63 protein-coding genes are annotated in these 53,578 nt (G+C 61.4%); 55 read left to right on the top strand and 8 right to left on the bottom strand.

Annotated features, from left to right (window positions below; all coding sequences use genetic code 11):
• Positions 1-640, bottom strand: a 640-nt coding sequence (locus tag F6S12_RS11570) for a LysR family transcriptional regulator (protein ID WP_315868913.1), incomplete at its 3' end; no start/stop codon positions are given.
• A 104-nt stretch (positions 641-744) separates the two neighbouring features.
• On the opposite strand from F6S12_RS11570, the gene F6S12_RS11565 reads away from it, so the two are divergent.
• The 8 genes from F6S12_RS11565 to rpoS all read left to right on the top strand — a co-directional run bounded on the left by F6S12_RS11565 (position 745) and on the right by rpoS (position 7,970).
• Positions 745-1,857 (top strand): S-(hydroxymethyl)glutathione dehydrogenase/class III alcohol dehydrogenase, encoded by a 1,113-nt coding sequence (locus tag F6S12_RS11565; protein WP_011059547.1) that lies wholly within the window; start codon positions 745-747, stop codon positions 1,855-1,857.
• An 85-nt stretch (positions 1,858-1,942) separates the two neighbouring features.
• Entirely contained in the window at positions 1,943-2,788 is an 846-nt protein-coding gene (gene fghA, locus F6S12_RS11560) for an S-formylglutathione hydrolase (RefSeq protein ID WP_041116226.1), read from the top strand.
• 52 nt (positions 2,789-2,840) lie between these two features.
• Positions 2,841-3,314, top strand: a complete 474-nt coding sequence (gene ispF / locus F6S12_RS11555; protein ID WP_011059549.1) for a 2-C-methyl-D-erythritol 2,4-cyclodiphosphate synthase — start codon at positions 2,841-2,843, stop codon at positions 3,312-3,314.
• On the top strand, positions 3,311-4,369 hold the full coding sequence (gene truD / locus F6S12_RS11550) for a tRNA pseudouridine(13) synthase TruD (RefSeq protein WP_152685985.1): 1,059 nt from the start codon (positions 3,311-3,313) through the stop codon (positions 4,367-4,369). The genes ispF and truD overlap by 4 nt, the downstream gene beginning before the upstream one ends.
• Positions 4,357-5,106 (top strand): 5'/3'-nucleotidase SurE, encoded by a 750-nt coding sequence (gene surE / locus F6S12_RS11545; protein ID WP_011059551.1) that lies wholly within the window; start codon positions 4,357-4,359, stop codon positions 5,104-5,106. The genes truD and surE overlap by 13 nt, the downstream gene beginning before the upstream one ends.
• Before the next feature lie 41 nt (positions 5,107-5,147).
• Complete coding sequence (locus F6S12_RS11540) at positions 5,148-5,783, top strand: protein-L-isoaspartate(D-aspartate) O-methyltransferase (protein WP_169892832.1); 636 nt, start codon at positions 5,148-5,150, stop codon at positions 5,781-5,783.
• Between the two features lie 212 nt (positions 5,784-5,995).
• Positions 5,996-6,856 (top strand): peptidoglycan DD-metalloendopeptidase family protein, encoded by an 861-nt coding sequence (locus F6S12_RS11535; RefSeq protein ID WP_161466253.1) that lies wholly within the window; start codon positions 5,996-5,998, stop codon positions 6,854-6,856.
• A 106-nt stretch (positions 6,857-6,962) separates the two neighbouring features.
• Positions 6,963-7,970 (top strand): RNA polymerase sigma factor RpoS, encoded by a 1,008-nt coding sequence (gene rpoS / locus F6S12_RS11530; RefSeq protein ID WP_011059554.1) that lies wholly within the window; start codon positions 6,963-6,965, stop codon positions 7,968-7,970.
• 511 nt (positions 7,971-8,481) lie between these two features.
• Here rpoS and fdxA read toward each other — a convergent pair.
• Together fdxA and mutS are read right to left on the bottom strand one after the other, a co-directional pair.
• Positions 8,482-8,805, bottom strand: a complete 324-nt coding sequence (gene fdxA, locus F6S12_RS11525) for a ferredoxin FdxA (RefSeq protein ID WP_011059555.1) — start codon at positions 8,803-8,805, stop codon at positions 8,482-8,484.
• A 143-nt stretch (positions 8,806-8,948) separates the two neighbouring features.
• A complete protein-coding gene (mutS, locus tag F6S12_RS11520) occupies positions 8,949-11,528 on the bottom strand; it encodes a DNA mismatch repair protein MutS (protein ID WP_152685987.1) in 2,580 nt (859 codons plus the stop codon).
• 186 nt (positions 11,529-11,714) lie between these two features.
• Here mutS and F6S12_RS11515 point away from each other — a divergent pair, with 186 nt between their 5' ends.
• The 42 genes from F6S12_RS11515 (at position 11,715) to recX (ending at position 45,654) form a co-directional block, all read left to right on the top strand.
• Positions 11,715-12,461, top strand: a complete 747-nt coding sequence (locus F6S12_RS11515; RefSeq protein WP_019093195.1) for a helix-turn-helix transcriptional regulator — start codon at positions 11,715-11,717, stop codon at positions 12,459-12,461.
• A gap of 517 nt (positions 12,462-12,978) precedes the next feature.
• Positions 12,979-13,329, top strand: a complete 351-nt coding sequence (locus F6S12_RS11510) for a phage holin family protein (protein ID WP_011059558.1) — start codon at positions 12,979-12,981, stop codon at positions 13,327-13,329.
• An 88-nt stretch (positions 13,330-13,417) separates the two neighbouring features.
• The gene (locus tag F6S12_RS11505; protein ID WP_161466254.1) at positions 13,418-13,939 is read left to right on the top strand and encodes a hypothetical protein; all 522 of its coding nucleotides are present in this window, start codon (positions 13,418-13,420) and stop codon (positions 13,937-13,939) included.
• Positions 13,936-14,526, top strand: coding sequence for a phage baseplate assembly protein V (locus tag F6S12_RS11500; RefSeq protein ID WP_041751979.1), 591 nt, complete (start codon positions 13,936-13,938; stop codon positions 14,524-14,526). Before F6S12_RS11505 ends, F6S12_RS11500 begins: the two co-directional genes overlap by 4 nt.
• Before the next feature lie 92 nt (positions 14,527-14,618).
• The gene (locus F6S12_RS11495) at positions 14,619-14,822 is read left to right on the top strand and encodes a hypothetical protein (protein ID WP_125062637.1); all 204 of its coding nucleotides are present in this window, start codon (positions 14,619-14,621) and stop codon (positions 14,820-14,822) included.
• Positions 14,823-14,826: 4 nt separating this feature from the next.
• Positions 14,827-15,153 carry a GPW/gp25 family protein gene (locus F6S12_RS11490; protein ID WP_015634349.1) on the top strand — a complete coding sequence of 109 codons (327 nt, stop codon included), beginning with the start codon at positions 14,827-14,829 and terminating at the stop codon, positions 15,151-15,153.
• A complete protein-coding gene (locus tag F6S12_RS11485) occupies positions 15,150-16,031 on the top strand; it encodes a baseplate J/gp47 family protein (protein ID WP_019093191.1) in 882 nt (293 codons plus the stop codon). The genes F6S12_RS11490 and F6S12_RS11485 overlap by 4 nt, the downstream gene beginning before the upstream one ends.
• Before the next feature lies 1 nt (position 16,032).
• Entirely contained in the window at positions 16,033-16,638 is a 606-nt protein-coding gene (locus tag F6S12_RS11480) for a phage tail protein I (protein ID WP_093404415.1), read from the top strand.
• A complete protein-coding gene (locus F6S12_RS11475) occupies positions 16,635-17,861 on the top strand; it encodes a phage tail protein (RefSeq protein ID WP_161466255.1) in 1,227 nt (408 codons plus the stop codon). Before F6S12_RS11480 ends, F6S12_RS11475 begins: the two co-directional genes overlap by 4 nt.
• Positions 17,861-18,631, top strand: coding sequence for a hypothetical protein (locus F6S12_RS11470; RefSeq protein ID WP_161466256.1), 771 nt, complete (start codon positions 17,861-17,863; stop codon positions 18,629-18,631). Before F6S12_RS11475 ends, F6S12_RS11470 begins: the two co-directional genes overlap by 1 nt.
• A complete protein-coding gene (locus tag F6S12_RS11465) occupies positions 18,628-19,080 on the top strand; it encodes a phage tail assembly chaperone (RefSeq protein WP_141323252.1) in 453 nt (150 codons plus the stop codon). The genes F6S12_RS11470 and F6S12_RS11465 overlap by 4 nt, the downstream gene beginning before the upstream one ends.
• Positions 19,081-19,181: 101 nt before the next feature.
• Positions 19,182-20,348, top strand: coding sequence for a phage tail sheath family protein (locus F6S12_RS11460; RefSeq protein WP_053156567.1), 1,167 nt, complete (start codon positions 19,182-19,184; stop codon positions 20,346-20,348).
• 12 nt (positions 20,349-20,360) lie between these two features.
• Positions 20,361-20,870 carry a phage major tail tube protein gene (locus F6S12_RS11455; RefSeq protein WP_015634355.1) on the top strand — a complete coding sequence of 170 codons (510 nt, stop codon included), beginning with the start codon at positions 20,361-20,363 and terminating at the stop codon, positions 20,868-20,870.
• A 13-nt stretch (positions 20,871-20,883) separates the two neighbouring features.
• The gene (locus F6S12_RS11450) at positions 20,884-21,189 is read left to right on the top strand and encodes a phage tail assembly protein (RefSeq protein WP_053156568.1); all 306 of its coding nucleotides are present in this window, start codon (positions 20,884-20,886) and stop codon (positions 21,187-21,189) included.
• A gap of 141 nt (positions 21,190-21,330) precedes the next feature.
• Positions 21,331-23,877: a phage tail tape measure protein gene (locus F6S12_RS11445; RefSeq protein ID WP_072451153.1), complete on the top strand. Its 2,547-nt coding sequence runs from the start codon at positions 21,331-21,333 to the stop codon at positions 23,875-23,877.
• A 9-nt stretch (positions 23,878-23,886) separates the two neighbouring features.
• Entirely contained in the window at positions 23,887-24,732 is an 846-nt protein-coding gene (locus F6S12_RS11440; protein WP_169892696.1) for a phage tail protein, read from the top strand.
• A complete protein-coding gene (locus F6S12_RS11435; protein ID WP_015634359.1) occupies positions 24,707-24,913 on the top strand; it encodes a tail protein X in 207 nt (68 codons plus the stop codon). Before F6S12_RS11440 ends, F6S12_RS11435 begins: the two co-directional genes overlap by 26 nt.
• Before the next feature lie 61 nt (positions 24,914-24,974).
• Positions 24,975-26,018, top strand: coding sequence for a phage late control D family protein (locus tag F6S12_RS11430; RefSeq protein ID WP_161466258.1), 1,044 nt, complete (start codon positions 24,975-24,977; stop codon positions 26,016-26,018).
• A gap of 50 nt (positions 26,019-26,068) precedes the next feature.
• Complete coding sequence (locus F6S12_RS11425; RefSeq protein WP_161466259.1) at positions 26,069-27,205, top strand: glycosyl hydrolase family 18 protein; 1,137 nt, start codon at positions 26,069-26,071, stop codon at positions 27,203-27,205.
• Positions 27,206-27,362: 157 nt separating this feature from the next.
• Entirely contained in the window at positions 27,363-27,944 is a 582-nt protein-coding gene (locus F6S12_RS11420) for a hypothetical protein (RefSeq protein WP_161466260.1), read from the top strand.
• The gene (locus F6S12_RS11415) at positions 27,941-28,123 is read left to right on the top strand and encodes a DUF2635 domain-containing protein (protein ID WP_011059562.1); all 183 of its coding nucleotides are present in this window, start codon (positions 27,941-27,943) and stop codon (positions 28,121-28,123) included. The genes F6S12_RS11420 and F6S12_RS11415 overlap by 4 nt, the downstream gene beginning before the upstream one ends.
• Positions 28,123-29,619 (top strand): phage tail sheath subtilisin-like domain-containing protein, encoded by a 1,497-nt coding sequence (locus F6S12_RS11410; RefSeq protein ID WP_161466261.1) that lies wholly within the window; start codon positions 28,123-28,125, stop codon positions 29,617-29,619. Before F6S12_RS11415 ends, F6S12_RS11410 begins: the two co-directional genes overlap by 1 nt.
• 66 nt (positions 29,620-29,685) lie before the next feature.
• Positions 29,686-30,033 (top strand): phage tail tube protein, encoded by a 348-nt coding sequence (locus tag F6S12_RS11405; RefSeq protein WP_011059564.1) that lies wholly within the window; start codon positions 29,686-29,688, stop codon positions 30,031-30,033.
• Positions 30,030-30,326, top strand: coding sequence for a phage tail assembly protein (locus F6S12_RS11400; RefSeq protein ID WP_161466262.1), 297 nt, complete (start codon positions 30,030-30,032; stop codon positions 30,324-30,326). The genes F6S12_RS11405 and F6S12_RS11400 overlap by 4 nt, the downstream gene beginning before the upstream one ends.
• Before the next feature lie 130 nt (positions 30,327-30,456).
• Positions 30,457-32,055 (top strand): phage tail protein, encoded by a 1,599-nt coding sequence (locus tag F6S12_RS11395; RefSeq protein ID WP_161466263.1) that lies wholly within the window; start codon positions 30,457-30,459, stop codon positions 32,053-32,055.
• Entirely contained in the window at positions 32,045-33,289 is a 1,245-nt protein-coding gene (locus tag F6S12_RS11390) for a DNA circularization protein (protein WP_152685994.1), read from the top strand. Before F6S12_RS11395 ends, F6S12_RS11390 begins: the two co-directional genes overlap by 11 nt.
• Before the next feature lie 3 nt (positions 33,290-33,292).
• Entirely contained in the window at positions 33,293-34,333 is a 1,041-nt protein-coding gene (locus F6S12_RS11385; protein WP_161466264.1) for a phage baseplate assembly protein, read from the top strand.
• 109 nt (positions 34,334-34,442) lie between these two features.
• Positions 34,443-34,949 (top strand): phage baseplate assembly protein V, encoded by a 507-nt coding sequence (locus F6S12_RS11380; RefSeq protein ID WP_161466265.1) that lies wholly within the window; start codon positions 34,443-34,445, stop codon positions 34,947-34,949.
• Between the two features lie 2 nt (positions 34,950-34,951).
• Entirely contained in the window at positions 34,952-35,350 is a 399-nt protein-coding gene (locus F6S12_RS11375; RefSeq protein ID WP_077933431.1) for a phage GP46 family protein, read from the top strand.
• Positions 35,340-36,380, top strand: a complete 1,041-nt coding sequence (locus F6S12_RS11370; protein ID WP_103407667.1) for a baseplate J/gp47 family protein — start codon at positions 35,340-35,342, stop codon at positions 36,378-36,380. Before F6S12_RS11375 ends, F6S12_RS11370 begins: the two co-directional genes overlap by 11 nt.
• On the top strand, positions 36,368-36,967 hold the full coding sequence (locus F6S12_RS11365; protein WP_152685996.1) for a YmfQ family protein: 600 nt from the start codon (positions 36,368-36,370) through the stop codon (positions 36,965-36,967). Before F6S12_RS11370 ends, F6S12_RS11365 begins: the two co-directional genes overlap by 13 nt.
• Before the next feature lie 15 nt (positions 36,968-36,982).
• Positions 36,983-38,605, top strand: coding sequence for a phage tail protein (locus F6S12_RS11360; RefSeq protein WP_169892683.1), 1,623 nt, complete (start codon positions 36,983-36,985; stop codon positions 38,603-38,605).
• Complete coding sequence (locus tag F6S12_RS11355) at positions 38,602-39,078, top strand: DUF4376 domain-containing protein (RefSeq protein WP_161467167.1); 477 nt, start codon at positions 38,602-38,604, stop codon at positions 39,076-39,078. Before F6S12_RS11360 ends, F6S12_RS11355 begins: the two co-directional genes overlap by 4 nt.
• 331 nt (positions 39,079-39,409) lie before the next feature.
• A complete protein-coding gene (locus F6S12_RS11350; protein ID WP_161467166.1) occupies positions 39,410-40,519 on the top strand; it encodes a phage tail protein in 1,110 nt (369 codons plus the stop codon).
• The gene (locus F6S12_RS11345) at positions 40,516-40,893 is read left to right on the top strand and encodes a phage tail assembly chaperone (RefSeq protein ID WP_152685997.1); all 378 of its coding nucleotides are present in this window, start codon (positions 40,516-40,518) and stop codon (positions 40,891-40,893) included. The genes F6S12_RS11350 and F6S12_RS11345 overlap by 4 nt, the downstream gene beginning before the upstream one ends.
• 50 nt (positions 40,894-40,943) lie before the next feature.
• Positions 40,944-41,507 carry a glycoside hydrolase family 19 protein gene (locus tag F6S12_RS11340; RefSeq protein WP_161467165.1) on the top strand — a complete coding sequence of 188 codons (564 nt, stop codon included), beginning with the start codon at positions 40,944-40,946 and terminating at the stop codon, positions 41,505-41,507.
• Positions 41,508-41,615: 108 nt separating this feature from the next.
• On the top strand, positions 41,616-42,131 hold the full coding sequence (locus tag F6S12_RS11335; RefSeq protein WP_161467164.1) for a hypothetical protein: 516 nt from the start codon (positions 41,616-41,618) through the stop codon (positions 42,129-42,131).
• 73 nt (positions 42,132-42,204) lie between these two features.
• Positions 42,205-42,390: a Com family DNA-binding transcriptional regulator gene (locus F6S12_RS11330; RefSeq protein ID WP_080512171.1), complete on the top strand. Its 186-nt coding sequence runs from the start codon at positions 42,205-42,207 to the stop codon at positions 42,388-42,390.
• Positions 42,391-42,398: 8 nt separating this feature from the next.
• The gene (locus F6S12_RS11325) at positions 42,399-43,241 is read left to right on the top strand and encodes a putidacin L1 family lectin-like bacteriocin (protein WP_011059577.1); all 843 of its coding nucleotides are present in this window, start codon (positions 42,399-42,401) and stop codon (positions 43,239-43,241) included.
• Positions 43,242-43,541: 300 nt separating this feature from the next.
• Positions 43,542-44,042: a CinA family protein gene (locus tag F6S12_RS11320; RefSeq protein WP_011059578.1), complete on the top strand. Its 501-nt coding sequence runs from the start codon at positions 43,542-43,544 to the stop codon at positions 44,040-44,042.
• A gap of 83 nt (positions 44,043-44,125) precedes the next feature.
• On the top strand, positions 44,126-45,178 hold the full coding sequence (gene recA, locus F6S12_RS11315; RefSeq protein WP_011059579.1) for a recombinase RecA: 1,053 nt from the start codon (positions 44,126-44,128) through the stop codon (positions 45,176-45,178).
• A gap of 8 nt (positions 45,179-45,186) precedes the next feature.
• Positions 45,187-45,654, top strand: a complete 468-nt coding sequence (recX, locus tag F6S12_RS11310; RefSeq protein WP_019093478.1) for a recombination regulator RecX — start codon at positions 45,187-45,189, stop codon at positions 45,652-45,654.
• A 40-nt stretch (positions 45,655-45,694) separates the two neighbouring features.
• On the opposite strand, the gene F6S12_RS11305 is transcribed toward recX, so the two are convergent.
• Positions 45,695-46,813 carry an LOG family protein gene (locus F6S12_RS11305; protein ID WP_011059581.1) on the bottom strand — a complete coding sequence of 373 codons (1,119 nt, stop codon included), beginning with the start codon at positions 46,811-46,813 and terminating at the stop codon, positions 45,695-45,697.
• A 443-nt stretch (positions 46,814-47,256) separates the two neighbouring features.
• On the opposite strand from F6S12_RS11305, the gene F6S12_RS11300 reads away from it, so the two are divergent.
• Positions 47,257-47,451, top strand: coding sequence for a hypothetical protein (locus F6S12_RS11300; RefSeq protein ID WP_152686000.1), 195 nt, complete (start codon positions 47,257-47,259; stop codon positions 47,449-47,451).
• Here the strand turns inward: F6S12_RS11300 and F6S12_RS11295 are convergent, their stop codons facing one another.
• Positions 47,452-47,877 (bottom strand): quorum-sensing-regulated virulence factor family protein, encoded by a 426-nt coding sequence (locus tag F6S12_RS11295; protein WP_011059583.1) that lies wholly within the window; start codon positions 47,875-47,877, stop codon positions 47,452-47,454.
• A 191-nt stretch (positions 47,878-48,068) separates the two neighbouring features.
• Here F6S12_RS11295 and F6S12_RS11290 point away from each other — a divergent pair, with 191 nt between their 5' ends.
• Positions 48,069-48,779 carry a tRNA-uridine aminocarboxypropyltransferase gene (locus tag F6S12_RS11290; RefSeq protein ID WP_011059584.1) on the top strand — a complete coding sequence of 237 codons (711 nt, stop codon included), beginning with the start codon at positions 48,069-48,071 and terminating at the stop codon, positions 48,777-48,779.
• Here F6S12_RS11290 and F6S12_RS11285 read toward each other — a convergent pair.
• On the bottom strand, positions 48,763-49,668 hold the full coding sequence (locus tag F6S12_RS11285; protein ID WP_125062668.1) for a DMT family transporter: 906 nt from the start codon (positions 49,666-49,668) through the stop codon (positions 48,763-48,765). The genes F6S12_RS11290 and F6S12_RS11285 overlap by 17 nt on opposite strands.
• 238 nt (positions 49,669-49,906) lie before the next feature.
• Between F6S12_RS11285 and erdR the strand changes: the two genes are divergently transcribed.
• Complete coding sequence (gene erdR / locus F6S12_RS11280; RefSeq protein ID WP_011059586.1) at positions 49,907-50,557, top strand: response regulator transcription factor ErdR; 651 nt, start codon at positions 49,907-49,909, stop codon at positions 50,555-50,557.
• A 75-nt stretch (positions 50,558-50,632) separates the two neighbouring features.
• Positions 50,633-50,995 carry a diacylglycerol kinase gene (locus F6S12_RS11275; RefSeq protein ID WP_011059587.1) on the top strand — a complete coding sequence of 121 codons (363 nt, stop codon included), beginning with the start codon at positions 50,633-50,635 and terminating at the stop codon, positions 50,993-50,995.
• A gap of 1 nt (position 50,996) precedes the next feature.
• On the opposite strand, the gene F6S12_RS11270 is transcribed toward F6S12_RS11275, so the two are convergent.
• On the bottom strand, positions 50,997-51,923 hold the full coding sequence (locus F6S12_RS11270) for a LysR family transcriptional regulator (protein WP_011059588.1): 927 nt from the start codon (positions 51,921-51,923) through the stop codon (positions 50,997-50,999).
• Positions 51,924-52,042: 119 nt separating this feature from the next.
• Between F6S12_RS11270 and fpr the strand changes: the two genes are divergently transcribed.
• Positions 52,043-52,822, top strand: a complete 780-nt coding sequence (gene fpr, locus F6S12_RS11265) for a ferredoxin-NADP reductase (protein ID WP_003198368.1) — start codon at positions 52,043-52,045, stop codon at positions 52,820-52,822.
• Positions 52,823-52,944: 122 nt separating this feature from the next.
• Here the strand turns inward: fpr and tsaA are convergent.
• On the bottom strand, positions 52,945-53,578 hold a 634-nt coding region (gene tsaA / locus F6S12_RS11260), incomplete at its 5' end, for a tRNA (N6-threonylcarbamoyladenosine(37)-N6)-methyltransferase TrmO (protein ID WP_315868912.1).

Below are 53,578 nucleotides of genomic sequence, written 5' to 3'. Positions count from 1 at the left end.
CCTGCACCCGTTGCGAAAATTCGCGCCCATCCAGTTCCAATTGCCAGATATCCGAGCTGCCGATCAGGCAGTTGTGCCGGCTCAACTCCGACAGGCTGTGCGGGCGTCCATAACGTTCCAGGTAGGAGGGCGAGGCGCATAGGTACATGCGGCGTGGGGCCAGGCGAGTGGCGACCAGGCGCGAGTCCTGCAGGCGCCCAAGGCGAATCGCCAGGTCCAGCCCTTCATGCACCAGGTCCAGGGGGCGGTTGCTGAGCTCTATATCCACTCGCAACTGCGGATAAAGGCTCATGAACCGGGTAACCAGCGGCACGATAAAGCGCTCGCCGTAGGCCACTGCACAGGTCATGCGCAGCATGCCCTTGGGCTCGCTGGTCAGGTCGCCTACGGCCCGCAGGGCCTCCTCGCGACCATCCTGCAAGCGTTGGCAATGCTGGAGAAAGGTCTGCCCGGCCTCGGTCAGGGTCACCCGGCGGGTACTGCGATACAGCAGGCGAGTCTGCAAGCGCTCCTCAAGCCGTGCCACCTGACGGCTGATATGGGACGAAGAGACCCCCAGGCGCTCGGCGGCAGCGGTGAACTGGCTGCATTCGGCGACCGCGACAAATTCGTCGATACCTTCCCAACGGTTGTCATTCATTGATTGTCCCCATACAGCAATAATGTTTTGCTTTTGCCTGGATTATTCATCGCATTGCGCTGTTTTACACTCTGTGCCTCGTTTTTATTCGCTGGAGAGTCAGGATGATCAAGTCACGTGCTGCCGTAGCCTTCGAGGCCAAGAAGCCGCTGGAAATCGTCGAAGTGGATGTCGCCATGCCCAAGGCGGGCGAGGTGCTGCTGCGGGTCGTCGCCTCCGGCGTCTGCCACACCGACGCCTACACGCTGTCTGGTGCCGACCCTGAAGGCATCTTCCCGGCGATCCTCGGCCACGAAGGCGGTGCGGTGGTGGAGGCGGTGGGCGAGGGCGTGACCTCGGTGGCTGTGGGTGACCATGTGATCCCGCTGTACACCCCGGAATGTGGCAAGTGCAAATTCTGCCTGTCGGGCAAGACCAACCTCTGTCAGGCCATTCGCGCCACCCAGGGCAAGGGCCTGATGCCTGATGGCACCACGCGTTTTTCCTACAAGGGTCAGCCGATTTTCCACTACATGGGTACCTCGACCTTTTCCGAGTACACCGTGCTCCCGGAAATCTCCGTGGCCAAGATTCCCAAGGAAGCGCCGCTGGAAAAGGTCTGCCTGCTGGGGTGCGGCGTGACCACCGGGATCGGAGCGGTGATCAACACCGCCAAGGTCAAGGCCGGTGACACCGTGGCCATCTTCGGCCTGGGCGGCATTGGGCTGTCGGCGGTCATCGGTGCGGTCAAGGCCAAGGCCGGGCGTATCATCGCCATCGATATCAACCCGGCCAAGTTCGAGATCGCCAAGCAACTGGGCGCCACCGACTGCGTCAATCCGAAGGATTTCGACCGTCCGATTCAGGAGGTCATTGTCGACATGACTGATGGCGGCGTGGATTTCTCCTTCGAGTGCATCGGCAATGTGCAATTGATGCGTGCGGCCCTGGAGTGCTGCCACAAGGGCTGGGGCGAATCGGTAATCATCGGCGTGGCCGGTGCCGGCCAGGAAATCTCCACCCGTCCCTTCCAACTGGTGACCGGCCGGGTATGGCGCGGCTCAGCCTTTGGTGGCGTGCGCGGGCGCAGCGAGCTGCCAAGCTACGTGGAAATGTCCCAGACCGGCGAGATCCCCCTGGATACCTTCATCACCCACACCATGGGCCTGGAAGATATCAACAAGGCGTTCGACCTGATGCACGAAGGCAAGAGCATTCGCTCCGTCATTCACTTCTAAGAGCAGCGGCAAGCGGCAAGCCACAGGCGCCAAGCGGGAGTTCCGCTGCGGCCCATGGCTTGCGGCGTGCCGCTGGAGGTCTGCCATGAGTCTGGAAAACCTTTCCTGCCAGAAAAGCTTCGGCGGCTGGCATAAACGCTACAAGCATCATTCCCGGGTGCTGGGCTGTGACATGGTGTTCGCCGTGTATTTGCCGCCCCAGGCCGAGCAGGGCGGTAAGCTGCCGGTGCTTTACTGGTTGTCCGGCCTGACCTGTACCGACGAGAACTTCATGCACAAGGCCGGGGCTCAACGCATGGCTGCCGAGCTGGGCCTGATCATCGTCGCTCCGGATACCAGCCCGCGTGGCCCTGGCGTGCCCGGTGACCCGGACGGTGCCTGGGATTTCGGTCTGGGTGCCGGGTTCTACCTGAACGCGACGCAGGAGCCCTGGGCCCAGCATTACCGGATGCACGATTATGTGGTGAACGAGCTGCCGGAGCTGGTGGAGGCGCATTTTCCCGCTTCGCATAAGCGTGGGATCAGCGGGCACTCCATGGGCGGTCACGGGGCATTGGTGTGCGCGCTGCGTAATCCGGGGCGCTATCAGTCGGTTTCGGCCTTCGCTCCCATCAGCAACCCGATGGATTGCCCCTGGGGGCAGAAGGCGTTTTCCCGTTACCTGGGGGAGGAACGCTCACGCTGGCGCGAGTGGGATGCCAGCGTGCTGATCGCCGAAGCCACCGAGAAGCTGCCGTTGCTGGTGGATCAGGGGGATCGTGACGACTTCCTTGCCGGTCAGCTCAAGCCTGAAGTGCTGCAGCAAGCGGCAAAGAATGCCGGGCATGAGCTGACGTTGCGGATGCAGCCGGGGTACGACCACAGCTACTTCTTTATCGCCAGTTTCATAGACGACCACTTGCAGCACCATGCACGTGCTCTTAACGCCTAATACCTGCCAAAGCAGGTAGAATCACGCCCTGACTTTTTCGGGGCGTTTTTTTATGCGTATTGGCCACGGCTACGATGTGCACCGTTTCGCTGAGGGCGACTTCATCACGTTGGGGGGGGTGCGTATTGCCCACCATTTCGGGCTGCTCGCCCACTCCGATGGTGATGTGCTGTTACACGCACTCAGTGATGCCCTTCTGGGCGCTGCCGCGCTGGGTGATATCGGCAAGCACTTTCCGGACACCGATCCGCAGTTCAAGGGCGCCGACAGCCGTGTCCTGCTGCGTCATGTTGTTGCGCTGATTCATGCCAAGGGCTGGAAGATCGGCAACGTTGACAACACCATCGTCGCCCAGGCACCGAAAATGGCACCTCACATTGAAACCATGCGGGCCTTGATTGCCGAGGACCTGCAGGTCGAGTTGGACCAGGTGAACGTGAAGGCAACCACCACCGAAAAACTCGGCTTTGTCGGCCGCGAGGAAGGCATCGCCGTGCATTCCGTGGCCTTGTTGCAACGCCCATGAATGAACTGCAATTGTTGGGCCCGCGGGCCTATGGCGATGCCCTGGGCAGCGCCGTACTCAAGGCCACTGCCGAAGACTTCCAGGTTGATGAAGTACTCGATATCCCGCTGAGCGGGGAAGGCGAGCATCTGTGGCTGTGGGTGGAAAAACGCGGCTTGAACACCGAGGAAGCGGCGCGGCGGATCGCCAAGGCGGCGGGGGTGTCGTTGCGCACTGTCAGCTATGCCGGGCTCAAGGATCGCCAGGCGCTGACCCGCCAGTGGTTCAGTGTGCAACTGCCGGGCAAGGCCGATCCGGATCTTGGCGCAGCGGAAAATCACACTCTGAAGATCCTCGAGGCCACCCGCCACAAGCGCAAATTGCAGCGTGGGGCCCATGCCGCCAATGGCTTTACCTTGCGCCTGACAGAGCTCAAGGCGGATCAGGCAGCCATCGACGAGCGCCTGAAGAGGATTGCCGCTCAAGGTATTCCCAACTATTTCGGCGCCCAGCGCTTCGGCCACGACGGTGGCAACCTGGCGGACGCCCGTAGCTGGGTTGCCCGTCAAGCGCTGCCGGAGCAGCGCAATGTGCGTTCGCGCCTGTTGTCCACCGCCCGCAGCTACCTGTTCAACCAGGCGCTGGCAGCGCGAGTGGCGGACGGCACTTGGCAGCAGGCGCAAGTGGGCGACTTGCTGGCATTTACCGACAGCCGCAGCTTTTTCATGGCCGGCCCGGATGAATGCACGGATCCGCGCCTGGCAATTCTTGACTTGCATCCCACAGGCCCGTTGTGGGGCGAAGGCGAGTCTCCGGCGGGTGGTGCGGTTCATGAACTTGAACAGCAGATGGCCGACCGCGAGGCGGCACTGTGCGAATGGCTGATAAAAGCCGGCATGAGCCACGAACGACGCATCCTGCGGCTGCCCATTGGCGGTTTGACGTGGCATTATCCCGAGCCTGATATTCTGCAACTGGAATTCGTCCTCCCGGCCGGATGTTTCGCCACCGCCTTGGTGCGTGAACTCGTCGATCTGGTGCCGGTGGGGCAGACGGACAGCTCATGCGCATTCTGATTTCTAACGATGATGGGGTAACTGCACCCGGTATCGCGGCGTTGCACGCTGCGCTGGCGGATTACGCCGAGTGCGTGGTTATCGCTCCGGATCAAGACAAAAGCGGCGCCAGCAGCTCGCTGACGCTCGACCGTCCGTTGCATCCGCACACCCTTGGCAACGGCTTTATCAGCATCAATGGCACCCCCACCGACTGTGTTCACCTGGGGCTCAACGGCCTGCTGGAGCATGACCCGGACATGGTGGTGTCGGGCATCAACCTGGGGGCCAACCTCGGTGATGACGTGCTGTACTCCGGGACGGTCGCCGCTGCATTGGAAGGGCGCTTCCTGCAACGCCCTGCGATCGCCTTTTCGCTGGTCTCGCGCCAGGTGGAGAACCTTGCTACCGCAGCCTATTTCGCGCGCAAGCTGGTGCAAGCCCAGGGCTTGCTGGATTTACCACCACGGACGGTGTTGAACGTGAATATTCCCAACCTGCCGCTTGATCATATTCGGGGCATCCAGCTGACCCGCCTGGGCCATCGCGCCCGTGCTGCGGCACCGATGAAGGTGGTCGACCCTCGCGGCAAGGCGGGTTACTGGATCGCTGCCGCCGGCGACGCCGAGGATGGCGGGCCCGGCACCGACTTTCATGCAGTGATGCAGGGCTATGTGTCTGTCACGCCGCTGCAGCTGGATCGCACCTTCAATGACGCGTTCAGGAGTTTGGATGGCTGGTTGGAGGGGCTGCGCTGATGGCTCGCGAGCAAGACGATCTGCTGCGGCGGGGAATCGGCATGACTTCCCAGCGTACCCGCGAACGCCTGATCCAGCGCCTGTATGACGAGGGGCTGTCCAACCCTCAGGTACTGGAAGTGATTCGGCGCACACCGCGGCATCTGTTTGTCGATGAGGCCCTGGCCCATCGTGCCTATGAAGACACGGCGCTGCCGATCGGCCACAACCAGACCATCTCCCAGCCTTATATGGTGGCCCGCATGAGTGAGCTGCTGCTGGCGGCCGGGCCGCTGGACAAGGTACTGGAGATCGGTACCGGCTCGGGCTACCAGACGGCGGTGTTGTCGCAGCTGGTGGAACGGGTGTTTTCGGTGGAGCGGATCAAGGTCCTGCAAGACCGGGCCAAGGAGCGCCTGCAGGAATTGAACCTGCGCAACGTCGTGTTTCGCTGGGGCGACGGCTGGGAAGGCTGGCCGGCGCTGGCGCCCTATAACGGCATCATCGTCACTGCCGTCGCCACCGATATCCCCCAGGCCCTGCTCGATCAACTCGCGCCTGGCGGGCGCCTGGTGATTCCGGTGGGGGCAGGGGAGGTGCAGCAGTTGATGCTGATCATCCGTGAAGAACAGGGCTTTGCCCGGCACGTCCTGGGGGCGGTGCGTTTTGTGCCGTTGCTCAATGGTCCCCTGGCCTGAAGGCATTTATCAGGCTGGGGTGAATTCTGTCTGGCGGGCTGTGTCTTAGTACCGTATCGATCGTCAATGAGTGATACGACGGCCAGAGGCAGGTTCTTGCGGCTGTCCTTGTGCTGGGCCAGCGGTAAAGCGCCTCTGTCCAGTTATACTTGCGTCACTTCACGCCTGAGTCAGGCAATCTATATCGTCAACCACCACAAAGGGAGCGGCGGGTGAGTCTCACAGTCATTGCGCAGCGTATAGGTACAACAAGCTTTCAGCGACTGATGATTGGCCTTGCCTTGAGTTCCTTGTTGGTCGGTTGCTCCAGCACCAAATCCAGCAGCGTGGGGGTGGTCGAGCGCAGTAACACTGTTGCGCCGCAGCGTCCTACGGTGACCACCGGGCAGTACGCGGTGCGTCGCGGAGACACCTTGTTTTCCATTGCCTTCCGCTATGGCTGGGACTACAAGGCGCTGGCCGCTCGCAACAACATCGCCGAGCCTTATACCATCCATCCTGGGCAGGTCATTCGCTTTGACGGCCGCACTGGCACTACGCCGGCAACGGTTGTTACCAGCACCCAGTCCAGTGCCTCTTCCTCCAGCAAGACCACGGTCATTCGTCGCCCGGCAGGCACCACGACAACGCCTGCAACTGCCACCACCACCAACCCAGCGAGCAAGCCGGCGCCTGCTCCGGCTACCCCCGCGGGCCCCGCTCCTACGGGTTGGGGATGGCCTTCGAACGGTATTCTCATTGGAAAATTCTCTTCAAACGGTAGTTTGAATAAAGGCATTGATATCGCCGGAGATTTGGGACAGCCTGTTTTAGCTGCGTCTGATGGGACGGTGGTTTACGCCGGGAGTGGCTTAAGGGGCTACGGCGAATTAGTCATCATCAAACACAACGAAACCTACGTCAGTGCTTACGGCCACAACCGCAAGCTATTGGTTCGGGAGGGACAGCAGGTCAAAGTCGGACAGACAATTGCCGAGATGGGATCAACTGGTACAGACCGGGTGAAACTGCACTTTGAGATTCGCCGACAAGGTAAACCTGTAGATCCGCTGCAATTCCTGCCACGTCGTTGATCCGTTACCAGCCTGTTCCGCTCACGTAGAGGGAACAGGCTCCAGCGTTGCCAGGGATAAAGGCGCCGCTTGAGCCTGAGGTCGAACTCACCAAAGGACTATAACAATGGCTCTCAGTAAAGAAGTGCCGGAGTTTGACATCGACGATGAGGTTCTCCTTATGGAGAGCAGCATCGATATGGATTCGATGTCGAATAATGAGGGGGCAACTCCACCTTCCGTTCGCACCAAATCCAAAAGCTCCGCTTCATTAAAGCAACACAAATACATTGATTACACGCGTGCACTCGATGCCACGCAGCTGTACCTCAATGAAATTGGTTTTTCTCCATTGCTCTCCCCCGAAGAGGAAGTGCACTTTGCGCGGTTGTCGCAAAGTGGTGATCCGGCCGGGCGCAAGCGCATGATTGAAAGCAACTTGCGGCTGGTGGTGAAAATCGCCCGGCGCTATGTCAATCGTGGCCTGTCGCTGCTGGACCTGATCGAAGAGGGCAACCTCGGGCTGATCCGAGCGGTGGAGAAGTTCGATCCGGAACGCGGCTTCCGCTTCTCGACCTATGCCACCTGGTGGATTCGTCAGACCATCGAGCGGGCCATCATGAATCAGACCCGGACCATCCGGTTGCCGATCCATGTGGTCAAAGAACTCAACGTCTACTTGCGCGCCGCCCGTGAGTTGACGCAAAAACTCGATCATGAACCCTCCCCCGAAGAAATCGCCAACCTGCTGGAGAAACCGGTGGCCGAAGTCAAACGCATGCTCGGCCTGAACGAGCGGGTTTCTTCGGTTGATGTCTCCCTGGGCCCGGATTCGGACAAGACCCTGCTGGATACCCTGACCGACGACCGTCCGACAGATCCTTGTGAGCTGTTGCAGGACGACGATCTGTCACAAAGTATCGATCAGTGGCTTTCCGAATTGACCGAGAAGCAGCGCGAAGTGGTGGTGCGACGCTTCGGTCTGCGTGGACACGAGAGCAGCACCCTTGAAGATGTGGGCCTGGAGATCGGTCTGACCCGTGAACGGGTTCGGCAGATCCAGGTTGAAGGGCTCAAGCGCCTTCGGGAAATTCTCGAGAAGAATGGATTGTCCAGTGAGTCGCTGTTTCAGTAGCCACTGGATCGATTCACAAGAGCCCCGATCGACTCGGGGCTTTTTATTGCACGCAGCTTGTGGTTTTGAATGGGCTATTGCCAGAGAAGTTGGCTTAACTCTCAACCGTCATGTAAGCCAAAGATTACTTTTTCGTACGCATTCGGTTCTCGGCTACTTCTGCGTTGTCTAGTTTTGCGTAGGCTGTTTTTTATATTATTGATTTATATAATATTTTTTATGAAAGGCTATGAGTTTCGACAAAGTTTCACACGAATAGTGCGATTGCTCTTGCCGGGGAACTCTCTAATATCAGCCCTGTGTCGACGGATAGACACAGCCATCAAGGACGATGGTCAGGACATCGCAGGAAGCGATTCATCAGGACGATGAAAAGGAACACAGGGACTAGGGAAAAATGTGGGCGGGTCATACCGCCCCTTTTTTTCGTCTGTCGAAAAGTCCCGCCGGCATTTCCTTGCCCCAGAAACGCAAAAAGGCCCGCAAGGGGCCTTTGGGAACGCAGCTGCAATCAGCGTTCGAGATCCTTGATCTTGCCTTTGACGCCATCCCACTCTTCGGCATCCGGCAACGGATCTTTCTTTTCAGTGATATTCGGCCAGATCTCTGCCAGCTCGACGTTCAACTGAATGAATTCTTGCATCTCTTCCGGGACTTCATCCTCGGAGAAAATCGCTACAGCGGGGCATTCAGGCTCACACAGTGCGCAATCAATGCACTCATCCGGGTGAATCACCAGGAAGTTCGGGCCTTCGTAAAAGCAGTCCACCGGACAGACTTCTACGCAGTCGGTGTACTTGCACTTGATGCAGTTGTCGGTGACGACGAAGGTCATTTCTAATTCTCTCCTCAGGCGGCGGCAGCGGAGCCCCTACATGACGGGGTCGCCAGGTTTGGGAGCGATAGTCTGCGCAACCAGGCTAATAGTCCGCAGCATCCCAAACCGCGCGAGATTCTAACAGCTTGAAGGCGTTCGCGTTAGATGCGTGTCTTCAATGTATAGAGCATTTCCAGCGCTCGGCGTGGCGTCATGTCATCCAGATCCAGCTTGGCCAGGTCGTCGAGCACTGGGTGCGGCAGGCTGGCGAACATGTCGCTTTGTTGCGGAACCGAGGGTTTGCCCGGCGCTTGAGGCGCCACTTCATGGGGCAAGCTGGTGGTTTCCAGGCGGCTCAAGTGCTCCCGGGCGCGGGTGATGACTGCGCTGGGAACCCCGGCCAGCTGGGCTACCGCCAGCCCATAGCTCTGGCTGGCTGGGCCTGGAAGGACATGGTGCAGGAATACAATGCGCTCATTGTGCTCGGTGGCATTGAGGTGCACGTTGGCCACCAGCGGCTCGCTTTCCGGCAGTACCGTCAGTTCGAAATAGTGGGTGGCGAACAGGGTATAGGCGCGCAGGTGGGCGAGACGTTCTGCCGCAGCCCAGGCCAGGGAAAGTCCGTCAAAGGTGCTGGTACCGCGTCCCACTTCGTCCATCAGCACCAGGCTGCGTTCCGTTGCGTTGTGCAGGATGTTCGCGGTTTCGCTCATTTCCACCATGAAGGTCGAACGGCCGCCGGCCAGGTCGTCGCTGGAGCCGATACGGGTGAAGATCCGGTCCACCAGGGACAGCTCGCAGCTCGCCGCCGGGACGAAGCTGCCGATATGGGCCAGCAGCACGATCAGGGCCGTCTGGCGCATATAGGTGGATTTACCGCCCATGTTCGGGCCGGTGATCACCAGCATCCGCGTGTTGTCGTCCAGGCTCAGGTCGTTGGCCACGAACGGAGTGGTCAATACTTGCTCCACCACCGGGTGACGACCCTGGGTGATGCGCATGCAAGGCTCGCTGACAAAACGTGGGCAGTTGAGGTCCAGGTTCAAGGCGCGCTCGGCCAGGTTGCTCAACACGTCCAGCTCAGCCAGGGCACCAGCGGTATCCTGCAACGGCGGCAAATGGCTGATCAGGGTTTCCAGCAGCGCGTCGTAGAGCATCTTCTCCCGGGCCAGGGCACGGCTCTTGGCCGATAGCGCCTTGTCTTCGAACGCCTTGAGTTCCGGAGTGATGAAGCGCTCGGCGCCTTTCAATGTCTGGCGGCGAATGTAGTCCGCCGGGGCCTGTTCGGCCTGCTTGCTTGGCAGCTCGATGAAATAGCCATGGATACGGTTGTAGCCGACCTTGAGGTTGGCCAGGCCGGTACGGGCTTTCTCGCGGGCTTCCAGGTCAATCAGGAACTGTCCGGCGTTCTCGCTCAGCGACTGCAGCTCGTCGAGCTCGGCGTCGTAGCCGGTCTTGAGTACACCGCCGTCACGGATCACCGCCGGCGGGTTGTCGATGATGGCCTTGGCCAGCAGAGCGGCCAGCTCCGGGTAGGTGCTGGTGGTGGCAGCCAGCTGATTGAGGTGAGTGGCCTCCAGTTCGGTCATGGCTTCTTGCAGCTCCGGCAGTGCAGCCAGGGCATCACGTAGACGGGCCAAGTCCCGCGGACGGGCATTGCGCAGGCCGATCCTCGCCAGAATCCGCTCGATATCGCCGATTTCCTTCAACTGCGGTTGCAACCGTTCGAAACGGTAGCCGTCCAGCAGGCAAGTAATGGAGGACTGGCGCGCTTCCAGGACCTTGAGGTCGCGCAGCGGGCGGTTCAGCCAGCGGGTCAGCAAACGGCTGCCCATGGCGGTCTGGCAGCGATCGACCACCGATTGCAGGGTGTTGTCGCGCCCGCCCGCCAGGTTGGTGTCCAGTTCCAGGTTGCGACGGCTGGCACCGTCCAGCACCACGGTGTCATCCAGGCGCTCATGACGCAGGCTGCGCAGGTGGGGTAGGGCGGTACGCTGGGTTTCCTTGGCATAGCTGAGCAGGCAACCGGCGGCGCCGATGGCCAGGGTCAGGGTTTCGCAGCCAAAGCCCTTGAGGTCCTGGGTAGAGAACTGCTGGCAGAGGCTCTTGTGCGCCGAGTCCCGCTCGAAATCCCAGGGGGCACGGCGTCGCACACCGCGGCGTTTTTCTGCCGGCAAGCCTTGTGGCCAGTCGTCGGGGATCAGCAGCTCCACTGGGTTGATCCGCTCCAGCTCGGCCAGCAGATTCTCCCAGCCCCTGATCTCCAGGACGCTGAAGTTGCCGCTGGTGATGTCCAGCACCGCCAGGCCGAACAGACGCTCGTCGCCCAGCACGGCGGCGATCAGGTTGTCGCGGCGCTCATCCAGCAGAGCCTCGTCACTCACGGTGCCTGGCGTGATGATACGCACCACCTGGCGTTCCACCGGGCCCTTGCTGGTCGCCGGGTCCCCCACCTGTTCGCAGATCACCACCGACTCGCCGAGCTTTACCAGCTTGGCCAGGTAGCCCTCGGCGGCGTGGTAAGGAATACCGCACATGGGAATCGCCTGGCCGGCCGACTGCCCGCGCGCCGTCAGGGTGATGTCCAGCAGCTTGGCGGCCTTCTTCGCGTCTTCATAGAAGATCTCGTAGAAGTCGCCCATGCGGTAGAACATCAACTGATCAGGGTGCTGGTTCTTGAGGCGCCAGTACTGCTGCATCATCGGCGTGTGGGAGGACAGATCGGAGGTATTTTTACTCATCGGTATTCAGGCGGATTCGTTGAATGGGTGAAGCAAAGGAGCGCTGGGCTCGGCTTTTTGCAGATGGCGGCAAGGTTACCATGGGTGCCCCGGCCTCGCAGGCACCAAGGCGCTCCTGTGGTTGTCCGGTAAATGCAGCACAAATATGCAAAACAGCATTTGTCATTGACTAAAAGTTCGAGCAATATGCGTTCTATGCAAATACGCAACGTTTCTACCGTCTTAAGAGAGCTGCTGGATCGTGACGGAATCTCCCCCACGGAGCTTCACCGTCGCACCGGTGTGCCTCAATCCACCCTCTCGCGGATTCTCAGCGGGAAGATCGTCGATCCTTCGGATAAGCACATCTCGCGGATCGCCGAATACTTCCAGGTGAGCACCGACCAGTTGCGTGGGCGCGTGGATATCGCGCCTGCCCGGGCTGCTGCGCCCCGTGACGAGATTCATTCGGAACTCAAGGACATAAGCCTGTGGGACGACGATACCCCTGTCGATGACGACGAGGTGTCGGTTCCCTTTCTGCGCGAGGTTGAATTGGCTGCTGGATCAGGAAGATTCGTCATCGAGGAAAGCGAACGCGCCAGCCTGCGCTTCGGCAAGCGCAGCCTGCGGCACAACGGCGTGCAGTTCGACCAGGCCAAGTGCGTCACGGTGCGTGGCAACAGCATGTTGCCGGTGCTGCGGGACGGCGCCACGGTGGGCGTCAATGCCGGCAAATGCGCAATTGGCGACATCGTTGATGGCGACCTCTACGCGATCAACCACAACGGCCAATTGCGGGTGAAGCAGCTGTATCGCCTACCTACAGGGATCCGCCTGCGCAGCTTCAACCGCGATGAACATCCGGATGAGGACTACAGCTTCCAGGAGATCCAGGAAGAGCAGATCAGCATCCTCGGTCACGTTTTCTGGTGGGGCATGTACGCCCGCTAAGCCAGCCCTCTTGAACAAAGCCCGCCCTTGAGCGGGCTTTTTTTTGCCCGCGAAAAATCCCCAGCCCTTTGTTTATGCGCCTTCCATGCATTTCAGCAAATCTTGCGCATAAATAAATGCATTTGCGCATTGACTGCATATGCATGAATGCATAATATGAGCCTCAAGCCGCGCAACAGCGGCTGCAAAGACGCTCTTTAGTGGCAAAGCAAAGGCAGCGATGAACCGGCCTCGACGGTTCAGAGGGTTGGCAACTGGCCCGGGTGTGCAGCGTAAAGCACCAGAAGCAGTTATCCGGCGGACAGGGTCGCGGTCGGAGGAACAATTTGAATAGGTCCGTACCGCACCAGTAGTGCCGAAAGACCAAGGTTTGCATTACTGAAAAGCCCGGGCGACCGGGCTTTTTGGAATGCCTGCCTAACGTGGGCCACCAACAGGCAGGGACCCTTTGAAACATCGTTATCAGCCTTCTATCAACCGGCCATTTCGCTGGCCTCAATCCGCACGGGAGACGTGAATGACAAACGAGCAACAAGCGTTGCTGGACATGCCGATCTGGCTGGTCATCGTCCTGGCCCTGGTCGGTGGCGTTTCCGGCGAAATGTGGCGCGCCGACAAGGAGGGCGCCCGTGGCTGGTCGCTGCTGCGGCGCCTGGCGCTGCGCTCCGGGGCCTGCGTGGTCTGTGGGGTCTCGGCGATCATGCTGCTGTATGCCGCCGGCGTGTCGATCTGGACCGCCTGCGCCTTCGGTTGCCTGACCGCCATGGCCGGCGCCGACGTCGCCATCGGCCTTTATGAGCGCTGGGCGGCCAAGCGCATCGGGGTATGCGAACCGCCTTCCCGGGATTCCCATTCGGACCAGCCTTGACTCACCGGGCGGCTACCGCCCTCAACACGGTCGTGCGCCCCGGGCTTTCGCCGCCGGGGCCGCTTCGGCCTGATTCTGGAAGCAGACAATGAGCGTACTGACGCAGCTACCCGAGGCCATCACGTCCACGATCAAGACGGCCATGCCGCATCTGCACAAGGTCGAGGCATTTCCCGAGACCGTTGATGGCTCCGCCGAGACAGCGATCTACTTTGCAATCACCGGCATGGACCCGGGAGCTGATCCGGGCGACGGCCGTAGTTGCCTGCGGGCGACCTTCCAGGCCCGGGTGCGGGTTGACCCGAGCCTTGCGCAAGCCTCCTTGCAGGCGGTTGTTCTGGCAGCGCAGCTCATGGACCTGCTGCGTTGCCAGTACTGGAATCTTGATTCTGTCGATAGTGCGAAGGCGGTGTGGGCCAAACCAGCCGGCACGGCCGTGGATTCGGCGCCGAAAACCGAGTGGACCGTGCAATGGCAGCAGTCCATCTACCTGGGCCAGGAACAATGGCCCTGGCCCGATCAACCCCCGGGAACACTGGTATTGGGTTTCAGCCCCGACACCGGCCCCGGTCACGAGGGGCACTATCAGGCGCCGGAGCAGATGTCGTGAATTACGTCACCGCAACTCACGACCGAATGCTTTCTGGCCTGATCCTGCCTTGCGCTGTGGTCGGCGTGGACCTTGCCGCGGGCAGACTGCGGGTATCCGATGGCGCGGGCTGGACCAGCGCCTGGGTTCGCTGGCACAGCCAGGCCGCCGGCAAGGCCCGGCACTGGCGGGCGCCGAGCCTGGGGGAACAGGGCGTACTGATCAGCCCCAGTGGCGAGCCGGCGCAGGGCACCTTCGTTCCCGGCCTGTATGGCGATGCCGGTGCCCAGCCGGATAACCGCGAGCACGTCGAGGTCTGGCGCTTCGATGATGGCGGCTCGCTGGTCTACGACTGGCAGGCCAAGAGCTACAGCATCTCCCTGCCCAGCGGCACGGTGACGATTCAGGTCGGCACCAGTTCGGTCTTGGTGACGGACAGCAGCATTACCGGCAACGCCGACAGCATCACCCTGACGGGGGCAATCACCTTGAATGGCGAGGTGCAAATCAACGGTGCGAGCTTGAAGCACAACGGGGTGAATGTCGGCTCGACCCACATCCACCCAGCCGTGATGCCCGGCCCTGGAGCAACCGCTCCACCGCAGTGACGCCTTGGCGATCAACGCCGGCCACCCAACCTACAACCCCGATAAACCCGATCAATCTGCCGAATGCGGATTTTTTGTACCCGGAGAAAAGCATGGCAATCCCGAAAAAAAAGCCCGGCCGCACGGCCACCAGTGGCGCTGCGGTCTTTCGCGACACCCTCTACACCTCGCGCATTCTGATCCTGGCGGATGGCCGCGCGCTGTCGGTGGCCCAGGGCGAGGTATCGGTACCGGTCAGCGACACCATCGCCCGAGACTACCTGGAGCAGCATCCGGACTTTCAGTTGCAGGAGTAACACGATGATCGGAATGGATCGCCGTACCGGCTTGCCGCTGTCCGGCATCGAGCATTTGCGGCAGTCCATCGAGGACATCCTGACCACGCCTTTGGGCAGCCGGCGGATGCTTCCTGAATACGGCAGCAACCTGCGCCGTTATGTCGACTTGCCGGTGACCGGTGGCTGGAAAAGCGCGGTTCAGGCAGAAGTCGCCCGGGCGCTGTTGCGCTGGGAGCCCCGCTTGAAGCTGGAGCGGGTAAAGGTTGTAGCGGTGGTGGAGGGCCAGGTCAGTTTCCAACTGACGGGCCGCTACCTGGGTAATGACGCGGTTTTGGAGGTGACGGCATGAGCATGCTGGATTTATCGGCACTGCCGGCGCCGCAGGTGCTGGAAACCCTGGATTTTGAAGCGCTGTATCAGGGCAAGCTGGCGACCTTTCGCCGCTATATGGGCGACAACTGGACGGCCAATCTGGAAAGCGATCCGGTCACCAAGCAACTGGAGCTGTCGGCCTACGGCGACATGCTGTTGCGGGCCCGGGTCAACGATGCGGCCAAGGCGCTGCTGCTGGCCCATGCCCAAGGCACGGACCTGGATCAGTTGGCCGCCAACGTCAACCTGCAGCGCCTGGTGATCCAGGCCGGTGACCCGCAAGCGGTACCGCCTGTGGCGCAGGTCAAGGAAGCCGACGACGCACTGCGTGAGCGTGTCCAACTGGCCTATGAAGGCCTGACCACCGCCGGGCCGCGCAACAGCTACATCCTGCATGCCCGCAATGCCTCGGCCCGGGTGGCGGACGCCGAGGCCGAAAGCCCGTCACCGGCCTGCGTCACGGTTACGGTGCTGAGCCTGGAAGGTGACGGCGCAGCGGCGCCGGAACTGCTGGCGACGGTCGCCGCGGCCCTCAATGACGAGGACGTGCGACCGCTAGGCGATCGGGTCACGGTGAACAGCGCCCAGATACTGCCGTATCGCATCGACGCGGTGCTGCACATGAAAGGGCCGGGCCCGGAAAGCGATGCCGCCCTGGCAGAGGCCGAGCGCAAGCTGGCCGCCTGGGTCAACCCACGCCGGCGCCTGGGCATCGAAGTGGCGCGTTCAGCCGTCGATGCCCAGCTGCATGTGGCCGGCGTGGCCCGGGTTGAACTGCGGGGTTGGCAGGACATAGTCCCGAGCAAGGCCCAGGCCGCGTATTGCACCGGCTACAGCGTTACCTTGGGGAGCTGATATGACCAGCCTGCTGCCAAGCAACAGCACACTCTTGGAACGCGCCCTGGAGGCGACCAACAGCAGCGACACCGCCACCATGTTGCGCACCCTGTACAACCCCTCGACCTGCCCGGTGCACCTGCTGCCCCAGCTGGCCTGGGCCTGGTCGGTGGATCGCTGGGACTCGCGCTGGAGCGAGACGGTCAAGCGCAATGCCATTCGCGCCTCGTTCTTCATCCATGCCCGCAAGGGCACCATCGGCGCTTTGCGCCGTGTGGTGGAACCGCTGGGCTACCTGATTGAAGTGGTCGAGTGGTGGCAGATGGCTCCCGAAGGCGAGCCAGCCACCTTTGCCCTGAAAGTCGGGGTGCTGGATACCGGCATCACCGAACAGATGTACCAGGAACTGACCCGGCTGATCGATGACGCCAGGCCGGTGAGCCGGCACATGACGGGCCTTGCCATCAGCCTGGAAACCTCCGGTGTCATCGGTTACGGCGCTTATGTGGACCAGGGTGAAGTACTCGACGTTTACCCCCCGACCCCTCGCGATATTGAAGTGATCGGCCGTTACGGCCAGGTCATGTGCATTGATGAAACAGACACCCTGGATGTGTACTCATGATCGATTCCAACAGTCAGTTCTTCGCCATCCTCACTGCGGTGGGCGAGGCGAAACAGGCCAACGCCACTGCCCTGGGCACGCCCTGGACCTTCAAGGAAATGGCTATCGGCGATGCCAACGGCACCGACCCCATCCCGAACAGAACCCAGACCAAGCTGATCAACGAATGGCGACGTGCCCCGGTCAATCAGGTGCGTACTGATCCGGCCAACCCCAACATCATCATCACCGAACAGGTGATTCCGCCTGATGTCGGCGGGCGCTGGATCCGTGAAATCGGCCTGCTCGACGCAGACGGCGACCTGGTGGCGGTGGCCAACTGCGCACCAAGCTTCAAGCCCCTGCTGGCCCAGGGTACCGGCAAGACCCAGGTCATCCGCATGAACTTCATCGTCGCCAACACTGCGCAGATCGTGTTGAAGATCGACCCGGCGGTGGTGCTGGCGACTCGTCAATATGTGGATGACTCCCTGGTGGCAGCCCTTCCGGCGGATAAGGTTGCCGGCGCTTATCGGCAAGTCACTATCGATAAGCGAGGCATAGTTGTCAGTGGCACCAACCCCACAACGCTATCCGGTTATGGCATTGCTGATGCATTTACCAAGTCAGAGACCAGTTCAGCCATACAGCTTTCAAAGGAGAGCATCGTAGCGGCGGCGCCTGTTGCACTCGACACGCTAAAAAAGCTGGCTGGCGCAGTGGGCGATGACCCTGGCTTTTCAACGACAGTGACGAATGCGCTTGCCGGCAAAGCAGTAAAAGCCACCACTCTCGGTGGATATGGGATTACAGACGGGGTAACAAAAACTGACCTGGCGAGCGCAGTCAGCAATTTGCTTCCCACAGCGGGTGGACGGTTGACGGGATCGGTATTGCTGTCGAGTGACAATAACGACTCGCCGGAGTTTGGCTGGGTGACGCCCACCTGTGACGCTCGCATGGATGTTCTAAATAACAACGTGAGGGTTTTTGCAAGTTATGGCGGTGAAACGTCAACACCGCTTCTTTTGAGTCTTGCCGACAGGACCGCCACCGTCTTTGGCAACTTGCTATGGAATACTGGCAACTTTGACCCGACGCGAAAAGCAGACAAAGCGACCACGCTTGCAGGATATGGCATCACTGATGCTTTACCGGCGAATCGGCTGATCTACTCTCCAAATGCCCCTAAACCCACTGAGGGGGCGGTCGGTACGCTTTGGCTGCAATACGAGGAGCCATGATGAACTTCCACGTAAAACTGGATGGCGGTTACCGGCCTGGTGTCATGCCTTATGTAAAGCTTGCAGACGGCTGGCGAGAGGGTGCGGAACTGTTCATCAAAACCGAAAGTGGGTGGCGCACGGTCTGGCGGCGAACGTTTGTGTTTATCAACACGGTGGAGCGAGCAGGTGCGAGCATTTTTGAGCTCATGGGCCGTCCCGCCAAAGCCCGCAATTATCTCTTTATCAATCGCGCAATGATCTACGGCGGTGGCGCTGGATACTCACTGAGAACGGGTGTATTTCCCCCAGGCTCCACACTGAAAATCATCAATGAACACTACATCCGTGGTGCGGGCGGCGCGGGGGCTTATCCTCCTCGCCCTTTGCCAGGTGCTACAGCCTTTGTTCTGGATTACCCAGCAACGTTGGACAACCGTAACGGGTACATTTTCGGTGGCGGCGGGGGCGGTGGGGATGCCTATTGGCCCAACGTACTGCACACCGGCGGTGGCGGCGGCGCGGGGCGTCCTGGTGGCGTGGGTGGTGGGATGTATCAAGTCTCGACTTACGGCTATGGCTATCCAGCGGCCGGCACTTTGGATGCTGGCGGCGCTGGCGGCTGGTACACCGCCGGGTGGAATGGTGGTGCCGGCGGAGCACCGGGCAGCCCTGGTGTCGGCTCGTCCAATCCCGCTGGTGCTGGCGGTTATTCGATTGAGAAAAATGGCAACAACTTGATCTTTGAAGCGGGCAACAGCCCTGATCGAGTAAAGGGGAATATCTTGTGAATGGATTTAAAGTTCTCTCTGTGTCGGCGACCGCTGGCACCATGCTTGTCGACTGGGGCGATGTAACGCTGAACCACTATATCCCCCAGGAGATTCTGACCACCCCCGACATCGATGCCGTGGCCTTGGCCCAAGTCATCGAGAGTATGCGCCCAGCTCCAGCTGTCGCCTTGGAGTTGCCTCAAGCACTCCAGGCAATGGTTGAACCTTCCAGCCTTGGAGACGATGAGCGACTCTGGCGTGCCGCGCAGTTGACGACGGTGACCTGGCTGCGCGATCGCCATTACGATCAGCTTGAAATGAAGGTATCCACCAATCTTTCGGAGCAGCAGTTCAACGAGCTTCTGATGTACATGCAATCCCTACGCGACTGGCCCCAATCCCCGCACTTCCCACAAACCGAACACCGCCCGGCAGCTCCATCCTGGATCGCCGAACAAACCCGATAAACGCCCCGCACCGCCGGGGCGTTTTCTTTCCCGCTTCCCACTAATCAATCATCCCTACGAGCCCCCTTCACCCGGGGCTTTTTCATGTCTGGAGTTTATCCATGAGTGGTTTTTTCCACGGCGTTACTGTCACCAACGTCGACACCGGCGCACGCACCATCTCGCTGCCCACGTCTTCGATCATCGGCCTGGTGGATACCTTCACCGAAGGCCCTGACTTCAGCGCCAAGGCCAACGACCTGCTGCTGATCACCAACGAGCGTGAGGCTATCGCGGCCTGGGGCCCGGATGCGGCCATCACCAAGGCCTGCCAGGCCATCTACCAGCGGGCCAAGGCGGTGATCGTCGCTTGCGGCGTGGCCAAGGTGGCGGATGCGGCCGAGCAGACCTCGGCGATCATCGGCGGGGTGCTGGCCGACGGCAAGCGTACCGGCCTGCAAGCCTTGCTGGATGGCAAGAGCCGTTTCAACGCCCAGCCGCGGTTGCTGGTGACCCCCAAGCACAGTTCGACCCAGGCGGTCGGTACTGCGCTGGTGGCCCTGGCCGACAAGCTGCGTGGCCTGGCGATCATCGATGGCCCCAACAGCACCGACGAAGCGGCCATGGCGTATGCCAAGCACTTCGGCGCCAAGCGCGCCTACATGGTCGACCCGGGCATTCAGTACTGGGACAACGGCGCCAGCGCCACCGTCGATGCGCCGGCTTCGGCCTGGGTCGCGGGCCTGTTTGCCTGGACCGACAACGAGTACGGCTTCTGGGCCTCGCCGTCGAACAAGGAGTTTGTCGGCATCACCGGCACTGCGCGTGCCATCGAGTTCCTGGACGGCGATGAAACCTGCCGCGCCAACCTGCTGAACAACGCCAACATCACAACCATCATTCGTGATGAAGGTTTCCGCCTGTGGGGCAACCGCACGCTGTCCAGCGATCCGAAGTGGGCCTTTGTCACCCGGGTACGGACCATGGACATCGTCATGGACGCGATCCTCTACGGCCACAAATGGGCAGTGGACCGCTCGATCACCGCGACCTACGTCAAGGACGTTACCGAGGGCCTGCAGGCGTTCATGCGTGATCTGAAGAACCAGGGCGCGATCATCAATTTCGAGGTCTACGCCGACGCCGAACTCAACACTGCCAGCCAGCTGGAGCAGGGCAAGGTGTACTGGAACATCCGCTTCACCGACGTGCCACCGGCCGAAAACCCCAACTTCCGCGTCGAGGTCACCAACCAGTGGCTGACCGAAGTCCTCGAACACACCGCTTAAGGAGCAGCAGCAATGGCAATGATTCCCGAAACCCTGGCGAACATGAACCTGTTCGTCGATGGCATCAGCTTTCAAGGCGACGTGCCGAGCCTGACCCTGCCCAAGTTGACCCTCAAGACCGAGGAACATCGGGTCGGCGGCATGGATGTGCCCGTCGAGCTGGACATGGGCATGGAAAAACAGGAAGCCGGCTTCACCACCACCGGTGTGCGCCGCGAGTCGCTGAAGATGTTCGGCCTGGCCGATGGCAGCGGTTTCAACGGCGTGTTCCGTGGCGCCTTCAAGGGCCTCAAGGGCAAGGTCACGCCGGTGATCGTGACCCTGCGCGGCTTGCTCAAGGAAGTCGACATGGGCGATTGGAAATCCGGCGACAAGGCCGAGGTCAAGCACAACGTGGCCCTGACCTACTACAAGCTGGAAGTCGATGGTCGCTTGATCTACGAGATCGATGCCCTGGGCATGAAGCGCGTGATCAACGGCGTCGACCAACTGGCCGCGCAACGTTCTGCCCTGGGCCTGTAAGGAAACCACCAGCATGACTCAAGCAATCAACAAGACCCCGGCGTGGATGACCCTGAGCGCGGAAAACGTCGTGATCAGCCTTAGCAAGCCGGTGGAGATGAACGGCGTGGTCTGCGACAAGGTCACCTTGCGCGCCCCCACCGTGCGTGATGTGCGTGCGGCCAACTCCGGGGCTGCCGGCGATGATGAACAGCGCGAACTGATGCTGTTCGCCAGCCTGGCGCAAATCAGTGCCAAGGATCTGGAGGGCATGGCGCTCAAGGACTATCAGCGCCTGCAGGCCGGCTATTTTCGCCTGGTGCAAGACGACGAGCTTTGACCCTGCGGTGATGAAGATGGCGGCGAAGCGGCTCGCCAGCGAGCTGCATTTCGCCGCCGAGGAAATCATGACCATGAGGTTTTCCGACATGGTCTGGTGGCTCACGGATTGAGCCCGTCACCCAAGGAGCAGGAGAAGCAGATGGCGAACAAGCTGGAATCAGGGCTGGTGGTGGTGGGTACCGCCCTCAGTTCGACGTGGGACGCCGCCTTCAAGACGGTGGAAGGCCGGATCAAGCAACTGGAGCAGCAGGGCAGCAAGGCCCGGGTACTGGAAAAGACCATTGGCCAGACCCTGCGCCTGCAGGATGAATGGAAAAAGGCCCATGACACCGGTGCTGCATCTGCCGCCGGGCTGTTGCGCCGGTTGGAACAGAGCCGTGATGGCCTGCGCCAGCAAGGTGTGCAGGTACATAAACTGCGTCAGGAATATCAGGCGCTGGGTAAGGTGGCCCGGGGCTCCGCTCTGCAGGCCCGGGGGCACCAGCAGATCGACCAGGGCAAGGCCGACTTCAAGGCGGCGTATGGCTTGGCCAAGGACGGGGTCGGCAAGCTGGCCATTCCGGTCAAGATCAATGCCGACTATCAGGCGCTGATCCGTGACATCGCTATCAAGGCCGGTGTGGCCAATCAACCTCAGGAAGCGCAGCTGAGCCGCAGCGTCGTTCAGACTTCACGGAATACGGGAATGGCCCGCAACGAGGTGGCGGCTCTGGTGGGGCAGATGACTGCCAAGGGCATGTCGCTGGACAAGGCGCAAGGTTACGCGGGGCTTGCGGCCAGGTTCGCGGTGGGGCAGGGCGCGGGTATCGAAGATACGTCGAACCTGATGCGGGCCCTTGAGCTGAAGGCCGGGATCAGCGACCCCAAGGTCATGGAGCAGGCCCTGGAGGCCATCGCCTTGCAGGGGCAGGCGGGCAATTTCGAGGCCGCCGACATGGCGCGCTTGCTCCCGGCGCTGCTCGAGAGCGCGAGCGGGGAGGGGCTCACCGGCATGGATGCGGTGAGCCAGCTGGGCTCGATGCTGCAAGTGCAGATGAACACCGCGGGCGGTGCTGATCAGGCCGCCGGTCAACTGCAGAACTGGATCGAGAAAATCGGTTCCAGTGAGGCGGTCAAGGCTTACGAAGATGCCGGCATTGATTATCAGGCGTCGCTGAACACCGGTATCCAGAAGGGTATGTCGAGCCTGGAGGCGAGCTTTGCCCTGGCCATGCGCTATGTCAGGGCCATCGACCCGGCCAAGGCCGCGAAGATGGCCGAGGCCCAGGCGCAGATCAGCAAGGAAACCGATCCGGCGAAGGCCAAGTCCATGCTCGAGGCTCTGGAAGAGTCCCTGCGTACCGGTGACCTGTTCACCGATATGCAGATCAAGGCGGCCTTGCTGGCTCACACCCAGGGCCGGCAGCAATACGAGCAACTGAAGAAGGACTCGTTGAGTGCTTCGGGGGTTATCGACAAGAACCTGGCCGAGCGTCGGCAAGCCTCCGCCCAGCTGTGGAAGGAAACCGCGCAGGCGGTCGACGGTGGCATGCTTGCCGTGGGGAAGGCCCTGCAACCGGCCACGGATCTGGTGGCCCAAAGCATCACGCTGGTGGTCGGCAAGCTGACCGAACTGGCGGAGAAGGCACCCTCATTGGTACTGGGGGTGACTGCCCTGGGCGCCGCTTATGTCGCGGTGAAAAAGCTGATGGCTGTCTACACCATTGGCAAGGGCCTGCTGAATGTCGCTCGAGGTTCACTGCAGGTTGGCCGCAAAATGGCGAAGCGCTCCTCTGGTGGCACTGCGAGCGGTATCGACTGTTGTGCGCCCATGCTCGATTGCGGCCCGGACAAAAAACGCCGCAAGGGCCGTGGCGGGCGCAAGACGCCCAGGCGCGAGCCTCGTTCGAGGGGCATGGGCAGCAAAGGCTTCAAGAGCCCTTTGACGCCCAGCGGCCTGGAGAGAGTGGCCAGAGGGGCTGCCACCTCTGGTGCCGTAATGAAAGGCGCCGGTTCCCTGGCCAAGGGAGTCGCGCCCTTGCTCAAGGGCGGTGCGATCCTTTCGGTGCTCGGTGCGGGCTTCCAGGTGGCGGACACTTACCTGAATGCCCAGACCCAGGATGAAAAAGCCGAAGGCTACGGCGAGGCGGCGGGCAATCTTGCCGGTGCCGCCGCGGGTGCAGCAGCAGGGGCGGCCATTGGCTCTGTGGTGCCGGTGATCGGCACGGTGATTGGCGGGCTGGTGGGCGGCGCCCTGGGTGCCTGGGGCGGTTCGGCCGCCGGTGGCGCCTTGGGTAAAAAGCTGTTCGGCTCCGACGAGTCGCTCAAGCACTTGCCTGCAGCCGGCCCGCTGATGATGCGCAACGCTGGACAGAACATCCCGCCGGTCATGGGCGATATCGCCAAATCCTTCCAGAAAGGCCAGACGCCCCCGCTGATGGGGCAGGCGGCGCGCTCGATGCTCAGCCCATCGTCGTCTGCTGCGGCGCCGGCCACGATCACCGCGCCGGAGTCGCTCAAACCCCAGGTACCTCCAGTCATCGAGCAGCAGTTCAGCTTCGCGCCCTACTTGTCGATCTCGGTCCAGGGTGATGTGCGCGACCCCGCGCAACTGGCCCGGGAACTGGAACCCCACCTGCGCTGGCAGTTCGACGAGTTCAGCCGCCAGGCTGCCGCTCGCCAGCTGTTCGACGCCGCACACGTTTAAGGAGATCGCATGGCTTACATGGAACAGCTGCAATCGGGGCTGGGTTCCCTGGTGGCGGCAGCGGAAGCGGGGCGGCGCAGTGCTGATGAAATGCTCGGGCCCATGAACGGCGCCATCAGCGACATCAGCGGCGCCGCCCTGGAGCTTGAAAGCCTGCCCGTTGTCGGGCCGGCGCTGGGCGCCAAACTGCAACGCACGATGCGCAGTATCGGTGCGGCGCAGTCGGTGGTGGGGGAAGTCGCGGCCAAGTACAGCCAGGCAGTGACCGTGGCCGGGCAGATGCAGCAGCGTCTTGGTGCCCTGCAGGAACAGGTGGCCAAGGCCGGCGCGGCAATCAATCGGATCGGCGGGCAGATCAGTCCTTCCCTGGGCAACATCTTCCCGACCGCCGCATTTGCCGAACAGACCACTCCGGCGGCCGAGGCGGTGAAGCCCTTCGCGCACCTGTTGATCCTGCAACCGCTCGGGGCGGGCGCCCAGCCTTACTACTTCAACGTCGATACCGCAGCCTTCGAGGCGCTGCGCCGGCAGAGCGGATTCCGCTGGGCCGGTCAGGAGCGCTTGAGCCGCAGTGTCGCCCAGCAGGCGGTGGGCCCGGGTGAAGAGCGGATCTCTCTCAAAGGCACGGTGTTTCCGGGGTTCAAGGGCGGCCTGGGGCAGTTGCAGACCTTGCGCAGCATCGGGCGGCGCTTGCAGCCGCTGAGCCTGACCACCGGCTACGGCGAAGTGCTGGGCACCTGGTGCCTGACCAGCATCGAGGAAGATCAGAGCCACCTGCTGGCCGGCGGTATCCCGCGCAAACAAGGTTTTTCATTGGAGTTCGTAAGCTATGGCGACGACTTGCAGAACGTCTGACGGGGATCTGCTCGATACCTTGTGTTACCAGTATTACGGCCACCTCAACGGCTGTGTCGAGGCGGTGCTGGACGCCAACCAGGGGTTGGCCGACGAGGTACAGCCGTTTCGCGCCGGGCTGCTGATCCGGCTGCCGGAGCTGCCGGCCCGGGCCGAGGCCAGGGTCCAGCTATGGGATTGAGCCCCAACCCCTTTACCCAACCCCGTCGAGCACGGGGTTGGCTTTTTCTGGAGTACGGTACATGACCCCAGCGTTTCGCATCGTCGCCGATGGCCGGGACATCACCGCGCAGATCAACGACCGCTTGCTGAGCCTGCGCACCACGGACAAGCCCGGCCTGGAGTCGGATGAATTCGAGCTGCGCATCGATGACCGCGACGGCGCCGTGGCGCTGCCCCGGCGCGGCGCGAGCATTGAAGTGTTCCTCGGTTACGCCGGCCAGGAGCTGACTCGCCTGGGGCGCTACACCGTGGACGAAGTGGTGGTGAACGGGCCGCCCGATACGCTCGAGATCCGTGGCAAGGCCAGCGACATGCGCGGCAGTGGCAAGACCACCCGCAGCGGCAGTTGGGAGAACGTTGCGCTGCAGCTCATCGTCCGTGACCTGGCGGCGCGCAATGGATGGCAGCCGGTCTGCCCGCTCGTCATCAAGGTGCCGCGCATCGATCAGCTCAACGAGTCGGATTTCAACTTCATCACCCGCCTGGCCCGGCAATACGACTGCACCGCCAAGGTGGCCGAAGGCAAGCTGCTGGTGTTGCCCCGCCAGGCCGGGCAGAGCGCCAGCGGCAAGGCCCTGGGGGTTGTCACCCTCGGGCGTGGCGATGTCAGCCGTTACCAGTTCCGCCTGAGTGACGGCAGCACCCACAAGGCAGTGCAGACCCGGCACCAGGACCCGAGGAGCGGAAAGTTGCGGGTCATCGACCTGGGTAACGATGGTTCGCCGGATGATTCGCCCGCCGTGCACACCGACCGCCACCTCTACCCGAACCAGTCTGCCGCCGAGCAGGCCGCCAAGGCGCGCCTGGCGGCCTTCAACCGCAGCACCGCCAGCCTGCGCCTGGACCTTGCGGGGCGCACCGATCTGTTCGCCGAGCGAATGATCAATGCCCAGGGCTTCAAGGCCGGGCTCGACGGTGACTATCTGGTGGATTCGGTCGAACAGTTGTTCACCCAGGCCGGATGGACGACCACGGTCCAGTGCAACGGCGGCAAGCAAGGCAAGGCCAAGGCCAAGGGCAAGCCGCCCCAGGCCCGCAAACCCCTCAGGGTCGAGCAGCTTTGAGCCTTGATCCCTTTCCCCACTGACGGGGCAACCCGCCCACAGGAGTATTCATGAAACCAGGCATCACCCTGGCGATCCGGCATTTTCTCCGGACCTTGATCGTCGGCTGCAGCTTGCTGCTGGCCGCTGCCGCCCATGCGGCACCCTTTGTCCTGGCCTATACCGACGGCCAGGTCGAAGCGTCCTACAGCAATCTGCAGGCGTTTTACCGCAACCTGTCCGCCGTCGGCCTGGGCAGCACCTACGGCCTGACCGTCACCGGCAAGCTGCATCAGGACGGCATGAACGAAACCACGCAGAACATCATCCGCTTTGCCAAGAGCCAATCCCTGCCGCTGTACCCGACTGTTTCCGACTACAACGAAGACATCGGCGCCTTCGACCCGGCTATTTCCCACTCCATCCTCAACGACCGGGCCTTGAGCGCCGGCACCGTCAAGCAGTTGGTCAAGCTGGCCAAAGAGGGCGGATTCGCTGGCATCAACCTGGACTTCGAGAAGGTCGAACCCAGGAATCGCGCCGCGTTTTGCGCCTTCGTCAAAACCCTGGGCAACGCCCTGCATGCCGGCAACAAGAAGCTGATCATCAGCATCCCGCCCAAGCTCAGCGACACCGAGCCTGAGTACCTGCAGGGCTACGACTACAAGGCCCTGGGCGCGGCGGTGGACTACTTCCAGGTGATGACCTACGACCAGGTCGGGCCGGGCTGGAGCAGCGGCGGCTTTCACAATGAAGCCTGGCCCGGCCCCGAATCGGGCTTCGACTGGCAGCAGGCGCTGCTCAGTTACGCCGTTTCCCGAGTCCCGGCGAGCAAGGTCCTGGCGGGGCTGCCCGCATACGGCCAGGACTACAGCATCGGCAACCGGGTGCACTGGTCGGCCTATCAAGAAATCATTGCCGAGCACCGGGCAGCCACTCACCGGGATGCCGCTTCTGCGACGCCTTATGCCACCTGGGGCCCGGTCAAGAGCTTCGCCGATGGCGTGGAATGGACCCCGGAACGAGCGCAACCCGTGCTCTGGTACGACGATGCCGCCAGCATCAAGACCAAGACCGCCCTGGTGACCAGGTTGGGCCTGGGCGGCACCAGCGTCTGGGCCATGGGCTATGAAAATGCCGAGTTCTGGGCTGCGCTGCAGTCAGGGCTCAAGGCCAGCAATGAGCTCTTGCCGACCGGGCGGGAGTGACTGGCCGGATGGGCTCTGGAGCTGGCTGCCACAGATTTTGCAGCACGCCTGGGGCCGTGATTCCAGGGCGCTTTTGCGAAACCCGTCTCGACGGGTTTTTTCATGCCCGGCAGAAACAAGCCTCACCGCAGCCTAATCCCGTTCCAGGAGCCTTGTCATGAAACTCACGGCTGTTCTCGATCAGCTACAAGCACAGTGCCCGAGCTTTACCGGGCGCATCATTGTCGGCACCCATGCCGATTCTGCCTCAGGCGTTGGTGCGCCAATGCCAGCCGCCTATCTGGCGCCCAGCAACGATCTGGCCAGTGCCAGCGCCGGGCAGAACATCATTCGCCAGACCATCCGCGACCGCTTCGACGTGGTCCTGGCGCTTGGCGCCGCCGAGCCTGCAAAAGCGCTGAATCCGCTGCACGACCTGCGCGCCGAACTCTGGCGCGCCCTGGTCGGTTTCAAACCCGGTGCCGAGTACAACCCGATCCAGTACGACGGCGGCGAGCTGGTGTCGTTCGACGCCACCCGCCTGCTCTACCGCCTGCGCTTTTTCGCCGAGTTCCAGCTGGGGCGCAACCTGCCCGGCCAGCCGGCGGAAACCTGGCATGAGCGTGAACTCGACGGCTTGCCGTCCTTGACCGGGGTCACGGTGCGGGTCGATGCCATCGATCCGGCGGACCCCAATCTGCAACGCCCAGGGCCCGATGGGCGCCTGGAGCTGACTTTTTCAGGAGAGCTGAAGCAATGAGCAAACGCATCACCGTGCTGCCGGTCGCCGGCCGCGCCGTACCGGACCCGGAAGCAGGCGATCTGCTGCCCGCTTCCGGCCGTGAAGTGTCGGACAGCGCCTGGTGGCGCCGGCGTCTGGCCGATGGCGATATCACTAGCAAAGCCGTGAAAGCGGCGAAATCTCAAGGAGCCAAATAATGGCGATCGGTTTCAGCAATATCCCGGCGGACATCCGTGTGCCGCTGTTCTACGCCGAGATGGACAATTCGGCGGCCAATAGCGCGTCCTCGGCCATGCGTCGTCTGATCGTCGCCCAGGTCAACGACAACCAGGCCGGCGACGATCTCGGCAAACTGGTGCTGGTGTCCAGCGTGGCCCTGGCCAAGAGCATCGGCGGCCAGGGCTCGATGCTCGCTTCGATGTACGAAACCTGGCGCAAGACCGACCCGGTGGGCGAGATCTGGTGCCTGCCGCTGCACAGCACCGAGGGCAGCGTGGCCAAGGCCGAGCTGAAGATCAGCGGTAGCGCCAGCGCCGCCGGCCTGCTCAATCTGTACGTCGGTGGGGTGCGGGTGCAAGCCTCCATCGTCAGCGGCACCAGTGCCGCACAAGCGGCCAGCGCCCTGGCCTTGAAGGTCAACGCTGCAGTAGATCTGCCGGTGACCGCCACCGCGGCCGAGGGCACTGTGACCCTGAACGCCAAGTGGACCGGCGACAGCGGCAACGACATCAGCCTGCAACTCAATCGCCTGGGCAAGAGCAATGGCGAAGAAACCCCGGCGGGCCTGACCCTGGTGCTGGGCAAGATGGCCGGCGGCACCGGTGTGCCGGATCAGGTCGCGGCGCTGGCCGCCCTGGGCGACGAGCCGTTCGAGTTCATCTGCATGCCCTGGACCGACACCGCCAGCCTCAATGCCTGGCAAGCGGTGATGGACGACAACACCGGCCGTTGGTCCTGGGCCAAGCAGCTGTTCGGCCATGTCTACAGCGCCAAGCGCGGCACCGTCGGCACCCTGGTGGCGGCCGGTCAGGCGCGCAACGACCAGCACATCACCATCCAGGCCCTGGAAACCGGCGTGCCGCAACCGGTGTGGGTCCAGGCCGCCGCCCTGGCGGCGCGGACTTCGGTGTTCATCTCCGCCGATGCCAGCCGCCCGACCCAGAGCGGCAGCCTGCCGGGCCTCGACCCGGCGCCGGCCAGCGAGCGCTTCACCCTCACCGAGCGCCAGTCGCTGCTCAGCTACGGCATCGCCACCGCCTACTACGAAGGCGGCTACATGCGCATTCAGCGGGCGATCACCACCTACCAGAAGAACGCCTACGGCCAGGCCGACAACTCCTACCTGGACAGCGAAACCATGCACCAGTCGGCGTTCATCGTGCGCCGCCTGCAAAGCGTGATCACCAGCAAATACGGGCGCCACAAGCTGGCTGCCGACGGCACTCGTTTCGGCGCCGGCCAGCCGATCGTCACCCCGAGCACCATTCGCGGTGAGCTGATTGCCCAGTACGCCAAGCTGGAGCTGGAGGGCCATGTGGAGAACGCCGAGCTGTTCGCCGAGCACCTGATCGTCGAACGCGATGTGCAGGACCCGAGCCGGGTCAACGTGCTGTTCCCGCCGGACTACATCAACGGCCTGCGAGTGTTCGCGCTGCTCAACCAATTCCGCCTGCAGTACGACGCGGCGGCCTGAGCCGTACCTGCATCACTGCGCTTTTTCAGCCCGCCTTGAGCGGGCTTATTTTTTGGGAGAAACAACATGGGTCAACTGATCGCGGGCACCTGTTACGTCAAAGTGGACGGCGCTCAACTGACCATCAGCGGCGGCTGCGAAGCACCGCTGATGGCCGTCAAGCGAGAAACCGTGGTTCCGGGCTTCTACAAGGAAACCGACCTCACACCGTCGTTCAAAGTCACCGCGCTGCACACCCCGGACTTTCCGCTCAAGCAACTGATCGAAGGCGTCGACATGACCGTCACCTGCGAGTTCGCCAACGGCAAGGTCTACGTACTGGCCGGTGCCTACCTGGTGGACGAGCCTATTGCCAAGGGCGACGACGCCAGCATCGAGCTGAACTTCGAAGGGCAGAAGGGGACCTGGCAATGAGCAACACGGTGAAGCTGCAGGTGCCCATCGAGGCCCACGGCGAGCCCCTGGCCGAACTCAGCCTGCGCCGCCCGACGGTGCAGGAAGTGCGAGCGATCAAGGCGCTGCCGTACAAGATCGACAAGAGCGAAGAAGTCAGCCTCGACATGGACGTCGCGGCCAAATACATCGCGGTCTGCGCCGGCATTCCACCGTCCTCGGTGAACCAGCTCGACCTGGTGGACCTCAACGCCCTGAGCTGGGCGGTGGCGAGTTTTTTCATGAGTACGGCATCGCAGCCATCGCCGACCTGATCGCTGTCGCCTATGACCTGGCCTGGTTCTGGAAGGTTGACCCCGAACAGATGATGGCCAGGCCACTGGATGTGCTCCGCGAATCCCTGGAGCACGCGCAACGGATCAATGCGATGCAGCAGGTGCAGTGATGGCAGACACACAAACCGTAGAGAAGAAGTCGGTACTGTTGACCGGCATAGACCAACTGTCACCCAAACTCGTCGCCCTTCAAGGCAAGGTCGACTCGTTCAAGAAAAACCTTGAGCAGACGGGGCTGGGCAAGCTGGATATCAGCGGGCTGTTCAAGGGCGGCAGCCTGATCACCCCGTTTCTGGACGGGATCAAGGCCTGCGATGCGTTCAAGGGCAAGCTGGCCGAAGTCGGCGACTCCAGCGCGCCGGCTGATGCGGCCAAAGACATGAATGTATTCAGTCAGTCGATGGTCAAGGTGTCCTCGGCCATTGATGCCGCCCTGGCGCCGGCGGTGGGGGCGCTGGTGGTCGGCCTGGAGCCCATGCTCAACAGTGTGGGGACGCTGCTCGACGACAACCCCAAGCTGGTTGAGGGGCTGGCGATGGGCGCCATTGCCTTCTCGGCGATGCAAACCGCCGTGACCGGGGCGACCCAGGTGCTCGATCTGATGGGCACGGTGGCCAAGGCCAACCCGGTGATGTTGATTGCCATGGGCATTGCTCTGGCAGCCGGGGTGATCATTGCCAACTGGACGCCGATCTCGGCCTTTTTCGTCAGCCTCTGGCAAGGTGTGCAGAGCTTCGCGGCGCAGGCGATGGAGGTGCTCAGTACTCTGTTCGGCTGGACGCCCCTGGGCATGCTGATTGGCAACTGGGGGGCGATCACGGCGTTCTTTGCCGGGCTCTGGGACAGTATCCAGGCGATGACGGCTTCGATCGTCGGCTTCCTCAAGGAGGTGTTCTCCTGGTCGCCTCTGGGACTGATCATCAATAACTGGGCAGGGCTGACGGGGCTATTCGCCTCTATCTGGGAATCCCTCAAGGCCTTGACAGTGCCGGCGATGGCCTTTCTAAAAGGCCTGTTCGACTGGGGGCCGCTGGACATGATCACCAGGAGCTGGGGCGCGGTCACCGGCTTCTTCGCGTCGATCTGGGCGGGGCTGCAACCGGGTATCGACGGGGTCAAGAAAGTCCTGCAAACCCTGTTCGACTTTTCCCCGCTGGTGATCCTCTACAACAACTGGGGTGCGGTCACGGGCTTCTTCGGTTCGATCTGGGCCGAGCTGCAACCGGGTATCGACTCGATCAGGAAGGCCATTGAAGCCCTGTTCGACTGGTCGCCGATGGAACTGATCATGACCAACTGGGCCCCCATCGCCGATTGGTTTTCCGGGCTGTGGAGCCAGCTTCAAGCGCTGATGGCGCCGATCAAGGAGCTGTTCGAGGGCGGCTTCGGCGGGCTGATTGCCACGGTCACCGCCAAGGTCGAAGGCTTTACCGAAGCGCAAAAGCAGATCAACGCCGAGGGTAAAGGCGGGCTGGCATCACCCTTTGCCGCAACCCAGGGCAGCTCGCTGACCCAGAATTCCAGTGCGCTGATCCAGCAGAACGCCGCGAACAACCGCACCCAACTCGAAGGCGGTTTGACCCTGCGCTTCGAAAACGCCCCGGCTGGCCTGCGCGCCGAACAGGCCACGACCAATCAACCGGGTTTGAACATCGCTTCGACCCTGGGCTATCGCTCACTTTCCCTAGGAGGTTCCCATGGCGGATAACTGGCGTGATCGTTTGTTGCCCGCATCCTTTCGCGGCGTGCCCTTCTGGGTCGACCAGGCGAAAACCCCGGTGGGGCAAAAAGGCCAGTTGCATGAGTACCCGCAGCGCGATCAGCCGTTTTTCGAGGGCCTTGGCCAGCAGGCGAAAGTCCATGACCTGACGGCCTTCATCGTCGGCGCCGATTGCCTGGAGCAGCGCGACAGGCTGCTCAAGGCCCTGGAGGAGGGCAGCGGCGAGCTGGTGCATCCGTGGCTTGGACGGATGCAGGTCAAGGTCGGCGAGTGCGAGATGACCCAGAGCCGCCAGGATGGTGGCCTGGTGACCTTCAGCCTGAAGTTCTACCCGGACCAGCCGCTGCGCTTTCCTTCGGCGGTGGTCAACACCCAGCAGCAGGTGCTGGTGGCCAGCGATACCTTGCTGGGCTCGGCGGTGCTGCGGTTCGAGTTCGCCACCAACCTGATCAAGCAGGCGCGGATCGGCGTGGATGCGCTGCGCAAGGGATTGACCGAGGTGTACGCGGTCATCGAACACGAGTTCAAGCCGCTGATCGAGTTGTATGGCGACCTCAACACCCTGGTCAAGGCGGTCAAGGAAATACCCAAGGAGCTGAGCACGGAGTTCAAGGGGTTGCTGGAGGATGTACGCGGGCTCAAGGATTTTGCCCGCACCGGCTATCGGCAGATGCTCGCCGATATTTCCCAGCAGGTGGAGGCGGCCAGGCGCATCGATGCGCCCAAGCTGACCACCGGCAAGGACACCACCGCGGCGGCCGAGGCGGTAGCGAACCTGGTCCAGGATGCGTTGCTGGTGCAGATCGCCCGGTTGGTGTCGGCCTTGCCGGTGGCCACCCCGGTGGTCAAGCTCAAGAGCACGCCGCCCCTGGCGCAGCAGGCCAGCCAGCCGGTGCAGCGCCTGGAGGTGCCGGTGGCCGACGATGTACTGGCCCTGCGTGACCAGCTCAACGAAGTGATCTGGCAAGCCGCGCTCAAGGCCGACCCGATGCATTACCAGGCGCTCAACACCCTGCGCCAGCAATTGCAGGGCCACCTCAATGCAGTGGCTTCGTCCGGGGTACGGCTGGTCAGCCTCAGCCCCAAAAGCAGCATGCCAGCGCTGGTCCTGGCTTATGAGCGGTTTGCCGATGCGACGCGTGTCGGTGAAGTGGTACAGCGCAACCGGGTGGCCCATCCGGGCTTCCTGCCGCCGGCCGATCTGCAGATTGCGCGGGAGTGACCCATGGACGAACTGGCAAATATCGTCACCCTGACGGTGGACGGGCTGGACTACAGCGGCTGGAAAAGCGTGGAGATCACGGCGGACCTGGAGCGCCAGTTCCGCACCTTCAGCCTCAACATCACCTGGCAATGGCCGGGGCAGGATGGGCAGGTGCGGATCCGCCCGGGCGCTCGCTGCCAGGTGCGCATCGGCTGCGACCTGGTGCTCACCGGGCATGTCTACAAGGCGCCGGTCAGTTATGACGGCAGGCAGATCAGCCTGAGCATCCAGGGCAGCTCCCTGACCCAGGATCTGGTGGATTGCGCGGCCATCAACCGGCCGAGCCAGTGGCGCCAGCAGGATGTGCTGAGCATCGTCCGCGCCCTGGCCGGCTCTTACGGGGTGGGGGTGCGCAGCGAGATTGCACCCTCCAGCAAGTTGCACACCCACAGCATTGTGCCGGGGGAGACGGTGTTTGCCTCCATCGACCGCTTGTTGACCTTGTACCGGGTGTTCTCCACCGATGACGCCGACGGCTACCTGCTGCTGGCGGCACCGGGCAGCGGCGGGCTCGCCAGCGATGCCCTGGAGCTGGGCAAGAACATTCTTTCGGCCAATGCAGCGATGGATTTTTCCGCGGTGTTTTCCGAGTACCGGGTGATCGGCCAGCACAAGGGCAGCGACCAGAGCAGCGGTGTTGCGGTCTGCGAGGTGTCCGGCCAGGCCAGCGATGCCCGGGCTTCGCGCAAACGGGTGACGGTGATCAACGAGGCGGCGCAACTGAGTGCGGAACTGGCTCAGCAGCGGGCTGACTGGGAGTGCGGCACCCGCACCGGCAAGGCGCTGACCACCACCTATCAGGTGCAGGGCTGGCGCCAGAGCAATGGTGATTTGTGGCGACACAACACGTTGGTGCGGGTCATCGACCCGGTGCTGGGTTTCGACCAGGACATGCTGATCTCCAAGGTCACCTGGTCGCTGTCCGACCAGGGCTCCATCACCACCTTGCAGGTGGCGCCGCCGCAGACCTTCGATGCCAACCCGACACCCGCAAAAAACTGAAACCTGCGCCCAACCGCAGGAGCCGGCTGGCCGGCGAAGGCACCCGGCACGAAACCGCGCAATCCCTGTTCGCCGGCAAGCCGGCTCTTCTCCCCCCAAGGAACCCAGCATGAGCCTACTGACACGCCTGTTGGCGCGGGGCACCGTGGTGCTCGCCCATTCGGCCAACAAATTGCAATCGCTGCAAATGCGCCTCACCGCCGGCGAGGTCAACGACGACATGGAGCATTTCGAGCCTTACGGTTTTACCAGCAACCCCCTGGCCGGCGCCGAGGGCATCGCCACCTTCCTCGGCGGCGATCGCTCCCATGGAGTGGTGCTGGTGGTGGCCGACCGGCGCTATCGCCTCAAGGCCCTGGCCGCCGGTGAAGTGGCGATCTACACCGACGAGGGCGACAAGATTCACTTCAAGCGCGGGCGGGTCATCGACATCGACACCGCCACCTTGAATATCCGCGCCAGCAGCGGCGTCATCATCGACAGCCCGACCCTGAGCATGAGCGGCAAGATCGTCTCCCAGGGCGATCAGGTCGCCGCCGGCATCAGCCAGATCAACCACGTCCACAGCGGCGTGCAACCCGGCCTGGGGCAGACCGGCGCGCCGGTGGGAGGTTAAGCATGTTCGCCACTTATGACCTGAAGAACGCCCTGACCCGGGCTGTGGAAATCAGCCTGTTCACCTGGCGCCGCGCCGCCGATGACGACGCCCTGGATGACGACCAGCGCTACGGCTGGTGGGGCGACAGTTTTCCCAGCGTGGCCGACGACCGTATCGGCTCGCGGCTGTGGCTGTTGCGCCGGGTCAAGCTGAGCCGGCAGACCCAGCTCGATGCCGAGTTCTATGCCCGCGAGGCCCTGCAGTGGCTGATCGACGATGGTCATTGCAACGCTGTCGAGATCCTCAGCGAACGCCTCGATGCCCAGCGCCTGAACCTGCGCACGGTGCTGATCCTGGCCGACGGCGAACGTCTGGACCTCAACCCCATTCACAGTTGGCAGGTGACCTATGCCGTTTGAAACCCCTTCGCTGCCGGTGCTGATTCAGCGCACCCAAAGCGACCTGGCCAGCGATTCGCTGCGCCAGTCCGATGCCCAAGTGCTGGCCCGCACCCTGAGCGGTGCTGCCTTTGGCCTGTATGGCTACCTGGATTGGATCGCCGAGCAGATCCTTCCGGACAAGGCCGATGAGTCGACCCTGGAGCGCATCGCCGCGCTGCGCCTGAACCAGCCGCGCAAGACCGCCCAGGCGGCCAGTGGCAGCGTCAGTTTCAACGCGGCAGCCGGTGCCGTGCTGGATCTCGGCATCCTGTTGCAAAGCAGCGACGGTCGCAGCTACACAGTGACCGCCGCGCGCACCACCAGCGCAGGCCTCAACAGCACCACGATCCAGGCCGTCGACGGCGGTACCCTGGGCAATGCCGATGCCGGCCTGGAGCTGACCGCGGTGCAGCCGGTGCAGGGCATCAGCAACTCGTTCACCGTCCTGGCCCCGGGCCTGAGCGGTGGCGTGGCCCGGGAAAGCCTCGAATCCCTGCGCTCGCGGGTGATCCGTTCCTATCGGATCATTCCCCATGGCGGCTCGGCGGACGACTACGAAACCTGGGCCATGGAGTGCCCGGGCATCACCCGTGCCTGGTGCCGGCGCAATTACCTGGGGCCGGGCACCGTGGGCTTGTTCGCCATGCGTGACGACGACCTGCAGCCGATTCCCAACGCCGAGCAACTGGCGCAGGTCCAGGCCTATATCGAGCCGCTGCGCCCGGTCACCGCCGAGGTGCATGTGCTGGCCCCGGTGATGCTGCCGGTGACCTACACGTTGCGCCTGACCCCCGACACCAGCGCGGTGCGCGCCGCCGTCGAGAGCCAGTTGCGCGACCTGCACAGCCGCGAGGCCGGCCTGGGCCAGACCCTGTTGCTCAGCCATATCCGCGAAGCCATCAGCAGCGCCACCGGCGAGCAGGATCACCAACTGTTGGCGCCCTTGGCCGATGTGCCGGCGGCGAATAATCAGTTGCTGGTATTCGGAGGTTGCCAATGGCTGCAATAAGAAGCGCCACCCAGTACCAGGGCCAGCTGCGCAGCCTGCTGCCCAGCGGCCCGGCCTGGGACCCGGAACGGGTGCCGGAGCTTGAACGGGTGTTGCAGGGCATCTCCCAGGAGCTGGCGCGCATCGACGCCCGGGCCGTGGACCTGCAAAACGAAATGGACCCGGCCAGCGTCAGCGAACTGGTGACGGATTGGGAAAAGGTCATGGACCTGCCCGACCCCTGCCTGGGGCTGACCCCGCTGTTCGAAGACCGGCGCCTGGCCGTGCGCCGGCGTCTGTTGGCAGTGGGCAGCCAGCGCGCCGCCTACTTCGTCGAAATCGCCCGCAGCCAGGGCTATCCCAATGCCAGCGTCACTGAGCTGAGTACCCCGCGCATGGGCCGCTCACGCTTTGGTCACGCGCATTTCGGCACCTGGCGGGCGAACTTCATGTGGACCCTCAATACCGGCGGCCGCCTGCAACTGGGCCGGCGCTTCGGCGCCAGCTATTGGGGCGAACGTTTTGGCATGAACCCGGGCAGCGCCCTGGAGTGCCTTGTCCATCGCAGTACGCCGGCTCATACACAGGTGTACATCAACTATGACTAGAGAAGACAAGAACAAGTGGATTATCCGAAAAGTGTTCCCAGCGTAGGGCTGGTGAACGGGAAGTTTGTCGACGAGAACCCGGTGACCGGGCAAGTCGGCTCACTGATTTCCTCTGAGTGGGGAAACGCGGTTACCGACGAATTGCTCAACGTGATTCGTGCGGGAGGGGAAGAGCCGGCCGAGGCCGAGCATGACCAGTTGCTGGCGGCGATCAAGGCGATCGTGCGTGATTCGATACCGCCGGAGAAGATTCGCACCACCCTGGCCGAGTACGGGATCACCGATGCCTATACCAAGTCGGTGACCTATACCAAGGCGGAGATCGAGGCGCTGTTGAAGAACATGTCGGCGTTGCCGGTGGGGGCGATGGTGCCGTTTCCCAAGGGCACAGTGCCGGCAGGTTTCTTGGAGGTGGATGGCAGTGTGCAGAGCGCAGCGACCTATCCGGACCTGGCGGCTTACCTGGGGACTGCGTTCAATACCGGAGGCGAGGGTGCGGGGAATTTCCGGTTGCCTGAGTCGCGGGGGGAGTTTCTGCGGGGTTGGGATCATGGGCGGGGGGTTGATGCGGGGCGGGTAATTGGCAGCGAACAGCAGGATGCGTTGCAGAACATCACAGGTGAATCGTCAACGTTTCCCACAGGAAGCACCGCGCCGCTAAACAGTACTGGGGCGTTCAAAACGAATGCTCGATCCGGTGTACCTACTGGTATTGCTGGAGGCGGGGCATGGAGTTCCGCATCCTTTGACTTTGATGCAAGCCGAGTGGCTAGAACTTCCACAGAAACCCGGCCTCGTAACCTGGCTGTTATGTGGTGCATCAAGGCCTGGAACGCCCCGATCAATCAGGGAAACATCGACATCGCTGCTCTCGCGGTTGATGTTCGTAATGCACAGAAAAACGCTGTTGTCGGGATTTGCAAAGGATTGAAGGCTTCGGCCTCCGGGCTCGGTTCAACTGTCAATGTGATGGCCGATCAACTGGTGGTTGGCAACGATCTCTCATTCAAGACAGTCAGTGACGTGAATCTCGTCATCAACGCTACGACTGTCGGCGCCAATGGACTCGACAGCGGGCTGCTGACCGGTGCCACCTGGTACAGCGTCTGGGTGATATGGGGAGGTACGGGTGTTGCAGGTTTACTCTCGCTCAGTGTGAAAACTCCAGTATTGCCTGCCGGTTACACCCACAAGGCCCGAGTCAGCTGGACGCGAACCGACTCCACGGCCAACAGGTTTCTACTGTCGTTTATCCAGGCGGGTAACAGCGTTCAATACAAGGTTGTGCCTGGCTCCAATGTGCCTAATCTGCCGGTCATGGCCTCCGGGGTTATCAGCCCGGCTGCAGATGTCGCCGTGTCTGCCTTTGTTCCACCAACGGCAGCAAAGATTTCACTCACTGCCGGTACCAACAATGGTTACGTTGGCTTTGCTCCAAGCAGTGCCTATACCGCGCAGGCGCTTATCTACTTGAATACCGCAGCGCTCAACGCTGCTCCCTTTGTTGGTGGTTTCAACCCTTCGTCGCCCGTACCTACTGCCAATGGACTGTTTTTGCTGGAAGGGCCAACGATTCGTTTTGGCTCTTATGCCGCGACAGGTGTTTTGCAATGTATTGGATGGGAGGACAACCTATGAATGGTTTTGCAGTTCGAGCCGATGGCCGGGGTTGCAGGGCAGTGGACAGTGTCGATCAACTGTTGGACGGGGAAATTTTTTCTGCTGAGTACCCGACGCTTGCGGTTGCCAGCGCTGACGTGTTGATGCTGATTGCCAATGAGCGATTCAAGCGCGAGGAGGCTGGCATCGTTGTTCAAGGCCTGGCTATTCAAACCGATCGTTCGAGTCAGGCGAAGCTCACTAGAGCCGCCGTCAGGGCGAGTCGAGATATCAGCTACCTGATTCATTGGAAACAGGAAAACGGCGCCTTTGTACAACTCGATGCGTATCAGGTGCAGGCCTGCGATAGCGCTGTTGATGCCTATGTTCAGGCCTGTTTTATCCGCGAGAGCGAGTTGGTCGCCGCGGTCAATGCCGGCGTGTATGAAGCCAAGATGCTGGAGACTGGTTGGCCGGCCATAGCTTTCAGCGCAGTGCCTGACTCCATTTAATAGTGGTGCTCTGACGTTTTAAGTTTTTACGAATAACCAGTTCAAAACCTCCTGATTCTCTGAACAGTGCCTAAAGGCATTGTTTCGGACTTCTCGTTTTCTAATGAGGAGCCCCATCTTTCTTACCCTTTGATAAATCCCGACGCCGATATCACCGGTTAGTTGTCGGTGGCGACTTTGTTCGCCATCGACATTACCGGGGATGGCGCCCGGGCGAGTTGATGAGCACAGCACATTGAGATCGTTCCAGGTCCTGGCCTGGAGTCTCTGATTTATTGCCACGCGCCGAGCTTGAGCCGGCGCGTTTCAATTACAACTAGAGGACAGACGAGTGGATTATCCAAAGAGTGTGCCCAGTGTCGGGCTGGTAAATGGGAAGTTTGTCGATGAAAACCCGGTCACGGGGCAAGTGGGTTCACTGATTTCTTCCGATTGGGGTAATGCAGTGACCGACGAATTGCTCAACGTGATTCGTGCGGGAGGGGAAGAGCCGGCCGAGGCCGAGCATGACCAGTTGCTGGCGGCGATCAAGGCGATCGTGCGTGATTCGATTCCACCGGAGAAGATCCGCACCACCCTGGCCGAGTACGGGATCACCGATGCCTATACCAAGTCGGTGACCTATACCAAGGCGGAGATCGAGGCGCTGTTGAAGAACATGTCGGCGTTGCCGGTGGGGGCGATGGTGCCGTTTCCCAAGGGTACGGTGCCGGCTGGGTTTCTGGAGGTGGATGGCAGTGTGCAGAGCGCTGCGACCTATCCGGATCTGGCGGCTTACCTGGGGACTGCTTTCAATACCGGAGGCGAGGGTGCGGGTAACTTCCGCTTGCCTGAGTCGCGAGGTGAATTCCTGCGGGGCTGGGATCATGGACGTGGGGTGGATGTTGGGCGGGCGCTTGGGTCATATCAAGCCCATGCAGTAGGCAGTCACCAACACCCTATGAATTATTGGGCTTGGCGAGATGGTACGGGAACAGGCACCCACAACTACGCAAAACCCTGGGGCGATACAGGAATTACTGGAGTAAAGGATCCTGGCACCGGGGCGAACGCGGGGGATTCTGAAACCCGGCCGCGCAACTTGGCTGTCATGTGGTGCATCAAAGCTTGGAATGCCCCCGTCAATCAGGGGAATATCGACATTTCCGGTCTGGCTGCAAACGTTTCAGCGTTAGAGACCCGACCTCGGGGCTTGGGTGATGGGCAGGCCTGGCAGAATGTTACGGCCAGTCGCGTTTCAGGCACTGTCTACACCAATACTACAGGGCGCCCGATTCAAGTTCAGGCATCTATTTCGACCGGTGCGGTTACTGCAACTTGCGGCGGTGTGGCCGTGGCAACTTCCGCCTTTCACGCATCGTTCGTGGTGCCGGTCGGAGCAACTTACTCAGTAACTTTTGGTAATCCAGTCAATCCAGTTTGGTCGGAGTTACGTGCATGAAGTATTTCCATAATCCCGAGACAAACCGTGTCCATGCTTACGATGCCGATGCCCCCGCGCATTTCATATCCAGCCAGTTGATCCCGATGTCCGAAGAGGAAGTTCGGCTCCACATAGAAAGTGCGACGGCGCCGTTACCTGTATCGGTAGGAGAGCGTGTCTGGCGTGATTCAGCGCTGGATTCGGTGAGGTGGTTGCGTGAGCGGCACCGTGATCAGTTGGAGATCGAAGTACCTACAACGCTTGCCAGTGCACAGTTCAAACAACTGCTTGTGTACATGCAGGCCTTGCGTGACTGGCCGCAATCGCCGCACTTCCCCGATTCTCAGTACCGCCCTGTCGCGCCATCCTGGGTTACTGAACAAACTGAATAAACGCCCCGTACCGCCGGGGCGTTTTCTTATCCGACCTTCAAACACTGACCATGCCAATAACCGAAGAACAACTGCTGCAAATCATGCCTAACGCCCGCCGCCAAGCGGGCGTTTTTGTTTCTCCACTCAACACCGCCATGGCCAAGCGGCAGATCGATACGCCGAAGCGCCAGGCGGCCTTTCTGGCTCAGATCGGACACGAATCCGGGCAGCTGCAATACGTACGCGAATTGGGCAGTGATCAATACCTGAGCAAGTACGACACGGGCCCTCTCGCCGCGCGCCTGGGCAATACCCCCGAGGCGGATGGCGACGGCCAGCGGTATCGCGGGCGCGGGCTGATCCAGATCACCGGGCGCAGCAACTATCGCCAGTGCAGCCTCGGGCTGTTTGGCGATGAGCGCCTGCTGGAGTTGCCGGAGCTGCTGGAGCAAGCGCAATGGGCCGCCGAGTCGGCGGCCTGGTTCTGGGAGCGCGGTGGGCTCAATGCGCTGGCTGACCGCGATGAGTTCAACAGCATTACCCGGCGGATCAATGGGGGCCTGAATGGCTTGCAGGACCGCCTGCAACTCTGGGCCAGGGCGCGGGCGGTGCTGTGTTTGCCGGTGGTGTGAGGGCTGCCGTCTGAAGGTCCTGCGGACCTTTTCGCAGCCTGCGGCAGCGGCTACAGGTTTTTTTGGCAGGCTGGGTGATTCATTTCATGCGCGCCTCAGGAGGGCTTGATGAATATCCGTGGCTGGCTGGCCATCGCTGTGGCGGCCGGGTTGCTTTATGCACTCGGCTACGTCAGCGGTGCCGGCAGTGAGCGCAGTAACAACCAACACCTCGATGAGGCTCGTCTCAAACAATCCTTTGAACAAGGCCGGGCCCTGGGCACGGTCAGGGAAAAGGTGGTGGTCGAGTACGTCGACCGTATCGTCAAGGTCTATCAGGCGGGCGCCACCATCACCAAGGAGGTTCCTGTCTATGTTTCGAAAGCGGCTGATAGAGCCTGCGTTGTGCCTGCTGGTTTTGTCCGGGTGCACGACGCCGGCGCCGCCAACCTGCCCGTGGCCGGAGGCCCCAGCGTCACTGATGGCGCCGCCTCGGGCCTTGCACTCTCTACCGTCGCCGCCAGCGTCGTCGACAACTACAGCGAATGCCACGCCAATGCCGAGCAATTGAAGGCGTTGCAGCGGTGGGTGCGCGAATCCCAGGCTATGCTGGGGAGCGCTTCGACAGCCGAGCAACGGCACTGAAATCAGTACAAAGCCTCGACGCTCTCTTGGAGTAGGGGGGTAGCAGTCAGGGGATAATCAAATGGATGTACCGATGCTAAAAGAATGCAGATGCGGTCATTGCAAGCGACTTCTTGCCCGAGTGGGTGAGTTCACCGAGCTCCAGATCAAGTGTTCTCGATGTGGCACCTTGAATCATGTGAAGGCCTCGAGCCTCGAGCAATCGCCTCTGAGCGGCATGAGAGCGGAATTTTCCGCAACCCATCATTCGACTCAATAGGTAACTACATGGCTTGGATTCGATACGACTTTACTGACAACGGTTCTTCTGTGCTGCCAGCGCGCTACTACATGGCGCCCAACCAGTACCTTCAGTCCCCTAACAAGCGCTTCAAGCTGCTCTTTCAGGCAGATGGCAACCTCGCGCTCTATGACGGTGCTCAATTGGCATGGGTCGCTGACCAGAACACCCCGTTCACGAATGTGAGTAAGGGCAATAAAAAAGACCCAATGATGGTCTTCATGAATTACGGCTTCGTCCTTGACGACCCGCTGCGTGGCCGGATCTGGTCGACGACCCCAAGCGATCCCACCATGGGTTCTCGTGAAGATGCTTCGCTGCGCGCGTTCACCCAGGTTCAGGATGACGGGAACATCGTAACCGTCGACACCATTCCTCACTGGTATGCGCCCAACGGGCGAGTGTTTACCCCGGCAGTCGGGGCCGCAATGATCATCGGCGGTACTACTGAACTGGTACCGGGGCAGTTCTACAGCGCTGGTGAGCACTCCTTGGTTTTCCAGGGTGATGGCAACCTGGTGGTTTACGGTCCGAATTCCAGTGTTATCTGGGCGACTTACACCCAGAACAAAGGAGGCGTGCGATGCGTCATGCAGGAAGACGGTAACCTGGTGATCTACGCAGCGAACAATGGCGTCGTGTGGCAAAGCGGTACTGGTGGTCACCCTGGCGCAACTATCCGCCTGCAGGCGAACGGCAGCTTCACCATCGTAACAGAGCGGCCGGTCTGGGCTCGTTTCGGGTACACCCCAACCATCAAGCCTCCGCGTGTCTTCTATCCCGACCACAAGTGGAAAACCGGTAGCTACACCTGGAACAACGTGTTCTAAAAAACCGCAAGGAGCTCCGCGATCAGGCGGGGCTCCTTGCATATTCTCTCTTTAGCAGCCATTCAGGGAGCGCGGGCGAGCAAGCTCAGATGTCGATGCCATACCCGGCGTTCATATCGGCGGGGCCAGGCATTCGGGGAAGCCGCATCAGCTTAGTTGCCGAGGCCGCAGCTACTGACGAGCTGGACTTCCTCGCCCGAGCCGTGATCCTGAGTCGTTCGGTTTCATGATGGCTTGTCACTTGCAAGCCACCTCGCCTGGTGTACGGTAAGCACACGCCAGCCCCATCAGGAGAGGATTGTGAAAGAAATCACCCAGCTTGCCGCTGAACTCGGCAGGCGTTTGCAGGTTCTGAATGCCCACGTCACCACCGCGGAGTCCTGCACCGGGGGAGGCATCGCCGAGGCGATCACGCGGATCCCTGGCAGTTCGGCCTGGTTCGAGGCCGGTTATGTCACCTATTCCAATCGCCAGAAGACCCTGCAATTGAATGTGCCGGCCGATTTGTTCAATTCGGTCGGCGCTGTCAGTCGTGAAGTGGTCGAGGCCATGGTCCGGGGGGCACAGGCCAGGAGTCATGCGCATTTTGCCGTGGCGGTCAGCGGTATCGCCGGGCCGGATGGCGGTTCTGCGCAGAAGCCTGTGGGCACTGTGTGGCTGGCCTGGGGGGCGGGAGAGACGCTGACCACCGAGTGCCGGCACTTTCCGGGGAATCGCGATGAGGTCCGCCGACAAACGGTGAAGGCCGCGCTAGAGGGGTTGCTGCAACATGCTGCGGCAGAAATCGCAAATCAGGGGTAGGCGATCCTCGAGCGCTGTGGAATAATACTGGCTACTTATACAGGTGTTGGCCGTCAGGCCTTATTGATTACGTGAGGACTTTAATGGACGACAACAAGAAGAAAGCCTTGGCTGCGGCCCTGGGTCAGATCGAACGTCAATTCGGCAAGGGTGCCGTAATGCGTATGGGCGATCACGACCGTCAGGCGATCCCGGCCATTTCCACCGGCTCTCTGGGTCTGGACATTGCTCTGGGCATTGGCGGTCTGCCAAAAGGCCGTATCGTTGAAATCTACGGCCCTGAGTCGTCCGGTAAAACTACCCTGACTCTGTCGGTTATTGCCCAGGCGCAGAAAGCCGGTGCCACTTGTGCGTTCGTCGATGCCGAGCACGCACTGGATCCGGAGTACGCCGGCAAGCTGGGTGTGAATGTTGACGACCTGCTGGTTTCCCAGCCGGACACCGGCGAACAGGCCCTGGAAATCACCGACATGCTGGTGCGTTCCAACGCGGTTGACGTGATCATCGTCGACTCCGTGGCGGCCCTGGTGCCCAAGGCTGAAATCGAAGGTGAAATGGGCGACATGCACGTGGGCCTGCAAGCCCGCCTGATGTCCCAGGCGCTGCGCAAAATCACCGGTAACATCAAGAACGCCAACTGCCTGGTGATCTTCATCAACCAGATCCGCATGAAGATCGGCGTGATGTTCGGTAGCCCGGAAACCACCACCGGTGGTAACGCGCTGAAGTTCTACGCTTCGGTCCGTCTGGACATCCGCCGTACCGGCGCGGTGAAGGAAGGCGACGAAGTGGTGGGCAGCGAAACCCGGGTCAAGATCGTCAAGAACAAGGTGGCTCCGCCATTCCGTCAGGCCGAGTTCCAGATTCTTTACGGCAAGGGCATCTACCTCAACGGTGAAATCATCGATCTGGGCGTGCTGCATGGCTTCCTGGAGAAATCCGGTGCCTGGTACAGCTACCAGGGCAACAAGATCGGTCAGGGCAAGGCCAACTCGGCCAAGTTCCTGCAGGACAACCCGGAAATCGGCAACGCACTGGAGAAGCAGATCCGTGAAAAACTGCTGACTGCATCGCCAGACGTCAAAGCCAACCCGGTCAAAGAGACCGAAGACGATATGGCCGACGCTGATATCTGATTGATCCAATGACCGCCGTACTCGATACCCTCGTCGCGGTGCGGCGAACCGCAATGGACCTGCTCGCAAGACGCGAGCACGGTCGTGTCGAGCTGACGCGTAAACTGCGTCAGCGCGGCGCCCCTCCTGAAATGATCGAAGCAGCCCTTGACCGTTTGACGGAAGAGGGCCTGCTGTCCGAATCCCGTTATCTCGAAAGCTTTGTTTCCTATCGTGCACGGTCCGGTTACGGGCCCATGCGTATTCGCGAAGAACTGGGCCAGCGCGGCTTGCAGCGCAGCGATATTGATCTTGCGCTGCGCGAGTGCGGTATCGATTGGCAGGAACAATTGCGTGACGTCTGGCAGCGCAAGTTTGCTGGGCGGTTTCCTGTAGATGCTCGAGAGCGTGCCAAGCAAGGGCGTTTCCTGAGTTATCGCGGGTATTCCATGGACATGATCAGCCGCTTGTTGAGTGGCCGAGGCATGGACGACTGACGCCGTACCCGCTGCATAACGCAGCGGGCTAGGGCTGGGGTCAGTTGGCTTTGCTGGTTTCTCGTGCCCGTTGCGTTGTTTGGGGCTGAGGCCTGGCCCAGTTTTCCGGCAGGTTGATGAAGTCGATCAGCTCGCGCAGGCGACCGTTGTCGCGAGCATTGAAGGCGAATGACAGCCGCGCCAGATGGCTGAACTGCACTTCGTCGTGTTCCTCCCCGCTGTAGGCATGCTGTTGAAACTGGCCACTCAGGCACAGGTCGGCGAATGCTGTCTGCATCTGCTCCAGCGCCTGCTCATTGAGGTTGTAGTTCATGCGGATGACGAACTGTTGCTTGAGCCAGCGGCTGGAGTGGAAGTTGGCATAGAACTGCTGGATTTCCTGCACCGCTTCTTCAGTGCTGTGCACCAGGCGCACCAGCTTCATGTCACTGGGCAGAATGTAGCGATTGGCTTCCAGTTGGTTGTGGATGAAGTCCAGGGCGCCTTGCCAGAACTGTCCACCCGGCATGTCCAGCAGTACCACGGGTACCAGCGGGCTTTTGCCGGTCTGAATCAGGGTCAGTACTTCCAGGGCTTCATCAAGGGTGCCAAAGCCGCCAGGGCAAAGCACCAGTGCGTCGGCCTCCTTGACGAAGAACAGCTTGCGGGTGAAGAAAAAGTGGAACGACAGCAGGTTCTCCGTACCGCCAACGGTGGGGTTGGCATGCTGCTCGAAAGGCAGGGTGATGTTGAACCCCAAGCTGTGCTCCAGGCCTGCACCATCGTGGGCGGCGGCCATGATGCCCCCGCCGGCCCCGGTAATGACCATCAGATCCGAGCGGGCCAGGGCCGCGCCCAGCTCTCGGGCCATGGCGTATAGCGGGTGTTCACTGGGGGTGCGTGCCGAGCCGAAGACCGTCACTTTGCGTCGGCCCTTGAACTGTTCCAGGACGCGGAAGGCGTGCTCCAGTTCGCGCAGGGCCTGCAGGGTTATCTTGGCATTCCAGCGATTGAGGTCATCCTCGGCCATGCGCAGGACGGTGAGCACCATGTCGCGGTAAAGAGGAAGATTCGGGCTGTTGGGGGCTATCTGGTTGAGTTGCGCTTCGACCTGGTTCGTCAGGTCGACACCGTTGCTCTGAAAATGACGACTTAACAGGTCATTCGATTGGTAAGGCATTCAGCTTCTCCTTCTGCACAGAACCTTGCGCACGATCGAGATATTCGAATGTGCCACGACACTGCCTGTGTCGCTGTCTACTCAGCCCAGCGAATGAGCGAATTTCCGGACCCGATCACAGCTGACAATCGCTGGGCAGTGTTGGGGTCATCCACAGAGGTCCTGCTTTCCTTTATTTGAGAACATTTGCACAGCAAGACGCACAAGGACGGCCTCCTCAACCGTCCGCAAGCCGTTTCGGACATGGCTTGATCATGTGCTCATAAAGTCTTGGCTGGCAACCGCTTGTTCGCGGTTTTCCCCAGGCTGGCACCGCTGGTCAGGAGGGGCGGCAAGGGATGACAGCTCTGATTTACTAAGGTGCAGCGTCTGGCGCAGGAGCAGGGGCCGGAGAGAGGCAAGCGGGTTCTGGGCCATGCAGGGCCAGAGCAGGGAGGCAGGGGATGACCATTGTCACGCTGGAGATTGATCCGCAGTTGTGTCAGCTGCTGCAAGCCGCTGCCGCTGACCATCAAATAAGCCTGGAGGAAGAGTGCCGGCGCCGATTGGCAGCACAGGAGCGGCCATCGCGATACCTACAGGCCCTGGTCGCCGAACTGCGCGCCGATGATCAGCAGCGGCGCGCCGCTCGTTCGTGATTACTTTTTCTTGGGCGTGCTTTGCGCCGGGCAATCCGACTCCTGAAAGCGCGCCGACGCCACCGGGCGATTGGTGCGGTTTTCAGTGAACTCGTAACGCATGATGGCGCCTTTGGCCATCAGCTTGCGGTAGTTGGGGTTGCGGCAGACGCTTGCCCCAAGTTGCAGGTAGACCGCCTTGGGATTGGCGCGCATCTGCTCGGCATGGCCAGACTGCACGCTGAGGTGGTTGATCAGTTCCTTGCCTTCAACGGTATAGCCCTGGTCGAGAATGTTCTCGTTGATTTCCCGAGGAGTGCCGACGTTGCTTTCCGCAGCGACCTTCTCCAGCATTTTGCCCAGTTCGAATTCTTGCAGGGACGCAGCTTGGGCACCCAGGGGCAGGGCCAGCAGAAGGGCGACGGTAGGAATGGTAAAGCGCAACATGAAACTCTCCTGGTGCAGTGACTGATGCTTCGACCAGCCACTCGACTGTGCGTTCAGTGGCGACGAATTATAGGGGGAGAGGCCGCAGGGCGGTACAGGTTTGAACATATAGCTCTGATAAACTTGTCCGACTTTTTACCCTCTTGAGTGTTTGTCGTGTTGATTTCTGTTTCTTGCTGGCATGTCCTGCGATGAGTCATGCGGTTTCCCGTTTACGTGATCTGCGGATGGCGCGCGTGGCCAAGCCCTTTTTCGCACGCGGCTCACGGGCTGAACGCTGCCCCCGCTGCCGAGTGATTCCCAGCCATTGCCTGTGTGCCTGGCGACCGAAAGTCGTTGCCCGGTCAGCCATGTGCCTGGTGATGCACGACGTCGAACCGCTCAAGCCGAGCAATACCGGTTGGCTGATTGCCGATGTGATCGGCGACACGACGGCGTTCAGCTGGTCGCGTACTGAGGTCGATCCGCAACTGCTGGCGTTGCTGGCCGACCCGCAATGGCAGCCTTATATCGTGTTTCCGGGCGAGTTCGTCGCGCCCGAACGGGTGGTCAGCGAAGTCAGGCAGGAGGAGGGCAAGCGGCCGCTGTTCATTCTGCTGGACGCTACCTGGAGCGAGGCGCGCAAGATGTTCCGCAAGAGCCCTTACCTGGAGCACTTGCCGGTTCTCAGCCTGTCCCCGGAGAAGCTCTCGCGCTACAAGCTGCGTCGCTCCAAGCGTGATGATCACTTCTGTACCGCTGAAGTGGCGGCGTTATGCCTGGAGCTGGCCGGCGATGAGCAGGTCAGCCAGGTACTGGATGCCTACCTCGATGTGTTCAGCACCCATTACCTGTCAGCGAAGTTCCAGAAGGCCATCGATCCGGATGACGATGTGCATGCCCGGCTCAAGCCCTTTGTGTAGTCGTGCTGGAATGAGGCTTTTGTGGCCATAGCTGGGCTACCAGCATGCCGCTGAGCATCAGCGCGCAGCCGAAGTAGCCGCGGGCCTGCAGCGACTCATCCAGCAACCAGGCCCCGGCAATGGCGGCAAATACCGCTTCCAGGGACAGAATGATTGCCGCGTGAGAGGCGATTGCGTCCTTTTGGGCAATCACCTGCAAGGTGTAGCCGATACCGACGGCCACCACCCCGCCATAGAGAATGGCCGGCCCGGCGCCGACAATCGCTTCCCAGCGAAGCGGTTCCAGGCACAACGCCAGGATCAGGCTGACCACCGCGCAGGTCGCAAATTGCAGGAACGCCAGGCGAATCGGGTCATGACGGCCGGCGAAAACCCCCACCAGAATCACGTGCCCACCCCAGACGAAGGCGCCAATCAACTGCAGCCAGTCTCCCGGGGCAACGTGGAAGCTGTCGCTGACGCTCAGCAGGAACATGCCCACCACCGCCAGCACGGCGCCGAGCCAGGTACCCAGGCCAGTCTTGTGGCCAATCAGCAGCCCCAGAAGCGGCACTACAATGACATAGAGCCCGGTGATGAAACCTGCATTGGTGACGGTGGTGAACATCAGCCCCACCTGTTGCAGATTGATGCCCAGGGCCAGGGCCAGCCCCATGAGTACGCCGCCCAGTAGCAGCCCACGATTGAGCAAGGGTTCGGGCTGACGATCCGTGGGTGTTTTACGCAGCACCAGCGGCAAGAGGCAGAGTGAGCCCAGGGCGAAGCGCAGGCCGGAATAAAGGAAGGGGCCGATATGATTCATACCGGAAGTTTGTGCGACAAACGCCGAGCCCCAGATCACCGCGGTAATCAGCATCAGGACATCGGCACGCAAGGCTTGGCTGCGCATGATGGCTCTCTTATTAGTTAGCCAGCTAAGATGCCGCAAAGCTTCACGCTTGACCACCCTGGCTTGGCTGGGCATGCTTGGCGCCGATTAGGGCGCCGGCGCTGTTTGAACCACTGTTTTGCTCAGGCTTTTCGCGGCGTTCGTGCTCTTTGGGTGCGGTATTCTGGCGTGCCTCCGTGTTGCTTTGGTGAGGGCTGAATGCATCAGTCCTGCCATGAAAAACAGGATCATTTGAAAAATGGCCACATACGAAATCCTGATTGCCGATGATCACCCGCTTTTTCGCAGTGCACTGCATCAAGCTGTCACCTTGGGCCTGGGCCCCGATGTGCGTCTGGTGGAAGTGGCAAGCATTGCCGAACTGGAAGTGCGACTCACCGAAAAATCCGACTGGGATCTGGTCCTGCTGGACCTGAACATGCCCGGTGCCTACGGTTTTTCCGGTCTGGTGCTGTTGCGCGGGCAGTACCCGCAAATTCCGGTGGTGATGGTTTCGGCGCAGGAAGAAGCCTCCGTCATGGTGCGCTCCCGAGAGTTCGGCGCCAGCGGTTTCATTCCCAAGTCCAGTTCCCTGGAAGTCATCCAGCAGGCCGTGCGCAGTGTGCTCGACGGTGATGTCTGGTGGCCGCCCCAGGCGTTTGAAGAGGTCAGTGTCTCAGCCGAAGCCAAGGCCGCCAGCGAAGGCCTGGCTAGCCTGACGCCCCAGCAGTTCCGGGTTCTGACCATGGTCTGCGAAGGGTTGCTGAACAAGCAGATTGCCTACGAGCTGAGCGTGTCGGAAGCCACGATCAAGGCCCACGTGACGGCGATCTTCCGCAAGCTCGGGGTGCGTACCCGGACCCAGGCAGCGCTGCTCTTGCAACAACTTGAGTCAATTTCCAGCCATTAACCGGCTGTTTGTTCACGCTTTTTTGACTTTGGTTGAACTAGCTTCCCCACTTCTTTTTCTTCAGTTGCCCAGCTTATGTCGCCTTTCAAAGGTCAAACCGGTCTTAAACGTATCCTTAACGCCGCCGGCTATTCGTTCGATGGCTTGCGCGCGGCGTTCACTGGCGAGGCGGCATTCCGTCAGTTGGTGCTGCTCAATGTGATCCTGATTCCCCTGAGCTTCCTGCTTAATGTCAGCCGGGTCGAGCGTGCGCTGTTGATCGCCGTGTGCCTGCTGGCGCTGATCGTCGAGCTGCTCAATTCGGCGGTGGAGGCGGCCATCGACCGCATCTCCCTGGATCGTCATCCCTTGTCGAAAAACGCCAAGGACATGGGCAGCGCGGCGCAGTTTGTCGCTCTGAGCATGATCACCATCGTCTGGGCAGTGATCCTGATCTGAATCAGGGAATGCTTGGCAGGACGATTTCGTCGCTGCGTTGCACCCCGGCGGTAAAGGCGCGACACAGTTCCAGGAATTCGCGCATGGCCGAGGTCTGGTACTTCTGCTTGTGCCAGATGAAGTAGAACTGCCGGGCCAGGTCCAGGCCCGGGGTTTCCACCGGCACCAGGCTGCCGCGGCGAAACGCATCGCGCAGGGCCAGCCGGGAAATGCAGCCAATCCCCAAACCCGACTCCACCGCACGCTTGATGGCTTCGGTGTGCTCCAACTCCAGGCGGATGTTCAGTGCACTGCGGTGGTGACGCATGGCCTGGTCAAAGGTCAGGCGCGTCCCGGAACCCTGTTCGCGAAGGATCCAGGCTTCATGGGTCAGTTCTTCCATGGTGGCGTGGCCGCGCTTGGCCAGTGGATGCTGGGGCGCGCAGAACACCACCAGTTCATCTTCGACCCAGGTCTGGACTTCGATATCCGGATGGCTGCAGTCGCCCTCGATTAGACCCAGATCAATTTCGTAGTGGGCCACCTGTTGCACGATATGCGCAGTGTTCTGCACATGGAGCTTCACCTGGCTCTCCGGGTGCACCTGCATGAAACTGCCGATCAGCAGGGTGGCCAGGTAGTTGCCGATGGTCAGGGTCGCACCCACCGAAAGCGAGCCGAACCCGGACTTGCCGTTGAGCAGGTCTTCGATCTCCTTGGCCTGGTCCAGCAGGGCCACTGCCTGTGGCAGCAGCTGTTTGCCCAGGGCATTGAGGCTCAGGCGCTTGCCCGCGCGATCGAACAGCTGGCAACTGGATTGGCGCTCGAGTTCGGTGATCGAGGTACTGGCGGCCGATTGCGACAGGGACAGCAGCCCCGCAGCACGAGAAACGCTCTCTTGCTGGGCGACGGCGACGAAGACTTGCAGTTGACGGAGAGTAAATCGCATATCGATATAACCGATAACCCTTATCTTAATAATCCAGTTAACAGATATTGTCGCCGCCATTAGAATGCTGTGCAATTGCGCTCATGGTCAGCGCAGGCAATTTCTAGGAGCCCCCGTACATGAGCAACATGAACCACGAGCGTGTCCTCAGTGTTCATCACTGGAATGACACTCTGTTCAGCTTCAAGTGCACCCGCGATCCGGGTCTGCGCTTCGAGAACGGTCAGTTCGTGATGATCGGCCTGCAACAGCCTAATGGCCGTCCGCTTATGCGTGCCTACTCCATTGCCAGCCCGAACTGGGAAGAGCATCTCGAATTCTTCAGCATCAAGGTTCCAGACGGTCCGTTGACTTCCCAACTGCAGCATCTGAAGGAAGGCGACGAGATCATCATCAGCAAGAAGCCAACCGGTACCCTGGTACTGGATGACTTGAAGCCCGGCAAACACCTGTACCTGCTCAGCACCGGCACCGGCCTGGCGCCGTTCATGAGCGTGATCCAGGATCCGGAAACCTACGAGCGTTTCGAAAAAGTGATCCTGTGCCACGGCGTACGCTACGTCAACGAAGTCGCCTACCGCGAGTTCATCACCGAGCACCTGCCGCAGAACGAGTTCTTCGGCGAAGCCTTGCGTGAAAAGCTGATCTACTACCCCACCGTGACCCGCGAGCCGTTCGAGAACGAAGGCCGCCTGACCGACCTGATGCGCAGCGGCAAGCTGTTCCGCGACATCGGCCTGCCGCCGATCAACCCGCAGGACGATCGCGCCATGCTGTGCGGCAGCCCGAGCATGCTGGATGAAACCAGCGAAGTGCTCAACAGTTTCGGCCTGACCGTTTCGCCGCGCATGCGCGAGCCGGGTGACTACCTGATCGAGCGTGCATTCGTCGAAAAGTAGGAGCGAGCGTGCTCGCGAAGACCGTCCAGGCAGCGCATTGGTGCTGACTGGGCGGATTCTCCCGGACACAGAAAAGCCCGCGTTGCCTGGAAAGGCAGCGCGGGCTTTTTCGTTTCCGGGGTTCAGCCCGCCGGGACCACTTCCAGCACCCGGATCACCCCGGGCTCTGGGTAATGCCAGCGCACGTCCAGATCCCAGAACTGGGCGCCGTACTCACGCTCGGTCGTGGGCACCTGGTAGGCCGGACGCGGATCCTGAGCCAGGCACTGCTCGATCAGCTCCACCAGGGGCTCCTGCAGACGCTGAGCGTGGATCTGAGCCTGTTGCAGGGCATTGTCCTGCCACTGCACCGGAATAATCTGCGGCGCGGCGCTGGCGATCTCATTGCTCGCCGTGGCAATGATGTCGGCGTAGGGCACGTAGGGCTTGATATCGAGGATCGGCGTACCGTCCAGCAGGTCGATGCCGGAGATCCACAGGCGGTTGGCCTCAACCTTGTCCAGCTTGACCACCGACTGGCCGATGCCATTGGGGCGATGGGTGGCGCGGGTGGCGAAGACCCCCATGGACTTGTTGCCCCCCAGGCGCGGCGGGCGCACCTTGAGTCGCGGCTTGTCCTTCAGGGCCTGGTGAAACAGGAATAGCAGCCAGACGTGGCTGACCTGCTCCAGCCCTTGCACCGCGTCGCCCTGGTCGAAAGGCGCCACCAGTTCCAGCACCCCGCGCGCGGCCGGAGCCAGTTGCGGTTGGCGCGGG

Origin of the sequence: Pseudomonas sp. JV245A (assembly GCF_032424515.1) — a bacterium.
Lineage (GTDB): Bacteria > Pseudomonadota > Gammaproteobacteria > Pseudomonadales > Pseudomonadaceae > Aquipseudomonas > Aquipseudomonas protegens.
Note: the sequence above shows the minus strand (reverse complement) of the source record. Positions and strands in the feature narration are given on the sequence as shown.

What these genes read in the sequence shown, in the direction of transcription:
- F6S12_RS11565 (WP_011059547.1), top strand. Translation starts at nt 745, where the DNA reads ATGATCAAGTCACGTGCTGCCGTAGCCTTCGAGGCCAAGAAGCCGCTG.
- fghA (WP_041116226.1), top strand. Translation starts at nt 1,943, where the DNA reads ATGAGTCTGGAAAACCTTTCCTGCCAGAAAAGCTTCGGCGGCTGGCAT.
- ispF (WP_011059549.1), top strand. Translation starts at nt 2,841, where the DNA reads ATGCGTATTGGCCACGGCTACGATGTGCACCGTTTCGCTGAGGGCGAC.
- truD (WP_152685985.1), top strand. Translation starts at nt 3,311, where the DNA reads ATGAATGAACTGCAATTGTTGGGCCCGCGGGCCTATGGCGATGCCCTG.
- surE (WP_011059551.1), top strand. Translation starts at nt 4,357, where the DNA reads ATGCGCATTCTGATTTCTAACGATGATGGGGTAACTGCACCCGGTATC.
- F6S12_RS11540 (WP_169892832.1), top strand. Translation starts at nt 5,148, where the DNA reads ATGACTTCCCAGCGTACCCGCGAACGCCTGATCCAGCGCCTGTATGAC.
- rpoS (WP_011059554.1), top strand. Translation starts at nt 6,963, where the DNA reads ATGGCTCTCAGTAAAGAAGTGCCGGAGTTTGACATCGACGATGAGGTT.
- fdxA (WP_011059555.1), bottom strand. Translation starts at nt 8,805, where the DNA reads ATGACCTTCGTCGTCACCGACAACTGCATCAAGTGCAAGTACACCGAC.
- mutS (WP_152685987.1), bottom strand. Translation starts at nt 11,528, where the DNA reads ATGAGTAAAAATACCTCCGATCTGTCCTCCCACACGCCGATGATGCAG.
- F6S12_RS11515 (WP_019093195.1), top strand. Translation starts at nt 11,715, where the DNA reads ATGCGTTCTATGCAAATACGCAACGTTTCTACCGTCTTAAGAGAGCTG.
- F6S12_RS11510 (WP_011059558.1), top strand. Translation starts at nt 12,979, where the DNA reads ATGACAAACGAGCAACAAGCGTTGCTGGACATGCCGATCTGGCTGGTC.
- F6S12_RS11505 (WP_161466254.1), top strand. Translation starts at nt 13,418, where the DNA reads ATGAGCGTACTGACGCAGCTACCCGAGGCCATCACGTCCACGATCAAG.
- F6S12_RS11495 (WP_125062637.1), top strand. Translation starts at nt 14,619, where the DNA reads ATGGCAATCCCGAAAAAAAAGCCCGGCCGCACGGCCACCAGTGGCGCT.
- F6S12_RS11490 (WP_015634349.1), top strand. Translation starts at nt 14,827, where the DNA reads ATGATCGGAATGGATCGCCGTACCGGCTTGCCGCTGTCCGGCATCGAG.
- F6S12_RS11485 (WP_019093191.1), top strand. Translation starts at nt 15,150, where the DNA reads ATGAGCATGCTGGATTTATCGGCACTGCCGGCGCCGCAGGTGCTGGAA.
- F6S12_RS11480 (WP_093404415.1), top strand. Translation starts at nt 16,033, where the DNA reads ATGACCAGCCTGCTGCCAAGCAACAGCACACTCTTGGAACGCGCCCTG.
- F6S12_RS11475 (WP_161466255.1), top strand. Translation starts at nt 16,635, where the DNA reads ATGATCGATTCCAACAGTCAGTTCTTCGCCATCCTCACTGCGGTGGGC.
- F6S12_RS11470 (WP_161466256.1), top strand. Translation starts at nt 17,861, where the DNA reads ATGAACTTCCACGTAAAACTGGATGGCGGTTACCGGCCTGGTGTCATG.
- F6S12_RS11460 (WP_053156567.1), top strand. Translation starts at nt 19,182, where the DNA reads ATGAGTGGTTTTTTCCACGGCGTTACTGTCACCAACGTCGACACCGGC.
- F6S12_RS11455 (WP_015634355.1), top strand. Translation starts at nt 20,361, where the DNA reads ATGGCAATGATTCCCGAAACCCTGGCGAACATGAACCTGTTCGTCGAT.
- F6S12_RS11450 (WP_053156568.1), top strand. Translation starts at nt 20,884, where the DNA reads ATGACTCAAGCAATCAACAAGACCCCGGCGTGGATGACCCTGAGCGCG.
- F6S12_RS11445 (WP_072451153.1), top strand. Translation starts at nt 21,331, where the DNA reads ATGGCGAACAAGCTGGAATCAGGGCTGGTGGTGGTGGGTACCGCCCTC.
- F6S12_RS11440 (WP_169892696.1), top strand. Translation starts at nt 23,887, where the DNA reads ATGGCTTACATGGAACAGCTGCAATCGGGGCTGGGTTCCCTGGTGGCG.
- F6S12_RS11435 (WP_015634359.1), top strand. Translation starts at nt 24,707, where the DNA reads ATGGCGACGACTTGCAGAACGTCTGACGGGGATCTGCTCGATACCTTG.
- F6S12_RS11430 (WP_161466258.1), top strand. Translation starts at nt 24,975, where the DNA reads ATGACCCCAGCGTTTCGCATCGTCGCCGATGGCCGGGACATCACCGCG.
- F6S12_RS11425 (WP_161466259.1), top strand. Translation starts at nt 26,069, where the DNA reads ATGAAACCAGGCATCACCCTGGCGATCCGGCATTTTCTCCGGACCTTG.
- F6S12_RS11420 (WP_161466260.1), top strand. Translation starts at nt 27,363, where the DNA reads ATGAAACTCACGGCTGTTCTCGATCAGCTACAAGCACAGTGCCCGAGC.
- F6S12_RS11415 (WP_011059562.1), top strand. Translation starts at nt 27,941, where the DNA reads ATGAGCAAACGCATCACCGTGCTGCCGGTCGCCGGCCGCGCCGTACCG.
- F6S12_RS11410 (WP_161466261.1), top strand. Translation starts at nt 28,123, where the DNA reads ATGGCGATCGGTTTCAGCAATATCCCGGCGGACATCCGTGTGCCGCTG.
- F6S12_RS11405 (WP_011059564.1), top strand. Translation starts at nt 29,686, where the DNA reads ATGGGTCAACTGATCGCGGGCACCTGTTACGTCAAAGTGGACGGCGCT.
- F6S12_RS11400 (WP_161466262.1), top strand. Translation starts at nt 30,030, where the DNA reads ATGAGCAACACGGTGAAGCTGCAGGTGCCCATCGAGGCCCACGGCGAG.
- F6S12_RS11395 (WP_161466263.1), top strand. Translation starts at nt 30,457, where the DNA reads ATGGCAGACACACAAACCGTAGAGAAGAAGTCGGTACTGTTGACCGGC.
- F6S12_RS11390 (WP_152685994.1), top strand. Translation starts at nt 32,045, where the DNA reads ATGGCGGATAACTGGCGTGATCGTTTGTTGCCCGCATCCTTTCGCGGC.
- F6S12_RS11385 (WP_161466264.1), top strand. Translation starts at nt 33,293, where the DNA reads ATGGACGAACTGGCAAATATCGTCACCCTGACGGTGGACGGGCTGGAC.
- F6S12_RS11380 (WP_161466265.1), top strand. Translation starts at nt 34,443, where the DNA reads ATGAGCCTACTGACACGCCTGTTGGCGCGGGGCACCGTGGTGCTCGCC.
- F6S12_RS11375 (WP_077933431.1), top strand. Translation starts at nt 34,952, where the DNA reads ATGTTCGCCACTTATGACCTGAAGAACGCCCTGACCCGGGCTGTGGAA.
- F6S12_RS11370 (WP_103407667.1), top strand. Translation starts at nt 35,340, where the DNA reads ATGCCGTTTGAAACCCCTTCGCTGCCGGTGCTGATTCAGCGCACCCAA.
- F6S12_RS11365 (WP_152685996.1), top strand. Translation starts at nt 36,368, where the DNA reads ATGGCTGCAATAAGAAGCGCCACCCAGTACCAGGGCCAGCTGCGCAGC.
- F6S12_RS11355 (WP_161467167.1), top strand. Translation starts at nt 38,602, where the DNA reads ATGAATGGTTTTGCAGTTCGAGCCGATGGCCGGGGTTGCAGGGCAGTG.
- F6S12_RS11345 (WP_152685997.1), top strand. Translation starts at nt 40,516, where the DNA reads ATGAAGTATTTCCATAATCCCGAGACAAACCGTGTCCATGCTTACGAT.
- F6S12_RS11340 (WP_161467165.1), top strand. Translation starts at nt 40,944, where the DNA reads ATGCCAATAACCGAAGAACAACTGCTGCAAATCATGCCTAACGCCCGC.
- F6S12_RS11335 (WP_161467164.1), top strand. Translation starts at nt 41,616, where the DNA reads ATGAATATCCGTGGCTGGCTGGCCATCGCTGTGGCGGCCGGGTTGCTT.
- F6S12_RS11330 (WP_080512171.1), top strand. Translation starts at nt 42,205, where the DNA reads ATGCTAAAAGAATGCAGATGCGGTCATTGCAAGCGACTTCTTGCCCGA.
- F6S12_RS11325 (WP_011059577.1), top strand. Translation starts at nt 42,399, where the DNA reads ATGGCTTGGATTCGATACGACTTTACTGACAACGGTTCTTCTGTGCTG.
- recA (WP_011059579.1), top strand. Translation starts at nt 44,126, where the DNA reads ATGGACGACAACAAGAAGAAAGCCTTGGCTGCGGCCCTGGGTCAGATC.
- recX (WP_019093478.1), top strand. Translation starts at nt 45,187, where the DNA reads ATGACCGCCGTACTCGATACCCTCGTCGCGGTGCGGCGAACCGCAATG.
- F6S12_RS11305 (WP_011059581.1), bottom strand. Translation starts at nt 46,813, where the DNA reads ATGCCTTACCAATCGAATGACCTGTTAAGTCGTCATTTTCAGAGCAAC.
- F6S12_RS11300 (WP_152686000.1), top strand. Translation starts at nt 47,257, where the DNA reads ATGACCATTGTCACGCTGGAGATTGATCCGCAGTTGTGTCAGCTGCTG.
- F6S12_RS11295 (WP_011059583.1), bottom strand. Translation starts at nt 47,877, where the DNA reads ATGTTGCGCTTTACCATTCCTACCGTCGCCCTTCTGCTGGCCCTGCCC.
- F6S12_RS11290 (WP_011059584.1), top strand. Translation starts at nt 48,069, where the DNA reads ATGAGTCATGCGGTTTCCCGTTTACGTGATCTGCGGATGGCGCGCGTG.
- F6S12_RS11285 (WP_125062668.1), bottom strand. Translation starts at nt 49,668, where the DNA reads ATGCGCAGCCAAGCCTTGCGTGCCGATGTCCTGATGCTGATTACCGCG.
- erdR (WP_011059586.1), top strand. Translation starts at nt 49,907, where the DNA reads ATGGCCACATACGAAATCCTGATTGCCGATGATCACCCGCTTTTTCGC.
- F6S12_RS11275 (WP_011059587.1), top strand. Translation starts at nt 50,633, where the DNA reads ATGTCGCCTTTCAAAGGTCAAACCGGTCTTAAACGTATCCTTAACGCC.
- F6S12_RS11270 (WP_011059588.1), bottom strand. Translation starts at nt 51,923, where the DNA reads ATGCGATTTACTCTCCGTCAACTGCAAGTCTTCGTCGCCGTCGCCCAG.
- fpr (WP_003198368.1), top strand. Translation starts at nt 52,043, where the DNA reads ATGAGCAACATGAACCACGAGCGTGTCCTCAGTGTTCATCACTGGAAT.